This window comes from Flavobacterium niveum, assembly GCF_055231775.1.
In genome coordinates this window covers 346,029-403,699 of sequence record NZ_JBUYSX010000004.1, presented here as the reverse complement: position 1 = coordinate 403,699, position 57,671 = coordinate 346,029, and the positions used below count along the sequence as shown (strand labels likewise).

Sequence of the window (57,671 nt, the reverse complement as noted above, 5' to 3'; positions counted from 1 at the left end):
TCCAGATAGCCGTTGTCCATATTGCAACCCAGGCGGTACTGGAACCTTTCAAAGTACGATGGCCTTACCTTAACAGTAGAATACATAACCCCCGCCCCGAAAAAATCGGAATCTACAAAACGGCCCAGGTTGTCTGCCATATCGGTGGCATTCCAAAACGTGTGCTTGTAATCGGCATTAAAGGTGAAGCTTTTCAGGGTGTATTTAATACCCGCACCGGCTTCCAGCGGCAGCTTAAAGCCCGCTATCTTGGTACTCTCCAGTATCTCTGTGCCCTGTATTTCATTTACCTGTGTCGCTACATTACGGTCTTTAGTCCCTTTAAGGTAGGCGGGCGAGTTTACCACTGCCGCCAGGGTAAGCTTATCATTTACCTTATACTGTGTACCCAGGCCAAAACGGAAACCCGAATAATGGCTTTCAGACGTCACGGCAAGGTAGTCTGTGCCAATGGCTATCTGCTCTGATTCGGTTATTTTACCAAAGTAATAGTTTGTCACCACCCCTAGGTTAAGCTTAGGGGTAATGCGGTAACCGTAATTAAAAGCGGCATTGTTAAGCCCGCCCGAACCGGTAATGTATGATGCATAGCTTTCCTGCGAACCCTCTATGGTTGTGGTAAGCCCCCTGAGGGTATACCCCACGTCTGAATACGGCGAAAGCGACACCCCTATAGCCGACTTAGACGTTACCGCCGTAGAAAAGCTGATGCTGGAAAAACTGGTAGTAACATTTTTACCGGTATCGTCGCTGCTTATGTGCTCTGTCTGGTCGCCTTTTATGCCAATATCAAACAGGAATGAGTTCTTCGGTACCTCGGCAAACGCTGCGGGGTTAAGGTTGTTTATGGCATTTTCTCCCGAAAGGGCCATACCGCTTTTGCCCAGTGCATTTGTAATACCGCTGTTTACCTCGTTAAAACGCCCCACCCCGAATAAGGAATACGGTGAACTCGTTTGGTTATTGGTTTGTGCCACAACCGGCAGGCTTATAGTGAGCAGCAGGCATGCCCATGCTGTTTTATTCGTCATAAATAGTGTAAGTTAATTGCAGGCGTGATTTGTAATTGCTGTTGTTTTCGCCGTTTAGTACCATACGCTCGGTACGTGCATTATACCCTTTCGGGAAAAACACCAGGCCATAATTAATATATTCGCTATACAATAGCGATCGTTTTATAAAAGTAGTTACCGGCGCCACCAGGTATACCTCGTTATTCTCTACATCGGTTTTGTCTATATAGGCCACAGCGGCATTACCGGCATCATCGGTAAGCTGCATTACCAGGTCATTGTTCTGGTCGGCTATGTATACGTATACCGAATCGGGCAGGTAACGCTGCTTATCGTAGTAGGCCCTGTTCAGCTTTATCTTCAGGTTGGCTTTAAAAACCTCACCGTTATCATCGTTTACCGTATAAATATTGCGTAGCGAAGGGAAGGTAACCTTAGTGACAATCCCCGTTCCCGACTGTATGAACGAAAGGTTGTTTGTAGCCGAAGAGGGCAGCTCGTCTTCCTGCCCGCCCAGTGCCGAAAGCAGCGTACCGCCACGGTCGGCCTCTATATGGTTAAAAAATTTTGGCGTAGTGGTGCTGTAGTATACAAAGTCATAATACTCACTTTCATCGTTAGTGGTATCGTCATCAAACGAATAATAGAACCTTAAATAGCATTTGCTCATGTTAAACCCTATAATCGATGCATCCTCGCTATCGCCCGGGGCAATTTTCAACCCCTTAAAATAATCGTTCAGCTCATCGGCATCGTTTATATCGTTGTGCTGTATTTTTTCAAACAGGTTCAGGCCAAAGCTATCATTCAGCCTAACGGTAACTGAGTCTTTACTGATGTAAGGTGTAAAGGTTTTGGTACCCAAAACCTCATCTGATGCTGCTATAGACGAGGTATTGTAAAAACCGTCGTCAGTGCTTTTATACCGCAGTGTTTTGGTAAGCTGGTGTACGTTTATGGTTTTTGTAGCCAGGGTATCGTTATAATAAAAACCATCGTACTGCAGGTTCAGCACTATGCTGTCAAACACCGCATCGCTGTCTACATAATACTGTGCCGGTACAAAATTGGCATATCCGGTAGATTTTACCGTACCGAAGTAAGGGTCGTTATAGCGGCCTACCAGCAGGCGGCTATCGGTACTGCTTCCAATGCTGTCGTAGCGGAAGGTAGACATCTTTACCGAAAAGGTGTCTATCTGTATCACCTTAATATTGCTTTGGGTAAAATCGCCCGAGGTACCCAGGGCATCATAAAGCCCGTCATGAGAGCACGACAAAAACGGCAGCAGACACGCCAGGCCGAAAATAATTAAAAAGCGGGGTATGCTATACATGGTTCATTATTAAGTATTGCCGCCAAATGTAACAGGGCGGCATACCCCGTAAAAAACATATAGATACTCTGCCGTTTTTCAACTACCAATACCCCTATTTTACCTATCGTTTGCCTCCCGGCCTGCTTATCGATTAAAAAGGCTGGTTTGTCTGTTAAAAAAGCCTGTCCATATATTTCATGCTAAGCCGTAGTGCATTAACCTATACGTTTGCCCCCAAACCCTTACAAGCATGTTTAAGTTTTTAGCGGTATTGCTTTGCGTGGCCTGTGTAGCCACCGCCCAGGAAACCGGCAGTACGCTCAGTTATAATTACAGTTCGGTTTACAGTAAAGATGCCACGTCGCTCATACAGCACAATGCCGGATATAAATATGAAAATGGTAACCTTACCCTTACAGCAGGCGTAACAGCCTACGGTATGGACTATGGCAGCAACGAAGATATTAATATCCACAGCGTGCAAAACATTACTGCCATACAGGTAGGCGCAGCATACAGCTACCCGCTTACCGATACATGGAAGGTAACCGGTGAGTTTACACCCCAGCTGGTTTCTAACCTTAAAGATGTAGGCATAAAAGACCTGTACCCCGACTTTTTTGCGGGCTTTACCTATAAACCCGGAAGCGGTAGTGAAAGCACACTTACCTTCGGGGCGGGCTATAAGGGCTATTTTGGCAAATACAGGTTTATGCCGGTAATCAACTATTCGGGCAGGCTGGGTGGCAAAACGTACTTTAACCTGGGTATACCTGCCACATGGGTAGGCTATAAATTTAACGACAGCCACAGCCTGAAGGCCATAGTAGCATCGGGCGGGTTTTACAGCCGCATTACCGGCAGCGATGCCGTTTATATAGAAAACAACACCCGCGCGCAGGCTATAGAAATGATAAATGTAAACGCAGGGCTGGAATACGGCTTTGCCTCGGGCAGGGAATGGACGGCTATAGTACGCGGCGGTTACAGCCTGTACAACAAGCTGTACATACCCTATGCAAACAATGAGCACAACCTCGGCTTTAAGGAAAATGTGTACCTCTCTGCCGGGTTTAAATACAATTTAAAATAATAATAACACTATGAAAAAACTTTTCAGGAAAAGAAACACCTGTATGATACTGGGCCTGGCACTTGCAGGCCTGCTCGCCACGGCCTGCGGCAGTGACGATGATACCACGCTGGGCAACTGGGTAACCGGCACCGTGTTTGACGGCGCACCACGCAGCAGCGCCATAGCATTTACTATAGGTAACTACGGCTATGCCGGTACCGGCTATGATGGCGATGACTACCTTAACGATTTTTGGCGCTATAACATAGACGGCGGCTACTGGGAACAGCTTCAGGATTTCCCGGGCGCGGCACGCAGCTCTGCGGCGGCATTTACCATAGGCACTAACGGCTATGTGGGCACGGGCTATGACGGCATTAACTACCTGAAAGATTTTTACAAATACGATACCGCACTGGGTACGTGGACAACCGCTGCCGAATACCAGGGCACAGCACGCAGGGGCGCTATAGGCTTCAGCAGCAGTACTAACGGTTATTTAGGCACCGGGTATGACACTACCGGAGATAAAAAAGACTTCTTTAAATACGACCCGGTTGCAGACAGCTGGACGGAAATATACGGCTTCGGCGGAAACAAAAGGCACGATGGTTCGTCGTTTACCATAGGCAGCCTTGTATACATGGGCTTTGGATCTGCCAACGATATTAACCAAAAAGATTTCTGGGTATTTGATACCGCCAGCGAAGCCTGGACACGCCTTCGCGACCTGGATTATAAAGACAGCTATTCGCTTACACGTACCAGCGCTACAACATTTGCCATAGGCAATTATGGCTACGTAAGCGGTGGCGACAAGGCATCGGCATGGGAGTATAACCCGCTTACCGACCTATGGGAAGAAAAAACACAGTTTGAAGGTGCATCGCGCCAGGATGCCATAGCCATATACAATGGCGAACGTGCTTTTATAGCACTGGGCAAATACGGTAACAGCTACTATGACGACATGTGGGAATTTAAACCATTCGAAAAGAAGGATGACGACGATTAGGATTTTTAAATTGTATTCTATATGCTTTATTGCCGCAGCGTTTGTATTGCTTAGCTGCGGCCCAGGTGCTGAGCCAAACCTGCAGGGTAGCGTATACCCTGCGGGCAATGGCTTTGGCTATACCATAAAAGCAAACGGAAAACTGCTGATAAAGCAGGGCGTAATACCTGCCGTAAAGGGCAACCACCCTTTTTGCGACAGTACAGATGCGGCCAAAGTATGCGATAAGGTAATGGAAAAAATAAAGCAGCGGAAAGCCCCCTATATAACCCAGGAAGAACTAAAGCAACTTAAGATAAAAACAAAATGCTGAAAAAGGCTTATAACAGCATCCCCGGAAAACTGCGCCTGTATGCCGTACACATACTGCTATGGCTGCTGCTGCTGTTTTTCCCCGTGGCCGATTTTATAAAATGGCACGAAATGCTGCCCGCATCCTTTTTTGTAAAGATGCTGTTTTGCGTTGCTATCTTTTATATTAATTACCTGATACTGGTACCCGAGCTGCTCCTAAAAAAACGCGGGCTGCTGTATGTACTGGCCATGATAGCGATTATAGCATTATTCTCATATATATTTTCTGCTTACGAAGGGCCTGCACCCTACCACCTGAGGGATGCCGTGATGAGGCTGAAGCACGGGCCTGCGCCTAATTTTGGCAACGAGCCTCCCATGAAGCCGCGTTTCCATTTTTTTCCGAACGTGGTAATGTTTACACTGCACATACTTATGAGTGCAGTACTGAAAATATACGAAGAATGGAACGTAAGCTACAAAAAACAGAAGGAAGCCGAAACCGAACAGAAAACGTCGGAACTCAACTTCCTGAAGGCACAGCTGAACCCGCACTTCTTTTTTAATTCGCTGAATACGATTTATTCGCTTTCCATAAAAAAATCGGACAGCACGCCACAGGCCGTACTGAACCTGGCCGACCTGATGCGCTACATGCTCTATGAAACCGATAAGGAAAAGGTGCGCCTTACCGACGAGCTTTCGTATATAGAAAGCTATATAGAGCTGCAAAAGCTGCGCCTTACCCCAAACAATACCGTACACTATGAGGTTAATGGCAACCCGCACGGCATAAGCCTGCCGCCGCTGTTGTTTATCTGCTTTATAGAAAACGCGTTTAAGCACGGGGTAAGCACATCGCACGGATGCGACATCAGTATAAAATTTACCATAACCCACAATGAAATACAAATGCTGGCCGTTAACGACATTAACCGCCAGGCATTTAAAGACGCCACGCCGGGGCTGGGCATAGACAACACCCTGAAGCGTATAAAACTGTATTTCCCTGACAGTTATAAGCTGAACAAATATATTGAAGACAATAAATTTTATGTAGACCTGTCACTGCAAATTTAATGGAGATAAAAACCGTTATTATAGATGACGAACCGCTGGCTATAGAGGTAATACAAAATTACTGCAATACCCTGCCCGAAATAAGCGTGCTTAAAACCTTTACAAGCCCTGTGGAAGCACTGGGCTTTATCCATAAGAATAATGTAGACCTGGTGTTCCTGGACATACAGATGCCGCAGCTTTCGGGGCTGGAATTTATAGACACGCTGGCCTACCGCCCCATGGTTATTTTTACCACGGCCTACCCGCAGTATGCCGTAGACGGTTTTGAGCTGGAAGCAGTAGACTACCTGGTAAAACCCATATCGTACAAGCGGTTCCTTAAGGCATTCAACAAGCTGAATACCGTTAAGGAAGAGCCTGCCGTACCCGTACTTCCCGCAATACCCACCACCACTGCCCTGCCCGCCGCCGAAGACAACTTTGTTTTTGTAAAGGCAGAATATGGCAGCGTAAAGCTGTTCATTTCAGAAATTACCTACATAGAAGGGCTTAAAGATTACCTGAAGATAAACCTCAGTAACGGCAAATACATCCTCACCCTGTCTAACTTTAAGACCCTGCTGGAAAAGCTACCCGAAAAACTGTTTATACGTGTGCACAACTCTTACGCTGTAAACCTTACCTATGTAGATTCGGTGCAGCGAAACAGGATACTGATAAACAACATGCGCATCCCCATAAGCGAGTCGTACAAAAAGCCGTTTTTCGACCGGCTGAAGCTGTAGTTTTACTACTTTTACCGCAAACGCTTTTTTGCCAATGAAAAAACTGTTGACGCTTTTACTGCTGTTGCTTTACGGCACCGTAGCCACTGCCCAGGAAGCCCTGCTGCCTGTGCGTATTATGGCTACGCCTAAGGCCGCACCCGAACGTTTTGTGGGTACTGATGCCTTTGGCTGGCAGTACATAATAGCCGATAACGAGTTCCGTAAGGCGAAAGACGGCCGTGTGCTGAAATACCGTAACGTGGCACTGGGCGACATTACCCGCGCCGACCTGCAAAACCCATTACAAATAGTACTGTTTTACAAAAAGTTCAACACTGTAGTATTACTGGATAACCAGCTGAACGAAACGGTGGTGATCAACTTTAATGAAATCCCTAACCCTGTTATAGCCGAAGCCGTGGGGCTGGCATCGCAAAACCGCCTTTGGGTATATGATGTAAGCACGCAGCAAACCGGCCTTTTCGATTTTAAGAAAAATACCTTCCGTACGCTTACGCCGCCTTTTAACGATGGTGTACTGTGGTACCAAAGTGATTATAACTACTTCTACTGGATAGATAATAAAGCCCAGCTGTTTTCGCTGAACCTTTTTGGCAACGTGCGTCCGTTGGGCAGCGTGCCGCAGTTTGACACCGCGCAGCTGATAGCACCCGACACTTTACTACTGGCTTCTGCCAATGCTTTGATTCAGTACAATGTACAAACGGGCAAGGGTACGCCGGTATCGATAGTTGAAAAAACGTTCGGGGCTTTTTATTTTAAAGACGGAATTTTAAGTATTTTTACCGACAGCGAAATTATACAGTATAAAATAAGTTTACCCAGACAATAGATGCATATAGCTGTAGCGGGCAACATAGGTGCCGGAAAAACAACCCTTACAGGCCTTTTGGCAAAACACTTTAAATGGGAACCCCATTATGAAGATGTAGTAGACAACCCTTATCTTGATGATTTTTACCACCAGATGGAACGCTGGTCGTTTAACCTACAGATTTATTTCCTTAACTCGCGCTTCAGCCAGATACTGCAGTTCCGCGAAAGCGGCAAAAAGATAATACAGGACCGCACCATATACGAGGACTCGCACATTTTTGCCCCTAACCTGCATGCTATGGGGCTTATGAGCAACCGCGACTTTAGCAACTACAAATCGCTTTTCGAACTTATGGAAGGCTTTGTGGGCGCACCAGACCTGCTTATATACCTGCGCAGCAGCATACCTAACCTGGTAAAGCAGATACACAAGCGTGGCCGCGATTATGAAAACTCTATAAGCATAGAATACCTTAGCCGCCTTAATGAGCGTTACGAAGCCTGGATACAGGGCTACGATAAGGGTAAGCTGCTTATTATAGATGTAGACAACATAGATTTTGTAAGCAACCCCGAAGACCTGGGTACTGTAATAAACCGCATTAACGCCGAACTTCACGGATTGTTTTAGGTTTGTTGTTGGTAGTTCCCTTTGGGAACCTATATATAAATATAAAAGCCCCAAATTGGGGCTTTTATATTTATATATAGAACCTTTCTTATTTAAGAAAGGTTAGCTTAAATTCAGCGTTTTTAATCTTTTCAGGTTTTCCCGATTTAAATTGGATATCCTTCAGGCTGTCAAGATTTTTGTCAACCGTTATTTCAGCATTCGCTTTGGCTATATTTGATTTTTCCTTCTGCATAATTTATAGTTGAATCATTTTATTTGTCAAAATCATTGTAACGTACACACCCCCAACCCCTCTCAAGAGGGGAGCAGCTTCACTCAGGCCCTTAAACCATTCTGCTGAAAGATACTCCACACGATAGTCCAAGAATGAAATTCAGATGTGCTTATTCAAACTCCTTAAAAATAATCTTTTTTTGATATGAGTGAAGCTATTCCCCTCTTGAGAGGGGCTAGGGGTATGTCTTTCAAATTATACATTTTTTTATAGATCTAAAATCAAAGTATAACAAAAAAAGCAACGCTATTAGCGTTGCTTTTTACATTAGGGATGAACCTAAATTATTTTATGCTGAAAAGGCCTTCCGGTTTGTTTTCAAGGTTGTTGAAACGCTCGGTGCATTCAGTTATAAGTGCTTCGGCAGCGGCACGGTCGCCCCAGCCACGTACTTCTACTTTTTTGTTTTCAAGGTCTTTGTATACCTGGAAGAAATGCTCTACCTCTTTAGTAAAGTGCTCATTAAGGTCGCTAAGGTCGTTCATTTTGCAAGCAATAGGGTCAGACACCGGCACACAGATGATTTTTTCGTCATCGCCTTTATCGTCAGACATATAGAATACACCTATAGGTTTTACCTCTACCACACAGCCCGGGAAAGAAGGCTCTGTAAACCACACAAGCACATCAAGCGGGTCGCCATCAAGCGCAAGGGTTTCAGGGATAAAGCCATAATCGGCAGGGTACATCATTGAAGAATACAGCATCCTGTCAAAACGGATACGCTTTATATCAAAATCATATTCATATTTGTTCCTGCTACCCCTTGGTATCTCTATAAGTACATCAAATGTTTTTGTTGCTGACATTGTAATTTGTTTTGCGTTACGGCGGCAAAATTACTATAAAAAAAATAGTAACAAACTCTGCACACTAAAAAAATCGCAACAAAACAGCCAAATTTACAATTCGCTAACCTGTATGCAAGGCTTTGGTAAACAGCCAATAAAAAAGCTCCCTTTCGGGAGCCTTCTCATCTTTATAATTCAGTAAATTAATCTTCTGTATAAATTTTGGTACAAAACTCGCCGCAGCCGTTTGCATTACAGTAAAATGCTTTTTTGCCCTGTATCCTTACATACTCCAGGTTGCATCCTGTGGTGCACCCCCTGCAGGTAGTACCGGCCAAAGTACCTTCAAACCCAAGGCCGTCACTGCCTTCAAAGTACAGCCCGCTCTCAGACAGCCTAAGCATTACACCTATACTGGTGCCCGCGTTATCGCTGCCTATAAGTGCATAGGTAAAATCATTGGCATCGCTTGGGTTAAATTTCTTGGTAATAAACACTGTTTGCAGTGTAGTAGCCTGGTTGCTGTTTGCCATCAGCTCTTCAAGGTCAGCCTTAATCTGGCCAGGGTCAACAACAAAGGTTGTAGAGCCGTCTGAATTAATATTAGCCAGCCTGCCGCCCCAAAAGGTTCCGCGTGCTGTAAGGCTTGCGTCATTAGAAGTTGCCGTGGTGTTTGTAGTGTCCTGCACTAATGTTTCGTCTGAACTGCATGAGCCTGCGAGGGCTACAAGCAACACAAGGAATACGGTTGTTAGTAGGTTTTTTTTCATTGCTGTTTTTTTAGTGGATTGCTTCTACGAATATAATACAATAACCTACTGTAACCAGCTAACGAAATGTTAATTATTGTGTTAAGGGAAATCGGGGAAGAAATCGGTCTTTACACAATCATCACAACTACTGCAACTTATACTAAGCTTGCCATTGTTATTTACCGGTTCGGGCTTACATCCTTCTATGCAACCGGCACAAATAACCATGGCAATTTCGGGTTCAAAGTAATAGTGCCCGTGCTTTTCGGTAAGCAATGCGCCCACGGTAGTTTTTCCGTCTTTACAATAGGCCGTAATAATGGTGGTGGTGGCATTGATATTTTTTACGGGTACTTCCTCCACCTCAAAACCTTCTACCTGCGTTCGCGTACTTTTCAGCTGCTTGTTCCACTCTAGCTTTAAAACCGAGTCGTTAAGCACCTTAAAAGCACTACCTTCTTTTATGGCAACCTGCATGGTGGGGTATATGGACTGCTGCTTCTCTTCCTTTTTACAGGAAACAAGGGAAAGTATTGCGACAAGCAAAAGCAGCAACTTTTTCATACGATTGGTTTTATTTGGGATTATTACGAAAATACAACTTTTTGTGAAATAAAAGCACTCTTAGAAATAAAACCCGAACGAACCTTTAATGGCAAATTTATTGGCATCGGGCAGGCTAAGGTAATTACCCCTCCACGCAAAATCTATACGGAACACTTTAAAGATGTTACCTATACCGGCATGGTATTCCCAGTAAATATCTTCAGGTGAGCGGTATATTACATTACTGGCATTAAGCGCCAGGTTTTCGCTGCTTATGTTACCGTACACGCCTTTAATACCCACAATCTCGCGCAGGTTAAGGTCGCGCACGCCCGGTATGCGGCTAAACAGGCGGCCATTAAAATTATGCTCCAGGTGGAGTGACACGTATTCATCGGCTACAAACTCATAGTAGTTAAGCAGGTTATAGGTATTTTCTATACTGAACCAGCTTTGGTTACCCGGTATTACACCCATAAGCCCCAGTGGTACTGCGCCAAATATTTTACCGGTTTCAAAGGTGGTAAACAACCTGCCGAAGCCCCCTACCAATATAGGTTGCCTGTAATAGAACTGCAGTTTTTGGTAACCGAAATCATTATCTGTAGCGCCGTTTATACCCTGGCTGTAGTTAAGGAACAGGCGCGCATAGTTAAAGTCTACATCATTACGCTCCACGCCGTAGCCTATGGTACGGCGGCCGGGGGTGTAGTCTATCATGGCACCGTATTCGTACTGGTCTACATAGCCGTTTGTACCCAATGAATGGTCGTTAGGGTTTATCCAGTAGTCCAGGCTAAAGGCATCCCTGTCGGCACTTTTAAGGGTGCGGTGGTTTACACTGCCGCGCAGTACAAGGTTTTTCCAGGGTTCTATTTCGGCACTGAAGGTTGTAAAATGTACCGATGTAAGCTTGTTGTTACTACCGCTTGAAAACAGTGACGACGAGGCAAAACTGCGCCCCAGCACATCATTTGTAGCGGTAAGGCTTACCCCTATCTGTTCTATATCGCGGCGGGTACCGGCCTGTAGTATGATGCGGTTGCGCTTGTCTACCATCCACTTGCCGCTGATGCCGTATTTAAACTGGCCATCTTTAAAGCCGTAGGCTCCGTAGCCCTCTATACGCCACGGATCGTTTTGCCCGAAATAGGTGCGCCCGCCCGAACGTACGCGCCAGCCTTCTACATCGTTAAACCCGAAAGTGGAGAATATAGGGCCATAGTCAAACTTACCCATTTGGTAGTAGCCGCTGCCCAGTGTGGCCACCAGGTCGTACATGTGTTTAAACTTAGGGATGGTTTTCAGGGTATCCAGCATTTTGTACACGCCCCTCTCATCCTTGTTTAGCGACTCAAAGCGGTTTTCATCCCAAAACGCATCGTCTTTGTTGTGTATGCTTTCGTCGTACTGGTTTACTTCCTTGGTATAGAACTCCGCCGGTTTTTCCTGGTCGAAGACATAGTTACGGAACAGTGTGGTACGCTTGCCATATACCCCTTTAGATTCGTCTTTTTTTCGCAGGGCAAAGTCGCTCATCATGTGGTCGCGCGTAAGCAGGAACACCGAATCGTTAAGCACATCAAACTCCTGCTCTATATAAATATCCTTTACCCAGTTGATGTTGGCACCCTTACTGGCGCTCATGGCTATTTTCTTTATCGCAAAGGTGGTATCGTTTACCCAGAAGTTACCCTTAAAGGTAAGCTCGCCTTTACGGCGTGGGTAAAATACTATGTTGTAGCAGTACTTATTGTCTATAACAGCGGTATCGGCCAGTACGTAGTTGTATACGTTAATACCCGTGCGCGACAGCGGGCTTACAAAGTCTTTATCAAAAAACTTAAGGTAGTTGTTATAGATGTCGTAGTCGGCATACAGGTCTTTAATAAAGGCGGTAATCTGCTGGTTACCGCTAAAACCAGAGTTGCGGTTAGCGCTGGTGATTTCCTTTTTACGGCCCATTTTATTATCGCCGTATACCTTGCCCAGCGCTTCGTTTATAAATATGGGCAGGTAGCTTTTACCGGTAACGTTACTGGTATCTACATGTTCAAAGATAAACTCCATACCCTTAAACACTTTGCTTTTGGTCATGGCGCTGTCTATATTATTCAGGTCAAACTCTACCTTTTCATACTTTTCATATTCGTATTGCTTAAACATGTGCAGGCCGTTTTTGCGGCGGCGTTCCCATATTTTACGCAGTATGTCTATAGCAGGGTTGTTCTTTTTAGATGTTTTACCGGCATAGAGCTTTACCTCCTTCAGCTCGGTGGCTTCAGAAAGCTTAATTTTAAAGTTAAGGCTTACGGGGCTTTCTATTGTTACTTCTTTAGAAGCGAAGCCTACAAACGATACAAGCAGCTGAGTATAGCTATTGGCCGACTCCAGGTAAAACTTACCATTTTCATCGGTAATTACACCTTCGCTGGTACCTTTAAAATAAACATTAACGTATGGCAGTGGCTGATTGGTATTGTCATATACTACTCCCCCTACCTTCGTTTGGGCAGTTGCAACACCTATAAATGCCGCAAAAACCATTAAGGCAAACAGTAATTTTCTTTTCATACAGGGATAAAACAAAAAACCTCATCATTTATTATGATGAGGTTTCAAATATATGGTAATATTTTGAAGATTTTGAAGGGTGGTGTTTGAAATATGGTATTGCAACAAAATCACAATCCCCAATTCCTAAATCACAATTTTTAAATCTTTAAATCTTCAATATTTAAATTACTTGTACATAACTTTCTTAACCGCCTTTATAAGGTCGCCTGCATTAGGTAACCATTCTTTAAGCAGTACCGGAGAGTATGGTGCAGGGGTATCGGCAGTGGTAATACGCTGTATAGGCGCATCAAGGTAATCAAATGCACGCTCCTGAACGATATAGGTAATCTCTGAAGATACAGAGCCAAACGGCCATGCTTCTTCAAGGATAACAAGCCTGTTTGTTTTTTTAACTGAAGCCAGGATTGTTTCATGGTCCATAGGGCGTACCGTACGCAGGTCGATGATTTCTATGCTGATGCCTTCTTTGGCAAGCTCTTCGGCAGCAATATATGCTTCCTTGATGATTTTACCGAAAGACACTACAGTAACATCTGTACCTTCACGCTTAATATCGGCTACACCAAGAGGGATAGTGTATTCTCCTTCAGGCACTTCACCTTTATCGCCGTACATCTGCTCAGACTCCATGAAGATAACCGGGTCGTTATCGCGGATGGCCGACTTAAGAAGGCCTTTTGCGTCGTATACGTTAGACGGTACTACTACCTTAAGGCCCGGGGTGTTAGCATACCAGTTTTCAAAAGCCTGGCTGTGTGTAGCGGCAAGCTGGCCGGCAGAAGCCGTAGGCCCGCGGAACACGATAGGGCAGTTAAACTGGCCTGCGCTCATCTGGCGAATTTTGGCAGCGTTGTTTATAATCTGGTCAATACCTACAAGGGCAAAGTTGAAGGTCATGAATTCTACGATAGGCCTGTTGCCGTTCATGGCGCTGCCTACTGCGATACCTGCAAAACCAAGCTCGGCTATCGGTGTATCTATAACCCTTTTCGGGCCAAACTCGTCAAGCATGCCTTTAGAGGCTTTATAAGCACCGTTATATTCAGCAACTTCTTCACCCATTAGGTAAATGGCTTCGTCGCGGCGCATTTCTTCGCTCATTGCTTCGCAAATCGCCTCCCTGAACTGTATTGTTTTCATGTGAAAATTTTTCGCGTGGTTAAAAATGTGTCGCAAAAATAAAGATTTTAAATTATTTCATACTATTTTTCTATGGCAATATGTGTCAAATATTGTACTTCAATATAATTATCGCCCCTGCCCTGCGTTATCATACCAAACCAGTTATTTAAACAAACCTAAAAACCATGAAAAGACTTTTTGCAGCCGCACTGCTTTTTGCAGCGGCACTCCCTGCGCAATTACGCGCCCAAACCATTACCGCCACCTATACTGGCAGGCACCTTAAAGACAAGGTTAACGTAGTGTTTACCGGCGCCATGGACGAAAAAGACAGTTACAAAGAAAAATCAACCCACCCGCCCACTATTTACAGCTATGTATACTGCAATGGTAAATCGCTCACTATTATGACAGACGACGGCGGTTTCAGCAAATCAAGCGACCCGGCAAAAAACTACACTGTAATATCGCCATCAGAGCTAACCTATTATAAAGACGCTGCAAAAAACCTCATCCGCTCAGAAGATGTTACCCAGGACAAACCGGGAAGCCGCGCAGGCCAGTTTATAAACTACAACTGGAAGATAACCAAAGAGAAAGCCACCATAGCAGGCTACAAATGTTACAAAGCTACAGGCACCTATCAGGACTTTGCCATCACCGCATGGTTTGCCAAAGACATTAAAACCAGCGACGGGCCAAAACAGTTCTCAGGGTTACCGGGGCTGATACTAAAAGTGAGCGTAGAGGATTTTTACGAAATTGAAGCCAGTAATATAAAGGTGTCTGATACTGAAACCGCTATAAACGAACCTGAAGCCAAAGCAAGCATTCAGCCTTTTTAGAATTTTATTAGAAACAAATCACCAAAAGCCCTGTTAAGGGCTTTATTTTTATCAGTATTTTATTTTTAATATAAAATTTTGATTAAAATGATATTTAATATGCATGCATAGTTTTTTATTCAGATATTTTTATTAACTTCGTTCTTAACAAAAAATTTCAAACGTTATAATTCCAATACATAATGAAAATATTAGTTTGCATCAGCCACGTGCCTGATACTACTGCAAAAATCAACTTTACCAATGGCGACAGCGAGTTTGACACCAATGGCGTCCAGTTTGTAATAAACCCTAACGACGAGTTTGGCCTTACCCGCGCTATATGGTTTAAGGAACAGGCCGGGGCCAATGTTACCGTGGTGAACGTAGGCGGCACCGATGCCGAAGCTACCCTGCGCAAGGCACTTGCCATAGGTGCTGACGAAGCCATCCGTGTAAACGCCGCCCCTACCGACGGCTTTTTTGTTGCCAAACAACTTGCCGAAGTGGTAAAGAATGGTGGTTACGATCTGGTTATAGCCGGTAAAGAATCTCTTGATTACAATGGCGGTATGGTACCGGGCATGCTTGCAGGCCTGCTGGGTTACGATTTTGTAAACGGCTGCATCAACCTTGAAGTAAACGGCACTGACGTAAAAGCAGTACGCGAAATAGACGGCGGCAAGGAAACCCTTAGTGCCAAGCTTCCGTTGGTAATTGCAGGGCAAAAAGGCCTTGTGGAAGAAAAAGACCTTAAGATACCTAACATGCGCGGTATTATGGCGGCTCGCACCAAAGCCCTTACCATACTGCAGCCGGTAAGCGCCGACAGCAAAACCAAAGCTGTGAAGTTTGAAAAACCGGCACCTAAATCTGCCGTGAAGCTGATAAGCCCTGACAACCTTGACGAGCTTGTAAACCTGCTGCATACTGAAGCTAAGGTAATTTAATTTTGAGGTTATGTGGTTATAGGGTTATGCGGTTATTCGTAAACCCACGAAACATAACACTCATACCGAATTAACGCATAACCGTATTACCGAATAACCGAATAAACAACAAAGAAAATGTCAATACTTATATATGCCGAATCGGCCGAAGGAAAATTTAAAAAAACTGCGTTTGAGCTTGCTTCTTACGCCAAAAAAATAGCCGGTGAAACCGGTACCACCGTTACTGCCGTTACCATTAATGCCGACGACAGCCAGGCACTTGCCAAATACGGCGTGGACAAGGTGCTTAAGGTAACATCTGACAAACTGAAAGCATTTAACGCAAAAGCATACGCCGATGCCGTGAAGCAGGCTGCTAAAAAGGAGGATGCTAAATTCGTGCTTTTCTCAAGCAATACCGACAGCCTTTACGTTGCCCCGCTTGTAGCCGTAGGCCTTGAGGCCGGTTATGCCAGCAACGTGGTAGCGCTTCCGGTAAGCCTGTCGCCGCTACAGGTTAAGAGGAACGCTTTCTCTAACAAGGCATTCAACATTACTGAAATAAGCACCGATGTAAAAGTTCTGGCTGTAGCCAAAAACTCATTCGGCCTGATAGAATCAGCAGCCTCACTAACGGAAGAAGCTTTTGAACCAACGCTAAACGATGGCGACTTCACCGTTAAAGTAGAGTCTTCTGAAAAAGTAAGCGGCAAGGTTACCATAGCCGATGCCGAGATTGTAGTATCGGGCGGACGCGGCCTTAAAGGCCCTGAAAACTGGGGTATTATAGAAGACCTTGCTTCGGCACTTGGCGCTGCTACTGCCTGCTCTAAGCCGGTAAGTGACCTTGGCTGGAGGCCCCACAGTGAGCACGTGGGCCAAACCGGTAAGCCGGTAGCTGCCAACCTGTACGTAGCCGTAGGTATATCGGGCGCTATACAGCACATTGCAGGCATTAACAGCAGTAAGGTAAAAGTGGTTATAAACAGCGATGCCGACGCTCCTTTCTTTAAGGTGGCAGACTACGGCGTGGTGGGCGATGCCTTTGATATCGTACCAAAGCTGACCGAAAAAATAAAAGCGTTCAAGGCACAAAACTCATAATTTTGTCATAACTTGCCGCCTGAATGGGCTATCGGGTACAGATAGTGATTATCTTTGCCCGATAGCCTGTTTTTTTGTTTTAAAAAACCAAGATGAGCTTAGTAAAACTGACTATTAAGGGCATTTCGTACAGCCAGACCCAGAACGGTGCTTACGCCCTGATATTGAATGAAGTAGATGGTGAACGCAAACTACCTATTGTAATTGGTGCCTTTGAGGCCCAGTCCATTGCTATTGCCCTTGAAAAAGAAATAAAGCCGCCAAGGCCGCTTACGCACGACCTTTTTAAAAACTTCGCCGACCGTTTTGACATTGTGGTAAAACAGGTCATCATCCACAAGCTGGTAGACGGCGTGTTCTTCAGCAGCATCATTTGCGAACGCGATGGCATAGAAGAAATCATTGATGCCCGCACCAGCGATGCCATAGCCCTGGCACTGCGTTTTGCTGCACCTATATTCACCTATAAAAACATACTGGACAAAGCCGGTATTTACCTGAAGATAAACCCGGAACAGGGCGAAGAAAGTCACGACGACGTACTGTCTGAACCGGAAACATTCGGCACCGAAACCTCTGTCCCTACCGAAGGCTTTGCCCAATTCACCGTACAGGAACTATACGAACAACTGGATGGCGCCGTGCAAAACGAAGACTACGAAAAGGCAGCTAAAATCCGTGATGAAATATCGAAGAGGGAATCGTAATTAGTCAATTTGAAAATGTAGCAATGTAACAATTCGCTTCACTCACAATCACTCCTTTCTTCATGTTCGTCATTGCGAACGCAGCGCAGCGGAGTGTGGCAATCTCATAAAGAAATTTTACAACCTACAATAATACACAACAACCTTCGGGTTGTTTTTTTTTACTTTCAAATCAACAGACGCATGCAATGCGTCTCTACGGCGGGAAAATACAACATATCCCGGCCCGGAGTACTGAACGTAATTGTTCAGTAACAACAAACCAAAAACAGCAACTGTAATTCGGCCGATTACTGAACCACAAACAATGAACAACAAACTAAAAAACCTGTAAGTTGTACTGAAGGCATTCGTTCAGTAAAAGATATTCCACAGGCGTGTGGAACGTCCTCAAACCCCGAAAAATTAAACCGCTGAAAATCAAAATTATAACTTTTTAATATTCCACAGATTTTTTGCTTTTTTTGAACAAAAAGTGGAATATTCACCCTTTTTCGGGCACCAAAAAAAAGTATCAACAACCGTTGTGGAAAACACATGGGCACCCACCGGAAACCCTCTTGGTTAATTTCTTATTTTTGTAAAATCGGCTAAATCGAATTACCGTATAACCGCATTAACGAATAACCTACAAATGAAGCAGTACTTAGACCTTGTGAAGCATGTTATGGAGAATGGGAACCAGAAAGGCGACCGTACAGGCACCGGAACCATCAGTGTTTTCGGCTACCAGATGCGTTTTGACCTTAGCGAGGGCTTTCCGCTTGTAACCACTAAAAAGCTGCACCTGAAGTCGATTATATACGAACTGCTTTGGTTCCTTAAAGGCGACACCAACATTAACTACCTCAACGAGAACGGCGTACGCATCTGGGACGAATGGGCTGATGAGGATGGAAACCTTGGTCCGGTGTATGGCGCACAATGGCGCAACTGGGACGGGCAGGACATCGACCAGATTACCGAACTGATAGACACCCTGAAAACCAACCCGAACAGCCGCCGCATGCTGGTTACCGCCTGGAACCCAGGAGTATTGCCGGAAGGCGGTAAATCGTTTGGAGAAAATGTAGCCAATGGTAAAGTGGCGCTGCCGCCCTGCCATGCGTTTTTCCAGTTCTACGTAAGCCCCCCAACCCCCGAAGGGGGAGCAGGAAAGTTGAGCTGCCAACTGTACCAAAGGAGCGCCGATATTTTCCTTGGCGTGCCGTTTAACATTGCTTCGTATGCGCTGCTAACCATGATGATAGCACAGGTTTGCGGCCTTGAGGCGGGTGATTTTGTACACACCTTTGGCGATGCGCACATCTACAACAACCACATAGAACAGCTTGAACTTCAGCTTACACGTGAGCCGCGCCCGCTGCCTAAAATGGTATTGAACCCTGAGGTAAAAAACATCTTCGATTTTACGTTTGACGACTTTACACTTACAGGCTACGACCCGCATCCGCATATAAAAGGCGCTGTAGCTGTGTAATATAATAAACAACTTACCAATCAATTATGAAAAATTTATTTTGCATCCTGCTACTATGCTCAGGACTAAGCCTGTGTGCACAGAATAAAAACAGAAACAAGGATATTAAAGCAGCATTTACTGAATGCAAGGCAGATAGCTTACCTACAAAATGTACTCGGGAAAAAATTAAAGAAGCAATTGATCTTCTATTAACCGATGAAATAACCGAAGATCTCAGAAAGAGAGAAATTCATTATGTATCAGCATCATTTATAATTATAATTGATGAGAATGGAAAAGTTATACCTGAGGAAACAGATGTTTTATGTGAATACGAACCTCTTAAAAACGCAATACAAACCTACCTTGCAAATCTACCGGATTTTACACCAGCAATTACAACCAAAACCGACAAACGAAGTGCTTACTATTATAACGAAACATTTGTATACCATTCAAAACTTGGTAAGTACAAAACAGTAAATAGCACCATTCTAAGCCAGCTTAAAATAAAACCGAAATACCTTGAACCTGATACCTTACCGACATTAAAAGACTGCCCAAAGGAAGAAAATGATTGTATAAAAACTCTTTTACAAGAAAAAATAAAAAAAGTTAAGTTTAGCACATCTGACGGAAGCAAACTTATAGTAAAACTTATATTAAACTTTAGTGTATATGAATCAGGAGAATTTTTACTAACAAAAATAGAAGGAGACAATCACGATTATGACAACAAGATTTGGAAGAAATTGAAAAACCTTCCTGAAGCAACACCTGCAACAGTTAGAGGTATACCTGTATCAACAATGTATACATTGCCCATAACGATCACCATTAATTAATTTTTCCTATCTTTAGTCTAAGATTTAAGAAAATGGAAAACACACCGCACGAATTATACGAATATGCCCGTAAACGCGTAAAACAGAAGAAGCTGGTTTACCTGCACTTTGTACTGTTTTTTGTGGGCAGTATATTCCTGTATATCATTAACCGCTGGCTGGAGGTGTACCCTGAGTACGACTGGTACCTGTGGGGCATTACCGCCTGGGGATTTATATTTATACTGCACTTTATAAAAATATTTGTTACCGAAACGTTTATCAATAAAACCTGGGAACGCGAACAGATAGAAAAGCTGGTAGCCCGCCAGCAGCGCCGTATAGACGAGCTTCAAAAAAAACTGGATAAAGAAAACCCTGCCTCTACCCCACTGTAAATGACCATTACCCTTATAGCCGCAGCTGCCGAAAACAATGCCCTTGGCAAAGACAACCGCATGATTTGGCACCTGCCCGATGATTTTAAACGTTTTAAAAAACTTACCACAGGCCACTGCATCATCATGGGGCGCAAGACCCTGGAAAGCATGAACGGCCCACTGCCAAACCGTACTAATATTGTAATCACGCGCCAAACCGGCTACACTTACGAGGGTTGCGCCATAGTCCACAGCCTGGATGAAGCCCTTGCTGCCTGCCCTCAGGACGACGAGGTTTTTGTAATAGGCGGTGGCGAAATCTACACCCAAAGCATAAGCCGTGCCGATAAGATTGAGCTTACCCGTGTGCATACTGAAATGGAAGCCGATGCCTTTTTCCCGGATATAGACGGGAGTGAATGGGAGCTTACTGAAAGTGTATTCCACGAAAAAGACGAAAAGCACAAGCTGGAGTTTGTGTTTGAAACGTGGGTGAGGAAGTGATATTATTTGTATATTTGGTTATATGAAAACACTGACACTCAACATACCCGACAATCTTGATATAGACAACAATGAGTTTGTTATATCTGCTGCATCAAAAATGTATGAGCAGGGTAAACTTTCATTAGGACAGGCTGCGCAACTTGCAGGGCTTACTAAACGTGCTTTTGCTGAGCTACTCGGAAAATACAATGTTTCTATATTCAATGCCCCAGCAACGGATTTATCAAGTGACATAGCTAATGCTTAAAATCATTCCGAACTAACTGTTTCAATATTCCTATTAAGATATTGAAACAGTTAGTGTTTTTATCAAAAATAAAAATTCTATATCTTTAGTAAAATTCCCTCAGCAATGAAAACGAATGAATCAAAAGAAGAACTGGACCATTTTATAAATGAAGGTGAAGACGACATCAGACATGGTCGTGTTTATAGCCTGAAAGAGGCCCGTGACATAATGGACAAATGGATCAGCTAAATACCCCTATAAACATTTTCAATTAAAAACCCTTTCCCGCTTTAGGCATAATCCCTAAATTGCTTTACAGAAATTTAGCCATACAACATGCCACACTATAAAGCCATATTCCGCATACCCGGCGATAAAGAACTGCAGGCCGATAACGGCTACGTACCCGATGCTTTTTTTGATGCAGCCCAAAAAGCCACCATTAACGATATTGTACTGATGTACGAAGGCGGTTTTGCGCTGACCTCCGAAATGCACGAAAAGCTTAACCATCCGGGCAGGTTTACCAGTTATGCATCGGTAGGTAAAGACACGCCTGAGGGTACGCAGGAGTCCGCCGAATTTAAAGAAAGCCTGCTACAGCTTTTAAAGGAAGCCAACCACGCCCGCCCGCTGGAAACGCATTTCCACTACCAGCTGTTTATTATGGAATATATAGAGCCTTTTATTGATGATGATTAGGAGTTTGAGCGAAACCACGAATTACACAAATTCAAAAGTTGTTCATTATACAATCTTAATAACCCAGATAATGAGACGGAACTTAAATTCGTATAATTCGCGAAATTCGTGGCAAGAAATATCTTCTTTCCGCTGTAAAAAACATTACACCTTATATTACCACCCCGTTAACAAAACTATTTTTATCTTTGCGGCGTAATTTTATCTAATGGCCCAGCAAGTAACCCCCTATAAAGATTCCGGATTAGGAAAAAAAGAGCAGGTAGCACAAATGTTTGATAACATAAGCGGTAATTACGACGGGCTTAACCGTGTAATATCGTTTGGTATAGATATTAAGTGGCGCAAAAAAGTACTGAAACTGGTTTCGGCCAAAAACCCGCAAACCATACTGGACATAGCTACCGGCACGGGCGACCTCGCCATACTGATGGCCGAAACTAAAGCCCCTAAAATTATAGGCGCCGACATAAGCGAAGGCATGATGGAAGTAGGCCGAAAAAAAGTAACCGAAAAAGGCCTGAGCGACCGCATTACGCTACAATACGGCGACAGCGAAAACCTGCCGTTTCCTGATGGTACATTTGATGCCATTACCGTAGCCTTCGGGATACGCAACTTCGAAACACTGGAAAAAGGCCTTGCCGAAATATTGCGTGTTTTAAAGCCGGGCGGTATATTTGTAATACTGGAAACATCGGTACCAACCAAATTTCCGTTTAAACAGGGGTATAAATTCCACACAAAAGTGCTGTTACCCCTTATAGGCCGCCTGTTCAGTAAAGAAGGCAGTGCTTATTCGTATCTGGGCGAATCGGCATCAGTGTTCCCCTTTGGTGAGCAGCTGAACAATATTTTGCGTAAAATTGGGTTTATAGAGGTGAAGCACATGCCGCAAACCATGGGCGTGGCCACTATTTATACGGCTTCAAAACAATAAAATGAAGAAATTTTTAGTATACATACTGCTGTTTGCAGGTTATTTTGCACATGCTCAACTGGGCACGCGCATCTTTGGCAGGGACCCTATCATTAACCTGGAAAACTTTGACAAGGCACGTGTACACTGGGGTTATTACCTGGGCTTTAACAGCTATGACTTTAAATTTGACTACAAAACCCCTCCTCCTGTAGACATTGAGGTAACGGGGACAACAGGCTTTAACGTGGGCCTGATAGGGAACCTGCGCCTTTTTGAACACCTGGACCTGCGTTTTGAACCCGGGCTAGCTTACACACAGCGCAACCTGCGTTTTACCGACTATAGGCTTGTAGAAGACTGGGATAAGCTGCGTGAGGTAAAAAGCACCTACATACATTTTCCGCTGTTATTAAAGTTTTCGGCTACGCGCACAGGCAATATAAAGCCGTACCTTATAGGTGGTTTATCACGCACGCTGAATTTTGATGCCAACGAAAAGGCCAAGGACGACAACCTGACTTCTACTAATTTCAGGATGAAGACCTGGACAAACAACTGGGAAATAGGCGCCGGTATAGATATTTACTTTGAATACTTTAAGTTTTCACCGTCAATTCGCGGGGTATTCAGTTTTGATGACGAGCTGATACGCGATAACGACCCGAACAGTCCGTACACAGGCAATGTGGCCAGCATGAAAACACGTGGCGTGTTTGTAAATTTTGCTTTCCATTAGGGAGCCCCACCCCAACCCTCCCCAACGGGAAGGGAGTAGCTTCACTCAGCCCTTCTAAACTCACTCAGTATAATAGCAGTGGCGGTAGCTACATTAAGGCTTTCGGTTTGCTGTAACTTACCAAAGCGCGGTATGGCTATACGTTGGCCACACAACGCTTCTATATTTGCAGAAATGCCGTTTGCTTCGTTGCCCAGCACTATAACACCTTCATTGGGTAAAGTTTGCGTATAAATGTTTTCACCATCCATAAACGTACCGTAAACAGGCAGCGAGGTTCCGGACAGGTATTGGCCCAAATCAGTATACACCACATTTACACGGGCTATACTGCCCATTGTAGCCTGCACCACCTTAGGGTTATACACATCTACACACTGCTCAGAGCACACCAGCGTTTCTATCCCGAACCAGTCGCACAGGCGGATGATGGTACCCAGGTTGCCTGGGTCGCGCACATCATCCAGCGCCACAATAAGGCCGGCAGCAACAGGAGTGGTTTCTTCAGGCATTTCAAAAAGCGCCAGGCAGTGCTGGGTGGTGGTAAGTGCGCTTATTTTTTTCAGTTCGGCTTCGGTAACTTCTGTATATTTCGATTGTGGAATAGTATTGAAATAACCCGGTTCAGCATACAAATGTTGTAAACGGAAGCCCGATTGCAGCAATTCCTGCACTACCTTTATGCCTTCAGCAAAAAACAATTTATGCTCTTTTCGGTATTTTTTTTGATGTAATCCCGTTATTAACTTTATTTGGCTTTTGCTAAGCATAAAAAATGTATTTTTGATTTTAGTTTCGGCAGTACCGTTTTGAGAAATATAGCGACAAAAATAACACTATTTACATTACTGGCAGCGATTGTTGTTTCGTGCGACCTTACCAAGAGGGTTCCGCAGGGAAAACACCTGCTTGATGAAAACAATGTAACCGTAAACGGCGAGAAGAAAAACGACGAGGAACACTACGCACAACTGTACCAGCAGGAGAACAGTAACATACTGGGCTACCATCTGCGCCTTAACATGTTTAACCTGGCCAAGCCAAACCCCGACTCGTCTTACCACGCATGGCTGCAGCGCAAACCCGGCACCCATAAGTTCCTTACCGGGCTGCTGAGCGAAAAGCAGGTAAACCGCCTGGGCAAGTCGTTTGTAGTTTCGGGAGTGAGCAACTTCCTGAAAAAAACGGGCGAGCCACCGGTACTGGTAGATAAAAACTACATAAAAAAATCAAGAAACAGGCTGTATGCCTACTACTACAAGCAGGGGTATTTCCGCGCCAAGGTTAACTACACTATAGATACGGTTTCTACAGACCGCGCCATAGTAAACTACAATGTAATTACCGGCACGCCCTATATAGTAGATACCATTGCGGCGTATATAGAAACCCCTGCACTGGACACACTTTACCAAAAATCTAAAAACGAAACACTTTTAAAAAAGGGCAAACAGTATAAAGAGACCGACTTTGTTGCCGAGCGCGAACGCATAACCAATTATTACAAAAACCACGGTGCCTGGAAGTTTGAGCAAAACTACATCCGCTATGTGGTAGACACGCTGAATACCGGGCATAAGGCCAATGTAGATGTAATTATAGACAACGAACAGGTACGCCAGGGCGATTCTACCTACACACGCCCTTTTAAAATATACAAAGTAAGCAAGGTAAAAATATACGTAAACAACCCTTACGAACCCGAAGCCGCTATAGACACTACTAACTATAAGGGCTTTACCATATATACAAACGGAAAGCTGCGTTACAGGCCACGCGCCCTTACCGACCCTATTTTCATAACCCCGGGCAATACGTATTCGGCTTTGCACCGCAGCTATACCTCACGCTACCTTAGCAGGCTGGGCATTTTTTCGTTCCCCGGCATAGAATATACAGAAGACCCTGACGATGCAACCGGGCAGTCGCTCATTGCCACCATAAAGCTAAACCCTAAGGACAACTTCCGTTTTAATGTGGCGGCAGATTTTAACCACAGCAACATACAGGATTTTGGCATACAGGGAAGTATGGGGGTTACCATACGGAATATTTTCCGTGGGGCAGAAACGCTTAACATTGGTACGCGGGGCAACATAGGTTCATCCCGAGATATGGCCATAAAAGACCGTGCATTTTTTAACATCCTGGAGTATGGTGCCGATGCCAAACTAACCATACCCCGTGTGTGGTTCCCGGTAAATACCAATAAAATAATTTTAAAGGAAATGATACCCAGCACCCTGCTGAGTGTGGGTGTGGGCAGGCAGAAGAACATAGGGCTCGACAAGGAAAACCTTACCGGTATACTCAGCTATAACTGGACACCAAAGCGCAACCATACCGCCAAGCTGGACCTGCTGAACCTGCAATACGTACGCAATGTAAACGCAGGCAACTACTTTAATGTTTACGAATCTTCTTACGACAGGATTAATGATATAGCCAACTCCTACTCCGGTTTGTCTGACACCTATTTTAACGCAGACCATAACCTTACCATAGGCGAAGGTGGTATTAACCAATTTATAGCCGATGTACAAAGTGGCAGCACCGGTGTAAGCATCAGCCAAAGCGATTTTGATGAAATACGCCGCCTGGAAGAACGCCGCCAGAGGCTTACCGAAAACAACCTGATATGGAGCAGTAACTTCACCTACACAAAAAACACACAGGAAAACCTTACCGATAATAACTTCTTTATTTTCAAGACCAAATTTGAAAGCGCCGGTGGGTTGCTGAGCCTGCTTGGCCCGCTTATGGACGAAAATAAGGACGTAGATGTAGGTTCGCGTACTTTTTTTGATGTGCAATATGCACAATACCTTAAAGGCGAGGTAGATTTTATAAAGCACTGGGACCTGAGCCACAAACGCGTACTGGCTATGCGGGCATTCTTTGGGTTGGCAGTGCCGTATGGCAACTCTAACTCTATACCGTTTACCCGCAGCTACTTTGCCGGAGGCAGTAACGATAACCGCGCATGGCAAAGCTACGGCCTGGGTCCGGGCAGCAGCGGCAGCCGAAACGACTTTAACGAAGCCAACATGAAAATGGCCTTCAGTACAGAGCTGCGTTACAACATCTTCGGGCAGCTGTACGGCGCCGTGTTTGGCGATGTGGGCAACATCTGGAACGTATTTGACGCGGAGACCGACCCGCAATATACCTTTAACGGCATTGATTCACTGCGCGACCTGGCACTGGGTACCGGTACCGGTTTCCGTTACGACTTCAACTTTTTTGTACTGAGGTTCGACCTGGGCTTTAAAACCTACGACCCGGGCAGGGCCGAAGGCAGCCGCTGGTTTAAAGGGTACAATTTCGGCAAGTCGGTTTTAAATGTTGGTATTAATTATCCGTTCTAACCTGAAAAATACTATTTTTGTCAAAGTAAATTTTAAAAACCCAATAACTGATGGCTCACAACATTAAGCCCGGAGTTGCTACCGGAGACCAGGTTCAGGAGATCTTTAAACTGGCCAAAGAAAAAGGCTTTGCCCTACCTGCAGTAAACGTAACAGGTTCTGATACTATAAACGGTGTGCTGGAAACCGCAGCCAAACTAAAGGCCCCTGTAATCATTCAGTTCTCTAACGGCGGTGCCGCATTTAATGCTGGTAAAGGCCTAAGCAATAACGGACAACAAGCTTCAATCCTTGGAGCTATAGCCGGTGCCAAACACGTACATACACTAGCCGAGGCTTACGGTGCTACCGTAATCCTTCATACAGACCACTGCGCCAAAAACCTTTTACCATGGGTAGACGGCCTTCTTGATGCCAGCGAAAAACACTTTGCCGAAACAGGCAAGCCGCTTTTCAGCTCGCACATGCTAGACCTTAGCGAGGAGCCTCTTGAAGAAAACATCGAAATTTCTGCCAAGTACCTTGAAAGGATGGCAAAAATGGGCATGACCCTTGAAATAGAGCTTGGTATTACAGGTGGCGAAGAAGACGGTGTGGACAACAGCCACGTAGATACTTCTAAACTATACACCCAGCCGGAAGAAGTAAGCCACGTATACGAAGAGCTTAGCAAAATATCGCCTAAGTTTACTGTAGCTGCTGCCTTTGGTAACGTACACGGCGTATACAAGCCGGGCAACGTAAAGCTTACCCCTACCATCCTTCGCGATTCTCAGACTTACGTACAGGAGAAATTCGGTACTGAGCCAAACCCGGTAGACTTCGTATTCCACGGTGGTTCGGGTTCATCGCTTGAAGAAATCAGGGAAGCTATTTCTTATGGTGTAATTAAGATGAACATTGATACCGACCTTCAGTTTGCCTTTACAGAAGGTATCCGTGATTATATGGTAGGTAAAATAGACTATCTTAAAACACAGATAGGCAGCCCTGACGGCCCTGAATCGCCAAACAAAAAACACTACGACCCACGTAAGTGGCTTCGTGAAGGTGAAGTTACCTTTAACACAAGGCTGGAGCAGGCTTTTGCCGACCTTAACAACGTAAATACACTTTAGTTACCTGTTGTTGGTTGTTAGTTGTTAGTTATTGGTTTTTGCCAACAACCGACAACCAGCAACCAACAACCATTTTCATTTAATATTAAGACTATGGCTTGGTTTAAAAGAACGGAAAAAGGGATACAAACCCCTACTGAAAACAAAAGGGATGTTCCTAAAGGGCTTTGGTACAAATCGCCCACCGGAAAGATTGTAGATGCCGATGAGCTGGCCAGGAATTTTTATGTTAGCCCCGAAGACGGCTACCATGTAAGGATAGGAAGCAAGGAGTATTTCGAGATACTGTTTGACGACAACGAATTTACAGAGCTGGACAAGGACATTACCAGTAAAGACAGCCTGAAGTTTGTAGATACTAAAAAATACGGCGACAGGCTTAAGGAAGCTATGGATAAAACCAGGCTTAAAGATGCCGTACGTACTGCTGTAGGTAAAAGCAAGGGCAAAGACCTTGTTATAGCCTGTATGGACTTCGCTTTCATAGGCGGCTCTATGGGTGCCGTAGTCGGCGAAAAAATAGCCCGCGGTATAGACTATGCCATTAAGAACAAACTACCTTTCCTGATGATTTCTAAATCGGGTGGTGCGCGTATGATGGAAGCAGCGGCATCGCTGATGCAGCTTGCCAAAACCAGCGCTAAGCTTGCACAGCTTGCCGAAGCAGGCCTGCCGTACATTTCGCTTTGTACCGACCCTACTACAGGTGGTACTACTGCATCGTACGCCATGCTGGGTGACGTAAACATTGCCGAGCCGGGCGCACTGATAGGCTTTGCCGGGCCAAGGGTTGTAAAAGACACTACGGGTAAAGACCTGCCAGAAGGTTTCCAGACTTCGGAATTCCTTTTAGAGCACGGTTTCCTGGATTTCATTACGCCCCGTAAAGAACTGAAAGACAAAGTAAACCTGTACCTGGATTTGATACAAAACCAGCCGATAAGATAACGTTTGTAATACAGCATAAAAAATCCCTGCGCTTTTTATAGTGGCAGGGATTTTTTTATGGTTTTACATCTCCGGCTCCTGCAAGGTTTTTAGAACCTTGTAGGTGTAAATTTATCAGTAATTGTTATGTGAATTATAAAACCTACAAGGTTTTAAAAACCTTGCAGGTTGTGTGACGTGACTGAAAACTGCGACTGAAAACTGAAAAGCTACATTCCCGTGCGTATGGCCTCTACAGGGTCGAGCTTGGCTGCCGAAATAGCCGGGATGATTCCCGACACCAGGCCTATGAATACAGAAAGCCCTGTACCCAGCATGATATTGCCAAAGCTCAGTACAAATTCAAAATCCAGTGTTTTGGTGAGCACGACAGTTATCCCCCATACCATCAGGATACCCACAATACCACCAAGCAATGACAGGATTATGGCTTCAAACAAAAACTGCATCAGGATAAAGCGGCTTTTGGCACCCAGCGATTTTTGTATACCAATGATGCTTGTACGCTCCTTAACCGAAACGAACATAATATTGGCAATACCAAAACCGCCTACCAACAGTGAAAATCCGGCTATAATCCATCCGGCTATATTAAGTATGCTGATGATACCGTCTATCATATCGGTAAATGCAGACATAATATCTATCATAAAATTATCGTCCTGCCCGGCCTTAAGCCCGCGTATGGCACGCATTTTTTGTACTACTTCGGCCTTGCACTCCTCGCCGTCTATACCTTTCTTTGGCTTGATGATAATAATCGGCGTCATAAAATCATTATGGTCGCCATACATATTGCGCAGTGCATTCACCGGGATTATCGCCGCTGTATCATTACTTTCACCCAGGCCGGCTCCCTCCTTTTTCAGCACCCCAATTACGGTAAAGCGCTTACCATACAGCTTCACTTTTTTTTCGATTGGGTCGATATCCCCAAAAAGGGTTTGCGCAGTTTCATAGCCCAGCACCACCACATGAGTCCCCGAGTTGGATTCCGCTTCATTGTAAAAACGCCCGCTGAGCAACTCTAAAGACTGTATGTCTATAAACTCATACGACACCGGCACTATATTTACCCCGGTGGCAGAGTTATCCTCATAACGGATCGTTTCACCGGCAGTAAATATCTGGAAAGCCATGGTCTGCGCCGTGCTTACAGTATTCTTCAGGTACTGGTATTCCTCGTATGAAACATCGGGGAAATAATCCATCTTCCAGCGCGGGATGTTGGTCGGCGCAAAGCTGAACCGTTTCAGGTACATGGTGTTTTTATCTACGCTGCTAAGGCTGTCCTTAATTTTACGGTCGAGTGAATCTACCGCAGCCAGAACCGCAATAATAGAAAAGATACCTATGGTAACCCCAAGCAGCGACAAAAAAGTACGCAGCTTGTTATTAGTGAGCGAATTCATGGCAAACGAAAAGCTTTCCCTGAGTAAACGGAGGTATAGCAGCATGATAATATGGTATTGTTAACTGTAAAATTCAGTATTTTTTCTGAAAGGGCAACAACTGCGGTGGCCACTTATGGAGTATTAGTTGACAAAAACGCTAAAAAGTTACAGTTAAACCCAAACAATCGTACCACCGGAAAATTAGTTATTTATCAGTATTTGCCCGTTAAACGATACCGCAATGTGCACGTGAAAAATAAAAGTAAATATTTATTTAAGATTAACTAAAATAAGTATTGTTGCTTATTGAATGTTACAAGTACAAATACTACCTTTGCGCCGCGATAAACACACAACTAAACACGCGATAAATGAGCACTGTAAAAACCATTTCTTCTGCCCTTATTTCAGTATTTTACAAAGACGGCCTGGAGCCTATTGTAAGGGAACTGCACAAGCAAAACGTAACACTATATTCTACCGGTGGTACCGAAGCTTTTATTAAAGAGCTGGGCATACCTGTAGTAGCTGTAGAGGATGTAACATCGTACCCGTCTATACTTGGCGGACGTGTAAAAACCCTGCACCCTAAAGTGTTTGGCGGCATCCTTAACCGCCAGGACAACGAAAGCGACATGCAGCAGATGCAGGAATTTGACATACCGCAGATAGACCTGGTTATTGTAGACCTTTACCCGTTTGAAAAAACAGTGGCATCAGGTGCAGCAGAGGCTGATATTATTGAGAAGATAGACATCGGTGGTATATCACTTATCCGTGCGGCAGCCAAAAACTTTAAGGACACTGTAATCGTGGCTTCGGTTGACGATTATGCCGATTTCCTTAACGTATACACTACCAACAACGGTGGCACTACACTGGAAGAGCGCAGGAAATTTGCCACTAAGGCATTCCACGTATCAAGCAACTACGATACTGCGATATTCAACTATTTCAACACAGACGAAACCTACTATAAAGCCAGTGTTTCTGGTGGCGAAATACTTCGCTATGGCGAAAACCCGCACCAAAAGGGTTACTTTTTCGGAGGGCTTGACGAAATGTTTACCAAGCTTCACGGCAAGGAACTTTCGTACAACAACCTGCTTGATGTAGACGCAGCGGTAAACCTTATCGGCGAGTTTAAAAACGACAACCCTACGTTTGCCATCCTTAAGCACAATAACGCCTGCGGCCTTGCCACACGCGAAACCGTGAAGGACGCTTACCTTGATGCCCTTGCTGCCGACCCTACTTCGGCGTTTGGCGGGGTGCTAATAAGCAACACGAAAATAGACAAGGCAGCAGCCGAAGAAATAAACAAACTATTCTGCGAAGTGGTTATCGCACCGGCCTATGATGACGATGCAGTAGCGATACTACAAGAAAAAAAGAACAGGATTATCCTTATCCAAAACGACGTTACCCTACCTGAAAAACAGGTTCGTACGTGCCTTAACGGACTTTTAGTACAAGATAAGGACAATGTTACAGACAATAAAGAGCACCTTAAGACCGTTACTGTAACATCACCTACTACGCAGGAAACAGACGACCTGCTGTTTGCTTCAAAAATTTGTAAGCATACAAAATCAAACACTATAGTTTTTGCTAAAAACGGGCAGCTGATAGCCAGCGGCACCGGGCAAACAAGCCGCGTGGATGCACTGAAGCAGGCCGTGGAAAAAGCACATTCGTTTGGCTTCAGCCTTGAAGGCGCCGTTATGGCCAGCGATGCGTTCTTCCCGTTCCCTGACTGTGTGGAACTGGCAAAAAATGCCGGGATTACATCAGTTATACAGCCGGGCGGCTCTATAAAAGACGAACTTAGTATCAACTATTGTAATGAAAACGGCGTAAGCATGGTATTTACAGGCATTCGTCATTTCAAACATTAATTTTACTACTTTTGTAAGCTTAAATAAAACACATATTTCCTAAACCCTGAATAACTGACTGTATGGGATTTTTTGATTTCATGACCGAGGACATTGCGATAGACCTAGGTACCGCAAATACCCTCATCATACATAACGATAAAGTTGTGGTAGACAGCCCTAGTATAGTGGCGCGCGACCGAGTTTCCGGCAAAATTATAGCCGTGGGCAAGGAGGCAAACATGATGCAGGGTAAAACCCATGAAAACATTAAAACCATACGTCCGCTTAAGGATGGGGTTATTGCCGACTTCGACGCTTCTGAGAAGATGATGAGCATGTTCATTAAGAGCATACCTGCACTTAAAAAGAAGCTGTTCACCCCTGCCCTTCGCCTTGTTATCTGTATACCGAGCGGTATTACCGAGGTGGAAATGCGCGCGGTAAAAGAATCGGCAGAGCGTGTAAACGGTAAGGAAGTATACCTTATCCACGAGCCTATGGCAGCAGCCATAGGTATCGGCATCGACATCATGCAGCCTAAGGGTAACATGATTGTGGATATAGGCGGTGGTACTACCGAGATTGCCGTAATAGCCCTTGGTGGTATTGTGTGCGATAAGTCGGTTAAGATTGCGGGCGATGTATTTACCAATGACATTGTGTACTACATGCGTACCCAGCACAACCTTTTTGTGGGCGAAAGTACTGCCGAGAAAATTAAGATTACCATAGGTGCTGCCATAGAAGACCTGGACAGCCCACCTGAGGATATGAGTGTACAGGGACGAGACCTGCTGACGGGCAAGCCGAAACAGGTTGAAGTTTCGTACCGCGAAATAGCAAAGGCGCTGGACAAATCGATACAGCGTATAGAAGACGCGGTTATGGAAACCCTGAGCCAGACACCTCCCGAACTTGCTGCCGATATTTACAACACCGGTATTTACCTTGCAGGTGGCGGTAGTATGCTAAGGGGCCTTGACAAAAGGATTTCGCAAAAGACCGACCTTCCGGTGTACATCGCCGAAGACCCGCTTAGGGCAGTAGTGCGCGGCACAGGAATGGCACTAAAAAATATACCAAAATACAGGAGCATCCTTATAAAATAAGACACTAGCAAATGCAGCAAATAATAAACTTTTTATTAAAAAACAGTATTAACTTACTGTTTTTGCTGCTTTTGGGCATATCGTTAACCTTTACCATACAAAGCCACTCCTACCACCGCAGCCTCTCTGTAACCAGCGCCAATGCGGTAACCGGGTATGTGTATGAAAAGATTAACGAGGTGGAAACCTATTTTGCCCTCAGGAGCGAAAACGATAAGCTTTCGCAGGAAAATGCCAACCTGAAAAGGCTGCTGTTTAATACCCAGGACACGCTGAACAAACCTCCTAAAACATTGCCAGAAAACGTACCGGGCAACTACAAGGTGTATGAGGCCAAGGTTATAAAAAACTCCTACAGCAGCAAAGAAAACTACTACACCATTAATGCCGGCTATGACGATGGCATACGCGAAGACATGGGTGTGGTAAGCAGCCAGGGGGTTATAGGCATCGTAGAAAAAACATCTGCGCACTACTCTACCGTTATCAGCGTTCTGAACCGTGGGTTTAAGCAAAATGCCAAAATAAAGAAGAACGGCCACTTCGGCACCCTTACCTGGAACGGCTTAAACACCGGCTACGCACAGCTGATAGACGTACCACGTATTTCTACCTTTGCCAAAGGCGACACCATAGTAACGGGTAACGAAACCGTGATTTTCCCTGAAAACATACCTATCGGCGTTATAGACAAAGTGTACCGCGACAAAACCACACGAAACTTTACGCTGGATATCAAGCTCTTTAACGACATGACGAGCCTTGGCTACATCTACGTTATAGAGAACAAGCATAAAGAAGAGATACAAAAACTGGAAGAGGAAACCAAGCCAGAACCGCAACACTAATGAGCACTACCGTATTAATAAATATTGCACGCTTTATAGCGCTGCTGGCCTTACAGGTGGTAGTGTGTAACCGGCTGGACCTTTTTGGCTTCCTGAACCCGTTTCCGTACATATTGTTCATCATACTGTTCCCGGTAAACGGCAACAAGGCTGCCCTGTTGCTTTCTGCATTTTTGCTGGGGCTGCTTCAGGACCAGTTTTCAGACGGCGGCGGTGCGCACACCACTGCGTGCGTAATACTCGCCTATATAAGGCCTGCCTTCCTGAGATTCTCTTTCGGGGTTAGTTACGAATACCAGACCATAAAAATAAACGACCGTTTATCGCCAGAGCGTTTTACGTTCGTACTGCTGTCGGTGGTAACCCACCACTTTGTGCTCTTCATGCTGGAGCTGTTCCGTTTCAGCCTGATATTAGATGTGCTTATCCGCACATTATGTACCGGTATATTTACGTTAGTTATTAGTATCATCATCATTTACCTGATTAAGCCGGGCAAACAACAATGAGAAAGATCTTACTGCCTATCCTGGTTATTGTAGCAACCCTCGGTATTATAGCGAGGCTCTTTTACCTGCAGATACTGGACGACTCTTACATTAAAAAGAGCGACAACAACGCCATTAAAATAAAATACGAATACCCTGAGCGCGGTTACATCTACGACCGTAAAGGCAAGCTCATTGTGGCTAACCAGCCTGCTTACGATATTATGGTGACCCCTTCGGAAATGAAGGACATCGACACCCTTGCCCTGTGTGGCCTGCTACAGGTAGACACCATTTACTTTAACGAACGCCTGAAGAAAGCACGGGTATACAGCCCGAGGCTCCCATCGGTGTTCTTGCCTTCGCTTAATAAGAAAGAGTTCGCTGCCTTCCAGGAGAAAATCCGTCGTTTTAAAGGCTTCGACATTGTAAAACGTTCACTACGCGATTACCAGATACATGCAGCTGCTAATATCTTCGGGTACATCGGCCAGGTGAATGACGCCATTATTAAGAAAGACCCGTATTATAAGAGCGGTGACCTTATTGGCAAACAGGGCGTGGAACAGGTATACGAAGAAGCGCTTCGTGGCCAAAAGGGCGTAAAATATGTACAGAAAGACCGTTTTAACCGTGAAATAGGTTCGTTTAAGGAAGGTAAATATGATACCCTTGCACAACCGGGGCACGACATTACCCTTACCATAGATGCCGACCTGCAGGAATATGGCGAAAAGCTGATGTTTGAAAAGCGCGGCGGTATAGTGGCTATCGAACCCAGCACCGGAGAAATCCTTGCGCTGGTTACCGCACCGAGCTACGACCCTGCCCTTTTGGTAGGCCGTGAAAGGTCGAAGAACTACCAGATGCTGGAAAAGGACACGCTGGGTATACCGCTGTTTGACCGCGGCCTGCTGGCAGAATATCCTCCCGGATCTCCGTTCAAAATACTTACCGGGCTTATCGGCCTGCAGGAAGAGGTTATAGATGAAAGCACCACCTTTATGTGCCACCATGGCTTCAGCTATGGGCGCGGCGCATTTATGAAATGCCACGGCTTTGGTCCGCACCAGCTGAACAACGGTATTTACAACTCTTGTAACACCTATTTCGGCAGCACGTACCGCCTTATTATAGACAAATACACCAAACCGCAATATGGTGTAGATGCCTGGGCAAGCCACTTGAGGAGCTTCGGCCTTGGCGGGTTCCTTGGTTATGATTTGCCTCCGGGAAAAAAAGGCCTTGTACCCGATTCTAAGCTATACAAGCACTACTACCCTAACGGTGGTTGGAGGAGTAGTACAATTATTTCGAACTCCATAGGGCAGGGTGAGGTAAAAATGACCCCGATACAGTTGGCTAACATGATGGCTACGGTGGCCAACCAGGGTTACTACTACACCCCTCACGTAATTAAAAAAATACAGGGCGGGGAAATAGACCCTAAATTCCTGAAAAAGCACCAGACTACCATAGACAAGCAATACTTCCCTCCGGTAATACAGGGATTGTTTGACGTGTATAACTTCGGTACGGCAAGCCGCCTTCGTGTAGAGGGTATCGAAATATGTGGCAAAACCGGTACTGCCGAAAACTTCACCAAGATAAACGGCGTACGTACCCAGCTTACGGACCACTCTATATTTGTGGCATTTGCACCGCGTGAAAACCCCAAAATCGCCCTTGCGGTTTTTGTGGAAAACGGCTATTGGGGTGCACGTTGGGCTGGGCCTATTGCCAGCCTTATGATAGAAAAATATCTTAAAGGCGAAGCCACAACCCAAAAAGCCCGCGAAGAGTGGATAATGACAAAAGGCCTTAAAGACGAATACGCCAAAGTAACCAGCGGGCAGCCGTTCCTTATCAACCAGGGACGTTAAGCCTTAAAAGCGCTACATGAAAAATCAAAAGGTAACAAATAGTATCGACTGGATAATGGTTCTCTTATATGCCACACTGGTTATAATGGGGCTTACTACTATTTACTCGGCATCACTGCCTGCCAATGTAACATCCCTGTTTGACATGGGCCAGGTTTACGGCAAGCAGATACTGTTTATCATTACCAGCATACCGCTTATTATTGTTATCCTCACCATAGATGCCAAGATATACGACAAGTATGCCTTTGTGTTCTACGGCTTTGGCCTGTTGTTGCTCATAGGCCTCTTCCCTTTTGGTAAAACCATAAAGGGTCAAACCAACTGGTACCAGTTTGGCGGCTTCAGTATGCAGCCGTCGGAATTTGTGAAGATTGCCACCGCATTGGTACTCTCTAAATACCTGAGCGACGTACAGATAAACCTGAAAAACTTTAACCACCAGCTCATCGCCTTTGGTATACTGTGCCTGCCCGTAGCGTTGATAATGCTGCAACCCGATGCCGGTAGTGCGCTTATCTTCTTTTCGCTTACGCTGGCATTGTACCGCGAAGGCCTGCCGGGTGTATACCTGGCACTGGGCGGTTCGGCTATAGCGTTGTTTATACTGGCGCTATTGGTAAAACCTGTAGCATTGGTTATCTTCAGCCTGATAGTACTGCTGGCGGCCTATTTTATGACACGTCGTGCTATGCGGAACCCTATACTTTATGCCATAATTTTTGTCGGGATAACCGCTTATGTGTTTTCGGTAGATTATGTGTTTGAAAACGTACTGGAACCCCACCAAAAAGACCGTATCAACGTGCTTTTTGGCAAAGATGTAAACATGCAGAAGGAGGGTTATAACCTTAACCAGGCGCAGATAGCCATCGGTTCGGGTGGCTGGGTAGGCAAAGGTTACCTGGAAGGCACGCAAACCAAAGGCGGCTTTGTACCCGAACAGCACACCGACTACATTTTTACTACAGTAGGCGAAGAATGGGGCTTTGCAGGTTCTGTTACCGTGATATTCCTGTTTGTATGCCTGCTGCTGCGCATCATGTATCGCGCCGAACGGCAGAAAAGCAAAATGAGCCGTACCTACGGTTACTGCGTGGCATCGATACTCTTTATGCACTTTTTTGTAAACATTACCATGCTTATAAGGCTGTTCCCCACAGTGGGTGTACCGCTACCGTTCTTCAGTTACGGTGGGTCGAGCTTATGGGCATTTACCCTGCTGCTGTTCATTTTTATTAAAATGGATGCCAACCAAGTGAATGAATGGTAGGTTTTTAGTAGATGCTTAAATCCGTGTATTTGTTTATTTGGAAGTTATCTTTCTAAAGCTATTCCTTATAATACTCAATCTTACGTTCAGCTATAATAGACGGTACTCCCTCATGGGTGCCTTCCAGGAAAAAGCGGCATTTAATCCAGTTACCATAGCTATCGTATTCATAATCGTAATAACGATGTGAAGGGCCTGATGCCGAAATTTTCAGGGCAGGTATGTCAAGAGGCTTTTGCTGTGAGGTACCAAAAAAACAGGAAACAATATCTCCACGCTCATTATAGAAAGACGTTTTTGTTTTCACAGTTTTATAATGCACGTCCAATTTTAATTGAAATACTGCCGAAACGGTATTTGTAGCACTATAGAAATATTGCTCTTTAAAAACAACCTCCTTGCAACTGGTTAAGGCAATTTCTGTTACACGCCCTTTATTATCATACAAATAATCGATATGTGTATCATCACAGTAGGGCGTATCCGCATCAAAAACGTTGAAAAGACCATTTTCGCCTGCTTGCCCACTTACGATATCCTGACGTATTACTTTACCGGACTTATCATAAACATACGTGATTTCATTTTCAATATTCTCAGGCTTACGGATTTGCAATGAATCTTCAAAAGCGTTATACTTCACCGCCTTAACCACTCTGTCACGGTCAAAATGATAATCATAAACATTATAGTACACCTCTTTAACCCCACTCCTGAAAAACACCGAAAACTCATTCGTTTTAAAAAAAAGGCATTCGTCATTAAGAGGGTAAACATGTTTAATTAACGGCTTAAATTGCATTTTTTTAGCAATATCATCCTTATCATAAGACGTTGAATCAAAAACAGGTATTAAAAACATTAAGTCTTTATGGTAACTTAAAACGAAACTTTTCCGTTTTAAAACCATCCCTTCTTTACTAAACCGGATTGAATCAAGGCTACCGATGTTATCAGCATTAGTTAATCCCCTCGAAGGGTCTTCTTTAAAGCGGCCATTAAAAACAATTGAACTGCAAAAAGCAAGCTTTACAGGGCCGTTAAACCGAAGGTCTGAGCATTTGGAATTCCTATCCTGAACAAGCCCGTTACCCTGCCCCAAAGCAGCACCTGAGAGCAACGCAAAAAACAAAACCTGTAGTAAAATTCTGTTCATCGTATCGGTTGGTTTGGTTTAAAATTACTCTGCCTTTACATCCAGTGCATCCCTTAGGGCATTACCTGCCATCATAAATGAAAGCACCAGTAAAAGCATGGCAATACCCGGCGCCATAGCCAGCCAGGGTTTACCCAATATTATATAATTGTAATGGTCTTTTATCATACCGCCCCAGCTGGGTACAGGAGGCTGTGCGCCAAGCCCAAGGAAGCTCAGGCCGCTTTCTACCAATATGGCCGAGGCGAAGTTGGCCGCCGAAATAACGATAACCGGTGCCATACTGTTGGGTAATATATGGTGGAAAATAATGCGTGCATTGCTATATCCTAAGGCACGTGCCGCGGTAACATACTGCATTTGTTTAATGCTCATTACCTGTCCGCGTACCACACGGGCCACCTCTACCCACATGGTAAGGCCTACCGCCACAAACACCTGCCAAAAGCCTTTGCCTAACGCCAACGTTATGGCAATAACCAGCAACAACGTAGGGATGCTCCAGATGATGTTTACCAGCCACATTACAAAGGCATCGACCTTGCCACCGTAAAAGCCGGCTATAGCCCCGAAAAATACCCCAACAACGAGCGATATAAATACCGCCACAAAACCAATGGCTATAGACACGCGGCTGCCTATGATAAGGCGGCTCAGCAGATCGCGCCCCTGGCTGTCGGTACCCAGCACGAATTTTTGCTTTGAAATGTATTGTTTTTCGAATGAAGCTTTGGTGATGCCCTTCCCGAAATCAGAAAGCGGTACGGACTTATACAATGCCAGCGATGCATCGTTGTTATACTCGGCATAACTAAGGCTGTCGCCTTTAATTTTATAATCCAGGATTGGGACTTTAGGTTGTGGTTCTTTTTCCCCGAAAAAGAATTCAGAGAACCCACCCTGCGTACTTTCCGCCGCAGGGAAATGCAGCATGGTTACCTCAAAGCCGGGCGGCTTACTGTGTATGGCCAGGTCGCCCCAGTTAGCATTTTCAGATTGTTCGGGAGCCAGCGGGTATGCAAATACCGCAACAAGCACCAGCAGCGCTATAAATACAAAACTTAAAACGCCCCAAAGGTTTTTACTGAACCTTTGGAGCGCCAAGCCCGTAAGCGATTTACCGGTTTTATCCATGTACGCTTATCGTGTTTTTATCTTACCTTCACTTTTGTTTACGGCAGTAGTACTCTTAGCCGTTTTACCCTGCATATCGTCAAGCACATTAATGGCTTCGTTTATGTAGGCATCTTTACTAAGGCTTTTGTACCAGTCTTTTTTCTTCTCGGCAAGGGCAGGGTCTTTCTTAAACTGCTCTTTCTCTGCCGGAAGCGCGTCGAATACCAGCTTGTTATCATAGCTGCTCAGCGCCTTGAATTTTTTGGCAGCAGCCTCTATACGGTCGGCATCAGCTTTAAACTTATCAATGTTCAGGCTGTACTCGTTATCGTCTTTACGCTCGCCAAGGTATTTGGCATTTTCGTCCATAAGCTTAAACTCAGGGCTTTCTGCCACACGCTTTCTGCTTGCAGCTACAACTTTGCTGAAGTCGTTCTTAAACGGCTTATAGTCTGATGGCGCTATTTTATCCCAAGGAAGTGCGGTTTCGCTGTCGCGCTCACCTATCTCTATGTAGCTGTATTTATCCGGCATTACAATATCGCTCTTCACACCTTCGCGTTGTGTACTGCCACCGTTTATACGGTAAAACTTCTGCGTAGTAGTTTTCAGCGCACCAAGGTCGCCAAAGCTGCTGCCGCGTACAAAACGGTTCAGGTCAATGATGTTCTGCACGGTACCTTTACCGTAGCTTTGCTTGCTACCCATAATAATACCACGCTTATAATCTTGTATTGCTGCTGCAAATATCTCTGAAGCCGAAGCCGAGAAGTTGTTTATAAGCACCACAAGCGGGCCGTCATAATGTACTTTAGGGTCGCTGTCGCTAAGGGTTTCGGTATTGCCGTTACTGCCGCTTTCGGCACGGCTGCGTACCTGTACCACAGGGCCTTTTTCTATGAACAGACCTGCAATGTCTACAACAGTTTTAAGCGAACCACCACCGTTATCGCGGAGGTCCATAATAATACCATCTACACCCTGCGCTTTAAGCCTGTCTACCTCAATAGCCACGTCTTTAGCCGCATCGCGGTTGTCTTTGTTTTCAAAGTCGATATAGAATTTCGGAAGGTAAATAACCCCGTAGGTTTTACCGTTCTTGTTTACAATGCTCGATTTTGCGTAAGTTTCCTCAATTTCCACAACCTCACGCACAATAGGGATTACCCTCATAGAGCCGTCTACCTTTTTCACGGTAAGGCGTACTTCGGTACCTTTCGGCCCTTTTATTTTTTTCACCACATCATCCAGCCTCATACCGCCGATTTCTACCGGCTCGTCTTTGCCCTGTGCTACTTTTACAATAAGGTCGCCTTGTTCCAAATCTTTACCCCTCCAGGCAGGTCCGCCCGGTATAAGCTCAGAAATTTCCACATAGTCACCTTTCTTTTGCAGCCTTGCACCGATGCCCTCAAGCGAACCGCGCATGCTGGTATCAAACTTCTCCTTGTCATCAGGCGCGAAGTAGAATGTATGCGGGTCGAAACGCTCGGCTATGGCATTAAGGTATACACTGAACCATTCATCTCGCTTCAGGTCGCCCACAAAGTCAAAGTAATCATCAAGTGACTTAAGGGTGCTTTCGCGGGCTTCTTTTTCAAGCTCAGCAAATGATTTTTTAGTACCGTCAGCTTTGGTTTTATCCACATCAGGTGTAAAGGCTTCCCCTGTTGCAGGCTTGTCCTTACCTTTGTCTTTCACCTTATCTTCAACCGGGGCGTTTTGTATTTTCTCCTTATCGGTTACTGTAGAAAGCACCGAAAGTTTCAGCTGTTTCCTCCAGCGCTCACGCAGGTCGGCATCGTCTTTCGGGTACGGCATTTTTTCGTAATCGGTATTAAATGCTTCTTCCGATTTGAAGTCAAACGGCTTAGCCAAAATGTCTTTATAGAAACCTTCAGCTTCTTTCACGCGTTTCTGGAAACGGTCGTACGTAAGCACAAAAAAGCTGATATCGCGGTTTTTAATCTGGTCATCAAGCTGGGTTTCGTATTTGGCAAACTCGTTAATATCGGCTTGCGTAAAGAACCTTTTAGACGGATCCAGGTTTTCAAGGTAGTCCTTGTATACGCCTTTGCTAAAATTGTCGTCTATAGCTACAGGGCTGTAGTGTCCTTTCTCAATAACGTACGTAAGCAGCTCTATAAGCAGCTTGTCTTTCTCCGGATCATTTTCATTTTTTGCGGGCAACATAGTAAACCCGAACAGCGCGCCGGCCAACAGCACAACAATCGCTATGATCTTATAATTTCTTTTCATAAACTTTAAAAAGGCGTTCATTTTAAATCTCTCTTCGTAATTGTTAACACACTAAAAACTGTGCCAAAATCCGTAAACCGTCTTGCATTACCGGCCTGCGGTAAAAAATATGTATTTTAGCAAAACGTAAAAGTACAATTCTTATTTTTCATTTGCACTATGACCCGTAAAAAACCTTTGATACTTGTAACCAATGACGACGGCGTTACAGCACCCGGAATCCGCGCCCTGATAAGCGTAATGAAAGAGCTGGGCGACGTAGTGGTTGTAGCCCCGGACAGCCCGCAAAGCGCCACCGGGCACGCCATAACCATAAACAACACCCTGCACATAAACAAAATAGACATAGACCCCGATATTGAGCAGGAATACAGCTGTAGCGGCACGCCGGTAGACTGTGTAAAATTTGCCGTAAACGAAATACTGCACCGCAAGCCCGACCTGTGCGTGAGTGGGGTAAACCACGGCAGCAACTCGTCCATTAACGTGATATACAGCGGTACCCTGAGTGCAGCGGTAGAGGCCGGCATAGAGGGAATACCCGCTATAGGTTTTTCACTTTTGGATTATAACTGGAATGCCGATTTTGAACCTGCCAAGCCTTTCATTAAAAAAATAGCGCAACAAGTGTTAGAAAAAGGCCTGCCCGAAGGTGTGATACTGAATGTGAATTTCCCCAAACTACCCGAAAAAGATATTAAGGGCATGAAGATATGCCGCCAGGCAAAAGCCATGTGGACTGAGAAATTTGACAAGCGCACCAACCCTATGGGTAAGGACTATTACTGGCTGAGCGGCAAGTTTGTAAACCTGGACAACGGCGAAGATACTGACGAATGGGCATTGGCAAACGGGTATATTTCGGTAGTACCGGTACAGTTTGACCTTACAGCCTACCATGCCATGCAGACACTGAACAGCTGGGGACTGGCCTCCCCCCAACCCTAACAAACATAAATTTAAACCACTTGATAATCCTTCTTTTTGACCTCACCCCCGACCCCTCTCCAAGGGAGAGGGGAGCGAAGAACGTATAAATAGCAACATTTTAGGCTTGAGTGAAGCTACTCCCTCTCCCTTGGAGAGGGCTGGGGTGAGGTTGATATTACTACCTTTTAGTAACAGATTAAACAAAGAAACACCATCACTCTAAATCTTGGAAAATTAGCATATTAAAAAATATGCATGCATAAAAAAAGGTTAACAACGCAACCTATACGGTTTTACAGCATCAATAGAGTGAATAATTAAAAAACCATTTTTGCTATGAAAAAAATCCTTTTAACAGCCCTTGCGGCTTTCGCTATTGTATCGTGCAGTGATGATGATAACAGCAACACCAGCCTTACCGGCACCTGGAAACTGAAGTCTATTATTGTACCTACCCCGGTAGACCTTGACGGCGATGGCCAGGCCAGCAACGACCTTGTTAAAGAAGCAGACTGCCTGGACGATACTTATATTGCGTTCCCTGATGATGTTGCACAAGCCACAGTAAGCATACAGGACCTTGAAATAGGTGAAGATACAGAAGGTAACAGTACCGTAGCCTGCACTGAGCCGGTAGTAACTGACAGCGAGTACACCGTTACCGACAATACCGTAACACTTACTTACGACGGTGAAGAGGTAACATTTACCAAAACAGGAAAGCAGCTTACCGTTACACAGGAAGGCACTACCATTACCTTTAGAAAGATATAATTAACATATCTCAGGACTATAGCCCCGCACCAAAAAGTGCGGGGCTTTTTGCATCGTCAAACTACAGAAACCTCAGGCAACCTAAAAAATATTACCTTTGCCATAAAGCTGTCATTGCAATGAAATACTACATAATAGCCGGTGAAGCCAGTGGCGACCTGCACGCATCTAACCTGATGAAGGAACTGTACAAGGCCGACCCAGCCGCCGATATACGCTTTTGGGGCGGCGACCTTATGCAGGCTGTGGGCGGTACGCTTGTAAAACACTACCGCGACCTGGCGTTTATGGGTTTTGCTGAAGTGGTAGCCAACCTGAAAACCATACTGGGCAACATAAAATTCTGCAAGGCAGACATACAGGCTTTTCAGCCCGATGTTATCATTTTTATAGACTACCCGGGGTTTAATATGCGTATTGCACAGTGGGCAAAGCAACAGGGTATCCCCACACATTACTACATTTCGCCACAAATATGGGCATGGAAAGAAAACCGCATTAAGGCCATAAAACGCGATGTGGATGAGATGTACATCATCCTCCCGTTTGAAAAGGATTTTTACGAAAAGAAGCACAATTTTAAAGTCAACTTTGTGGGCCACCCGCTTATTGACGCCATACATAGCCGCAAGACTGTAGACGAAACCGCATTCCGAAAGGAGTTTAACCTTGACGATAAGCCCGTAATAGCCTTGCTGCCGGGCAGCCGCAAGCAGGAAATTTCTAAAATGCTGGGCGGCATGCTTTCTATTGTAGATGATTTCCCGGGTTACCAGTTTGTAATAGCAGGCGCCCCCGCACAGGAATATAGTTTTTACCAGCAGTTCCTTACTAACAGCAATGTGCATTTTATAAGCAACCGCACCTACGACCTGCTGAGCATAGCCCATGCGGCGTTGGTAACATCGGGTACGGCTACGCTGGAAACCGCATTATTTAAGGTGCCCGAGGTAGTATGCTACAAAGGCGGATGGATAAGTTACCAGATAGCAAAACGCATCATTACGCTGAAATATATTTCGCTGGTAAACCTGATTATGGACCGGGAAGTTGTTAAAGAATTAATCCAAAATGATTTTAACACTGCCAATCTTAAAGCAGAATTGACGAAGTTATTAACCCCTGAATACAGGCAAAAACTCCTGAAACAGTACGATATACTGGAGGAAAAACTGGGTGGCGAAGGTGCCAGCGCAAACACCGCAAAGCTTATTGTTAAAAACTTTAACACTGATTATTAATTAATTATTAAACTCAATCCGTTATATTTGCAAAAACACGGTTTGAATTTGATAAAATAAAAAAGTAAAAGTTTTGAAGTATATCCAGTCACTGTCACTCACCTTACTACTATTATTGTTAACTGTAAGCGCAGCAGCACAAGGCGGCACCTCGGTACCGGCAAGGAACCTGCAGGGTATGCACCTGGACCATTCAGAGCCCACTACTGTAGCCGCTTCTAACAAAGCCGTTTTCCTTGATGGCGATGTTGTAGCGTACAATGACAAACCTGCTCCTGCCGTTAAGGAAAAAGCAAAACCTGCTGCTACCGCAAAAACGGATGTCCCTAAAAAGAAAAAGAAGAAAGCAGTAACTGTAGTAGAGGAAGCAGCCGACGATTTCAGCGCTGTACCTTACGAAAATTACTTTGCCCGCCAAATAGTAAACAACGCCCTTCTTTTTGAAGGTGTGCCTTACAGGGGCGGCGGTACTACCACTGCCGGTATGGACTGCTCGGGTATGGTATTTACTACCTTCAAAATGTTTGACTGGACACTGCCACGCAGTTCGGCTTCTATGGCTGCCGATGCAGGCCGCAAAGTAGACCTGAAGGAAGTACGCATAGGCGACCTGCTTTTCTTTGACAACAGCCCTTACAAAAACAGCATCAACCACGTGGGCCTTGTAACCGAAGTTACCGCAGAAGGCGAAGTGAAGTTTATACATGCCACCCTGAGCCATGGTGTAGCCATATCGTCTATGAACGACAACTACTACATCCGTACGTTTGTACAGGCTAACAGGGTAATTGAAGATTAATACACCAAAAACCATATACTAACCAACCCCGCTCAATATCTTATGAAGGTATTGAAGTACCCCGTTATTATAATCACACTAAGCATAGCAGCCGGTATTTTTACCGGTTTTGCCTGTTTATGGCCGTTGCATATTGTTGTCAGCATTTTTGCTTTTGCATTGGTAGCCACTACAGCAGCTTACTTTTACGCAAGGAAACAGCTCATCCCCAAACCGTATTTTGAAGCAAGCAGCCTGTTGCTGGCATTCAGCATAGGGTTGCTGGCGCAATGGCTGAGCTATGCACCAAACAATCCGAACCATTACAGCCATTTCCTCACAGATGAAACTCCTACCATACGCGGCGTAATAACCGAACGGCTAAAACCCAACGACTACAACGAAAAGTACCTGCTTTCAGTTGCTGCAATAGATAAACAACCGGCAAGCGGCATCCTGCTTATTTCGTTACCGAAAGACAGCCTGAATACCCGCCTGCATACCGGAGATGTGCTTTTCATTAGCAGTGAACTGAATCCCATACTCCCCGCTATGAACCCGTACCAGTTTGATTACGCAAAGTACATGGCAAAGCAGAATGTTTTCCATCAGGTAAAGCTGAAGGACAACTACATTGTTGCCGGAACGGAAACAGGCTTTAATTACAGCATACAGCAACTACGCGACAGGCTCACAGGAAGCTTCAGCATACACCACTACCCTGCCCCGGTACAAAACCTCATAAATGCATTACTCTTCGGGCAGCGGCAGGATATGGACAAAGAAACCAACAACAACTATATCAATGCCGGGGTGATACACATCCTTGCCATATCGGGGTTGCATTTCACATTACTGTTCGCCATGCTGAACTGGCTCCTGGCTCCCATGAAACGCATCCCAAAATTGGGCTACACAGGCCACTTCATTACTATACTCAGCCTCATGTGGCTGTTCGCTTTTATAACAGGATTGTCGGCTTCAGTGGTACGTTCGGTGGTAATGTTCAGTTTCCTTATGGCGGGACAGGCTATGGCACGCAGGGTAAGCATTTACAATTCGCTTGCGGTATCGGCACTGGTACTGCTCATTGCCAAACCCGGCTTTTTGTTTGACGCCGGTTTCCAGCTGAGTTACCTTGCGGTATTGGGCATTGTGTGGTTCCAACCATTGTACAAAGGCAAACTAAAGAGCAAATACCGCATACTAAACATGGCGAGCGACCTGGTTATGGTATCGCTCACCGCGCAGATCGCCGTATTGCCTATTAGCCTGTATTATTTCGGACAACTGCCGTTGTTGTTTTTATTGGCCAATATAGTAGTAATACCACTCAGCAATGTGGTACTTATCCTTGGACTGGTGACGCTTGCGCTGAATTTCATTTTTCCCGCACTCGCACTATGGGTTGGCAAGCTGCTGGAATGGGCCATTTACATCATGAACTACTTTACCGCATGGGTAGCTTCGCTGGATGTTTTTGTGATAAAGAACATACCGTTTACCCTAACGCTATGCATCTGCCTGTATGGTGTGATTATTACCACAGCGCTAAGCCTGCAACAAAAAAGCTACCCAAGGGTAATCGCTTCACTGATAAATGTTTTGGTATTGCAATTGGCCTACATGGGTACCGTGTACAACATCCAAAACACAAATGAACTGGTAGTCTTACACAACTACAACCACAGTATTATTGCCCATAAAAATGGCAACCACCTCAGCATATCCAGTACCGACAGCACAGCATTACAAAACCGCAATGTTTTGGCATACGCCAAAGGCAATTTCAATCCGGAAACATCGCTGCAACCGATTGGCAATTATTCTTATTTTAATGGGAAGAAGATTTTCGTGATGGACAGCACCGGCGTGTACGACAGCCTGTTGAAACCCGATGCGCTTATCATTACACAATCGCCCCGCGTAAATTTAGACCGCGTGCTAAGCGAAATGCAACCAAAGGCCGTAATAGCCGATGCCACCAACTATAAAACCTACGTAAGCCGTTGGGCTATCACCTGCCGTAAAAGAAAAATCCCTTTTCATGCCACAGCAGAAAAGGGATCGTATATTCTTAAATAAGGTTATTCGGTTATTTGGCGATGCGGTTATGCGGAAAACATTATAACAGCGTAAAACGAATGACCGAATAACCACATAACCGAATAACCCCAAATTAACTCTTCCTGATAATCTTATTAGCGCCATCAAGCCAGGTGGCAGGGCCTCCGGCTACATAACCGGTACTGCCCAGTGCACTGAAGCTAATTTTACCCTCTGCGGTCTTGGTGCCCGTAGCAAACCACACTGTAGGATACCCCCTTACCTGGAAGAACTGCTGCAATTGTGCGTTCTGGGTTTTAAGGGCATCGCTTTGCGGCGTGCGGCGCGGAAAATCAAGTTCCACAAGGATTACATTATCTTTTGCCCATTTGGCAAATTCAGGCGTTTTAAGCACTTCTTTTTGCAGTTTCATGCACCACCCGCACCAGTCGCTCCCCGTAAAGAACAACAGCATGGGCTTTTTGGTTTTTTCAGACAGCGCGGTAGCCTTAGCCACATCGGTATGCCACTCCAGTTCCTGTGCCTGCATGCTTAGCGAAGCCAGGGCTATAAAAAGGATAAATACTACTTTCTTCATATATTTTATATTTAATGGGATAAAACCAAAAATAGTGCCGAAATTTTAGTGTACACCGTGCATCAGTCTTTTCAGCAGTGGTGTAAGCGCCATAATTATAAGCCCTAAAGCTACCGGAATTATTGTAAATATAAGGAAGAAAGTTGTCATTGAATATTCTGCTGTAATTTCATCAATCATTCCTCCCATTTTACCTGCTATTTTATTTCCTATAGCTATAGCAAGATACCATATACCAAACATAATGGCAATCATCCTGCCAGGAACTAATTTACTAACGTAAGAAAGTCCCACCGGAGAAATGCAAAGCTCTCCCATAGTGTGGAAGAAATATGCCAGCACAAGCCACACCATGCTTACCGCAGCTGTTTTTGCGCCTGGCTCTATATCGCTGGAACCGTAAGCAAGTACCGCAAAACCGATACCAAGCAAAATCATACCAAAGCCATTTTTAAAAGTAGCAAAAGGATTGTACTTACTTTCCCATACTTTTGAAACCAATGGTGCAAACGTGATTATAAACAGTGAGTTTAATACGCCGAACCATGTAGCCGGAACTTCAGATTTTTCCTGGTAGTACTGCTCTTTTAGCATGTAAATAACAATACCCCATATAATCACGAAGCTCAGTGATAATATAATATTACCTAATGCAAACCTTTTAAACGTTTGCAAGAACAGCTTAGCAAGCACGTAAGTGATAAGGCCAAGCGGTATAATTGTTATAAGCGTATTAACAATATTAAATATCAATTTAGAATTTCCTTCGAGTACACGGGCAGTATAGTCACTTGCAAAAATGGTCATAGACCCACCTGCCTGTTCAAATGAAGCCCAGAAGAACATTGTTATAACAGCCAATATGATAATAGCAATCATCCTGTCCCTTAAAACCGGGGTATATTGTGCTATCCTTTTAATCAGGACAAACAAGAAAAGGCTAAGCGCTACGATGATAATGAAATTAGAACCGCTTAATTTACCCACAGTAAAAGGGAAAGCATCAAACTTTCCTGCGGATATTACCGAGAGGGGATCATTAATAATCCAGGTAAGCCCAAGCACTGATGTAATACCAATTAGCACAAGGTCTAACTTAGAGAATGGGTTTTGCTTCGCCACAGCAGGGTCTTCATCTATATCTACTTTATCAACAACCGGCTTAAGGCCAATCTCACCAAAAATATTTTGTGTAAAATAAAACTGAAGCATACCGAAGAACATAAAAATACCGGCAAGGCCAAAGCCATAGCTCCAGCCCCATTCAGGGCTTTCACCTATGTAACCGCACAGTAGCATCCCCAGGAAAGCACCGGCATTTACACCCATGTAAAATATGGTATAGGCACCATCTTTTTTCTCAGGGTGATTTTTATACATATGTGCTACTATCGATGTCATGTTTGGCTTAAAGAAACCATTACCTATAACAAGGAGTACAAGACCCAGGTACATAAAAAAGTGGTCTACCTCTATAGCCATACTAAGGTGTCCTAAAGTCATAAGTACTGCACCTACAACTACAGCCCAGCGGTATCCTATAATCCTGTCTGCTATATAACCGCCTAAAATTGGGGTAAGGTATGCAAGGGCAGTATACGAACCGTAAATAGCCATAGCGTGTTCCCTTGGCCATCCCCATCCTGGATTATCTCCGAAGATAGAAGCTGTAAGGAAAAGTACTAACAAGGCACGCATACCGTAATATGAGAAACGCTCCCACATTTCGGTAAAAAACAGCACAAAAAGACCGGCCGGGTGCCCCAGCACGTTTGATTTAAAAAAGTCGTTTGTTGTCGTTGTTGATGACATATATAGTTATTAGTTGTTTTTACAAAATTATTTCACTTCCTGCATCAGCTTGCGTACCAGTGGCGATATCACTATAAGCACCACACCGGCAATCACGGCATATATGGCAAGCTGGTAGTAACCGTCGGTATACGTAATGAGCTTTTGCTCCAGCGAATCATTTTCACCACCTTCAGACAGGCCAGCCCCAAGGATACCCGCTGCATACTGACCGTAAGCACTTGCCAGGAACCACATGCCCATCATTACACCCTGAAGCTTTTGCGGCGACAGTTTGGTCATGATAGAAAGCCCGATAGGCGACAGGCAAAGTTCGCCAAATGTAATTATAAAATAGGCAACCACAAAAACATCAAGGCTGGCTACACCCGGAAGCGCCTGGAAAAAACGTGTAGTATAGAAAGTGTAGAATCCCCCTGCAAGGAACAGGAAGCCCAAGCCAAACTTGATTACAGTATTCGGCTCAAGCTTTTTAAGCGCCATCCATATAAGACCTACAATAGGCGCAAAGATGATAACAAATACAGAGTTGGCGGCATTGTTAACGCCGTTAGGGTCGAGTGTAAGTACGTCAGCTACCTTATTGGTAAGGTTCTTAGCCGCAAAAATACTCAGTGAGCCACCGCTTTGTTCAAAGAATGCCCAAAATATAATAGAGAAGATAATGAAAACCAAAGCGGCAATCAGCTTCTTACTTTCTTCCCAGGTATGGCGGGTCATTTCATAAACTAAATATAGCAAGGTAAGCGGACCTATGGTATACATGAAATAATCGGTATACTCGGTTTTGGCCACCATAACCATGATTACAGGTATCAGTGCCAGTGTAAGGAGGTATACTCCATACTCACGCCACTTTTTACCTGAGGCGGTTTCTACGGTTACCTTAGCCGGTTCAGGTGTTACGGTACCTACAGCATCGGCCGTGGTTACGGTATTTTTCTGCCCGATTGGAGGTAAACCAATCGGCCCTAAACTCTTCTGGGTAAAGATAAACGTAACAAGGCTTATGGTCATTACAATACCGGCAAGGCCAAAGGCTACATTCCATGTTTTATCGGCAGGGATAAAACTTGTAAATAATTGTCCTTTACCTATGGCAATACAAGCATATCCACCTAAAAGTGCACCTATGTTGATTCCTGAATAAAAAAGAGAGAAACCGGCATCGCGCCTGTTGTCCCCATTTTTGTACAGCGAGCCTACCATTGTGGAGATATTCGGTTTAAAGAAACCGGTACCTATAACCGTGAAGCTTATACCCAGGAAGAAGTTACTTTCAGGAAATGGGTTAAACGCCAGTATGGCACTGCCCACAATCATAAGCAAACCACCCCAAAACAGCGACTTACGGAATCCTAATATTTTATCGGCAAACAAACCACCTATAAATGTAAAGGCATACACAAAAGCCTGTGTAGCCCCATATTGCAGGTTGGCTTGTGTTTCGCTCATGTGGCCTCCGTTTTCCAGGATAAGGTGGGTAATCATGAAATAGGTGAGTACACCCCTCATGCCGTAGAAGCAAAAACGCTCCCACATTTCTGAGAAGAAAAGCCCCCACAACTGCTTCGGGTACTTGCCTTTAAAATCCTGAATTTGTGCTAAGGTTAATTGTTCGCTCATTATAGGTTCTCTTTAATGAAATTGGTCATTTTTGTGTAAAGCTGCAGCCTTGTTTTACCACCATAAATACCGTGGTTTTTGTCAGGGTAAATGGCCCAGTCAAACTGCTTGTTTGCCTGCACCAGTGCCTCTATCATCTGCATGCTGTTTTGCACGTGTACGTTGTCGTCGGCTGTACCGTGTACCAAAAGGAACTTGCCCTTAAGGTTTTTTACAAAGTTTATAGGCGAGTTCAGGTCGTAGCCGCCTGCATTTTCCTGAGGGGTTTGCATATAGCGCTCCGTGTAAATGCTGTCGTAAAAACGCCAGTTGGTTACCGGGGCTACGGCAATAGCCATTTTAAACACATCGGCACCTTTAAGGATACAGTTACTGCTCATAAAACCACCGTAGCTCCAGCCCCATATACCTATACGGGCAGGATCTACATAAGCATATTTGCCAATCACTTTAGCAGCATCTATCTGGTCTTCTACTTCATATTTACCAAGTTCTTTGTAGGTCACTTTTTTAAAATCGGCACCTTTAAAACCGGTACCGCGACCGTCTACACAGGCTACGATATAGCCCTGCTGCGCCAGCATATAATACCAGTAATCGTTAGTAGTATTCCACTGGTTAGCCACCTGCTGGCTGCCGGGGCCACTGTATTGGTACATCAGCACCGGGTATTTTTTATTTGGGTCGAAATCAGATGGCTTTATAAACCATGCGTTCAGCACATGGCCTTTCTCTGTAGTAATGGTTGTGAATTCTTTTGCCGGAAGGCCGTATTTGGCAAGTTTGTCTTTAAGGGCATTGTTGTTTACAATTTCCTTAACCCGTTTGCCGTCTTTACTGCTGTTTAGCGTGTAGGTAGTAGGTTGGGCTGAGTTTGAATATGTATTGATGAAATACGTATAATCAGGGCTAAAAGTAGCATCGTTAGTACCGGTTTGGGCAGTAAGCTTTACTTTGCTTTTACCATCAATACCTATACGGTATACATCGCGGTTAATGCTGCCGTTTTCTGTAGACTGGAAGAAAACAGCTTTGGTTTTCTTGTCGTAACCGTAATATGCGGTTACTTCCCATTTGCCTTTGGTCACCTGGTTTACCAGCTTACCGGCTTTGCTATAGTGGTAAATGTGGTTATAACCGTCTTTTTCGCTGGTCCAGATAAAGCTGTTATCACCCAGGAAGGTCAGGTTATCAGTAACATCCACATACGCCTTATCGGTTTCATTCAGTACCACTTTAGCACTACCGCTGTTAGCATCCACAAAAATAAGGTCAAGGTTGTTCTGGTGGCGATTGATTACCTGTACGCTCAGTGTTTGGGCATCATTGGTCCATTTTATACGTGGGATATAGAAATCTGAATAGTTACCCAGCTTTATCTCTTTATCGGTATTGGTCTTTACATCATAAATGTGCAGTGACACCAAGCTGTTCTTTTCGCCCGCCTTAGGGTATTTAAATACCTGCTGCGTAGGGTACAGGCTCTTGCCGTATACGTCCATGCTGAATTCAGGCACTTCGGTTTCATCAAAACGGATGTAGGCTATTTTGTCGCCTGTGGCACTCCATTCGTAGGCTTTCACAAAAGAAAATTCCTCTTCATATACCCAGTCGCAGATACCATTTATTATTGCATTCTTTTTGCCGTCTTTGGTTACCGGCCTTACTATGCCTTCGGCAGTATCGCTAATGTAAATGTTGTTATCGAAGACATAAGCCACTTTTTTTCCGTCAGGCGAAAAAGATGGCTCCTGCACCTTGTTATCGGTAAGCGGGGTAAGTTTTTTGGTAGCCGTATCGTATATGAAGAAATCAGCCGTAAACGAGTGCCTGTAAATGGGGTCGCTGTTGGTAGCTATCAGTATTTTTTTCTCGTCTTTACTAAAGGTGTAGCTGTCTATGCCTTGTTTTAGCTCACTGAAGTTTTTAGACTCAATCAGCGTACCCACCTTGTTCAGCGTGGCAAAGTCGTACAGGTCTACGGTAGCAGTGCCTGCATTCCAGTCGGCATTCAGCACAGTGTACTGGTTGGTATTTTTCATGGCACTCAGTTCGTCCATGCCCTGGGTGCGGAAAGCCCCGCTCCATATTTCTTCAAGGGTGATTTTTTGCTGTGCCAAAGCGGGCATTGCAGCAAGTAAAAAGAATAAAATTGACTTTTTGGCGTATTTCATTTCGCGTATGATAAAAAACTTCCAATTTTAGTAAAATTTTATGACTTAAAGGCTCTTTTTTTTGTTAAATGAAATTACGGTTATCGTAACGTTGGTTTTTTGTTTCAATACGTTGCCCAATACCCTATCTTTGTGCCGCAATGTAACATAAGTAACCAAGAATGAGCAAGGCGATTAGCGGTTTTAGCAAACTGGGGAAAGAACAAAAAACAGAATGGCTGGCACACACCTACTTCCAGAATCCGGAGGAGGCCATAGCCCTTTTAAAACAATACCAAAACGAAGATGAAACCCTGCAAAAACTGCACGACGAGTTCATAGAAAATACGGTTACCAACTTTTACCTGCCGCTGGGCATAGCGCCAAACTTCACCATAAATGGTAAGGACTACACCATACCCATGGCTATTGAGGAAAGCTCGGTAGTGGCGGCGGCCAGCAAGGCAGCGAAATTCTGGGCAAAACGCGGCGGTTTTAAAGCGACTATACTCAATACTGAAAAGATTGGCCAGGTGCACTTTAAATACGAAGGCGATACCCAAAAGCTTGTTGCTTTCTTTGAAAGTATAAAGCCTAAGTTTTTTACCGATACCGAAGACCTAACCAAAAACATGCAGAAACGCGGCGGCGGTATCCTTGATATTGAGCTGCGTGATAAAACGGCCCTGATTGAGGGCTATTACCAGCTGCATGCTACCTTTGAAACGGTAGACAGCATGGGTGCCAACTTCATCAACTCTTGCCTGGAGCAGTTCAGCAAAACGCTAAGGCAGGAAGCGCTTACGTATGATGCCTTCAACGAAGCCGAAAAGCATATACAGGTTGTTATGAGCATACTGAGCAACTATGTACCAAATTGCGTAGTGCGTGCCGAAGTGAGCTGCCCTATTGAAGACCTTAACGAAGATAAGAATATAAAGCCGGAAGAATTTGCACAAAAATTCGTAACGGCAATAAACATAGCCGAAGTGGAGCCGTTCCGTGCGGTAACCCATAATAAAGGCATTATGAACGGTATTGATGCTGTGGTGGTTGCCACAGGTAACGACTTCCGTGCCGTGGAAGCGGGGGTACACGCCTATGCTGCCAAAGACGGACAATACACCAGCCTGAGCCATGCCAAAGTAGAAAACGGTATTTTCACCTTCTGGCTTGATGTGCCACTGGCGCTGGGTACCGTGGGCGGACTTACCACGCTGCACCCGTTGGTGAAATTCTGCCTGCAAATGCTGGGCAACCCATCGGCACAGGAGCTGATGCAGATTGTAGCTGTGGCCGGGCTTGCGCAAAACTTTGGTGCAGTGCGTTCACTTACCACAACCGGAATCCAGCAGGGACACATGAAAATGCACCTGATGAACATACTGAACCAGCTGGGCGCTAACGACAACGAGAAGAAAGCTACGGTAAAGCATTTCGAGAAGAATACGGTGTCTCATTCGGCTGTGGCAGAATACCTGGAAGAATTACGTAAAACCGACCCAAGTAAAATTGAAGAAGACTTTATACGCTAACGGAAAGCTGTTTATAATGGGTGAATATACCGTGCTGGATGGCTCGGATGCATTTGCCCTGCCTACACGCTTCGGGCAGTCGCTTGAGCTTGAAAGCAACAGTACAAACAGCATCAACTGGAAAAGCTACGATGCCGACGGTTCGCTGTGGCTGGAGGTTGCTGTTCCCCTTGATGATGTCCGGAGTCGCCGGGAATCGAACCCGGATCCTGGCATGGACATGCTTATAAAAGTACTGCATGCAGCCCACACGGCAAACCCGGAAATACTGGTTTCAGGATTTGATGTAGTTACCAAACTGACGTTCCCGCGCAACTGGGGGTTGGGCACTTCTTCTACATTAATAAGCCTTGTAGCCGACTGGTTTGATATTGACCCGTATACGCTTTTGGCACAAACCTTTGGTGGCAGCGGCTATGATATTGCCTGCGCACAACAGCAGGAGCCGCTTATCTTTAACATGAATGGCGGCAATCCTACAGTACGTACTGTAAGTTTTAATCCTGATTTTGCAGATAAGCTGTACTTTGTCTACCTGAACCAAAAGCAAAACAGCCGTGAAGCCATTGCCGCCTACCGCGAAAAGCAGTTTGATAAACCTGCTCTGGTTGCCCAAATAAACAAACTGATTGAAGAAGTAAGTACCGCTGCTGATTTGAGTTCGTTTTCGTCGGCACTAGAAAAGCAGGAAGCACTTCTGGGCGGTGTATTGGGCGTAGCCCCGGTACAGGAACGCCTGTTCCCGGATTTTAAAGGGGTGGTAAAGAGCCTCGGTGCCTGGGGTGGTGATTTTGTTTTGGCCACATCCGAAGAAGACCCTACGGAATATTTTACTGCAAAAGGATATACTACCATAGTGCCTTATAAAGAAATGATATACTAAAAACAAAAGCTCCTTTTCAGGAGCTTTTGTTATATTACATAGTTTCTATTTCGTAATATTCTATCAGTGCCAAAGCCCTGTCCCGTACAAACGAAACACGGTTGTTACCGTTTATAACCGGCCACATGGTACCGTCCTTACTGTTATACAGCGTATTAGAAAAGTTAATCTCGGCATCCCGGAATTGTAGCCACTTTCGCTGGGCTTCCTTAAGCTTTTCTTTTGCTTCAGGAGCTAAAATCCCCATCAGTAATTTATAGTACTTATTCATTTCCTTGTCCCAGGCTTCATACTTTTTGCGGTTGCATTCCAGCATTTCGTATGTATTGCCTGCTTCGCAACTTTCAAATTCAGTATCAATTTTGTGCTTCCCGTTATCCTCGCGCTGTGCAAAAACAGGCAGGCTTAACAAAAACAGTACTACCAGTGACAGCTTCATGCTATTCTGTCTTTTTAGGAGCATCGGTTTGTGGCACAGCCGGCAGCGTATTTTCCTTTTTCAGGGGTACACCTGCCTGTACCGGTTTTTTGCGTTCCGGTTTTTTAGGAGCCTCTTCTACTTCTCCTTCTTTCTTAATCCTGTAAAAACCACCCACCGGGTGCTTACCCGTACAGGTACAGTTACCAAAAACATCACTCTTCTCGAATATCAGGTTGTCTTTATGGTCGTTGTACCATTTGGTAAGTGCTTCTTTCAGTGCCTTGCGCTTTTTACTATCCTTAAGGCCTTTGGTATAAAACTTCCAGCTATCTGAATAATCAGACACTTTTTTGCCTGCCAACTCATCTACCGGCATATCGTGGATTATTTCCCTAAGCGCCATAAGGGCTACATCGCCCATAACGTAGTGGCCTTTACCGTCGGGCAGTTTTGCCTGTGTCGCCTCAGTATTGTCTATAGCAGCCAGCAGGTACGGCACAGCTTTTAGGCGGTGGTCGTTTATTACCTTCCAGAACAGGTGGTCGCCACAACCTGAGTTGTATTTAAACTTTGCCTTTTCATCGGCCACAATTGCAGTATCAGATTTGCACACCGGTACATCCAGCACGTACAGCAGGTTATTTACCGCCGCAGCCGCTTTATC

55 protein-coding genes (2 of these 55 cut by a window edge) are annotated in these 57,671 nt (G+C 44.8%); 36 read left to right on the top strand and 19 right to left on the bottom strand.

Annotated features, from left to right (window positions below; translation table 11 throughout):
• Positions 1–1,031, bottom strand: partial view of a hypothetical protein gene (locus ACZIX4_RS12560; protein ID WP_463335986.1) — the 5' portion only. 205 nt of this gene lie to the left of the window's left edge; the window shows 1,031 of its 1,236 coding nt (coding positions 1–1,031); its start codon is at positions 1,029–1,031; its stop codon lies beyond the left edge, outside the window.
• Complete coding sequence (locus ACZIX4_RS12555; RefSeq protein ID WP_463335985.1) at positions 1,021–2,349, bottom strand: DUF4270 family protein; 1,329 nt, start codon at positions 2,347–2,349, stop codon at positions 1,021–1,023. The genes ACZIX4_RS12560 and ACZIX4_RS12555 overlap by 11 nt, the downstream gene beginning before the upstream one ends.
• Before the next feature lie 232 nt (positions 2,350–2,581).
• Between ACZIX4_RS12555 and ACZIX4_RS12550 the strand changes: the two genes are divergently transcribed.
• The 7 genes from ACZIX4_RS12550 to ACZIX4_RS12520 are packed head-to-tail and all read left to right on the top strand — an operon-like array spanning position 2,582 to position 7,973.
• Complete coding sequence (locus ACZIX4_RS12550; protein ID WP_463335984.1) at positions 2,582–3,424, top strand: DUF6268 family outer membrane beta-barrel protein; 843 nt, start codon at positions 2,582–2,584, stop codon at positions 3,422–3,424.
• Positions 3,425–3,434: 10 nt separating this feature from the next.
• The gene (locus ACZIX4_RS12545) at positions 3,435–4,421 is read left to right on the top strand and encodes a Kelch repeat-containing protein (protein ID WP_463335983.1); all 987 of its coding nucleotides are present in this window, start codon (positions 3,435–3,437) and stop codon (positions 4,419–4,421) included.
• The gene (locus ACZIX4_RS12540; RefSeq protein ID WP_463335982.1) at positions 4,408–4,734 is read left to right on the top strand and encodes a DUF4907 domain-containing protein; all 327 of its coding nucleotides are present in this window, start codon (positions 4,408–4,410) and stop codon (positions 4,732–4,734) included. The genes ACZIX4_RS12545 and ACZIX4_RS12540 overlap by 14 nt, the downstream gene beginning before the upstream one ends.
• Entirely contained in the window at positions 4,728–5,795 is a 1,068-nt protein-coding gene (locus tag ACZIX4_RS12535) for a sensor histidine kinase (RefSeq protein ID WP_463335981.1), read from the top strand. The genes ACZIX4_RS12540 and ACZIX4_RS12535 overlap by 7 nt, the downstream gene beginning before the upstream one ends.
• Positions 5,795–6,523: a LytR/AlgR family response regulator transcription factor gene (locus tag ACZIX4_RS12530; protein ID WP_463335980.1), complete on the top strand. Its 729-nt coding sequence runs from the start codon at positions 5,795–5,797 to the stop codon at positions 6,521–6,523. The genes ACZIX4_RS12535 and ACZIX4_RS12530 overlap by 1 nt, the downstream gene beginning before the upstream one ends.
• A gap of 34 nt (positions 6,524–6,557) precedes the next feature.
• Positions 6,558–7,358, top strand: coding sequence for a hypothetical protein (locus tag ACZIX4_RS12525; RefSeq protein ID WP_463335979.1), 801 nt, complete (start codon positions 6,558–6,560; stop codon positions 7,356–7,358).
• Positions 7,359–7,973: a deoxynucleoside kinase gene (locus ACZIX4_RS12520; RefSeq protein WP_463335978.1), complete on the top strand. Its 615-nt coding sequence runs from the start codon at positions 7,359–7,361 to the stop codon at positions 7,971–7,973.
• A gap of 88 nt (positions 7,974–8,061) precedes the next feature.
• On the opposite strand, the gene ACZIX4_RS12515 is transcribed toward ACZIX4_RS12520, so the two are convergent.
• The 6 genes from ACZIX4_RS12515 to ACZIX4_RS12490 form a co-directional block, all read right to left on the bottom strand.
• Entirely contained in the window at positions 8,062–8,208 is a 147-nt protein-coding gene (locus ACZIX4_RS12515; protein ID WP_463335977.1) for a hypothetical protein, read from the bottom strand.
• A gap of 326 nt (positions 8,209–8,534) precedes the next feature.
• Positions 8,535–9,059, bottom strand: coding sequence for an inorganic diphosphatase (locus ACZIX4_RS12510; protein ID WP_463335976.1), 525 nt, complete (start codon positions 9,057–9,059; stop codon positions 8,535–8,537).
• Between the two features lie 185 nt (positions 9,060–9,244).
• Positions 9,245–9,811: a hypothetical protein gene (locus tag ACZIX4_RS12505; RefSeq protein ID WP_463335975.1), complete on the bottom strand. Its 567-nt coding sequence runs from the start codon at positions 9,809–9,811 to the stop codon at positions 9,245–9,247.
• An 81-nt stretch (positions 9,812–9,892) separates the two neighbouring features.
• A complete protein-coding gene (locus ACZIX4_RS12500; protein ID WP_463335974.1) occupies positions 9,893–10,357 on the bottom strand; it encodes a hypothetical protein in 465 nt (154 codons plus the stop codon).
• 60 nt (positions 10,358–10,417) lie between these two features.
• Complete coding sequence (locus tag ACZIX4_RS12495) at positions 10,418–12,913, bottom strand: DUF5686 and carboxypeptidase-like regulatory domain-containing protein (protein ID WP_463335973.1); 2,496 nt, start codon at positions 12,911–12,913, stop codon at positions 10,418–10,420.
• A gap of 168 nt (positions 12,914–13,081) precedes the next feature.
• On the bottom strand, positions 13,082–14,059 hold the full coding sequence (locus ACZIX4_RS12490) for a pyruvate dehydrogenase complex E1 component subunit beta (protein ID WP_463335972.1): 978 nt from the start codon (positions 14,057–14,059) through the stop codon (positions 13,082–13,084).
• Positions 14,060–14,226: 167 nt separating this feature from the next.
• Between ACZIX4_RS12490 and ACZIX4_RS12485 the strand changes: the two genes are divergently transcribed.
• The 13 genes from ACZIX4_RS12485 (at position 14,227) to porT (ending at position 23,370) form a co-directional block, all read left to right on the top strand.
• A complete protein-coding gene (locus ACZIX4_RS12485) occupies positions 14,227–14,886 on the top strand; it encodes a GLPGLI family protein (RefSeq protein ID WP_463335971.1) in 660 nt (219 codons plus the stop codon).
• Positions 14,887–15,068: 182 nt separating this feature from the next.
• Complete coding sequence (locus ACZIX4_RS12480) at positions 15,069–15,815, top strand: electron transfer flavoprotein subunit beta/FixA family protein (protein WP_463335970.1); 747 nt, start codon at positions 15,069–15,071, stop codon at positions 15,813–15,815.
• A gap of 117 nt (positions 15,816–15,932) precedes the next feature.
• Positions 15,933–16,901: an electron transfer flavoprotein subunit alpha/FixB family protein gene (locus ACZIX4_RS12475; RefSeq protein WP_463335969.1), complete on the top strand. Its 969-nt coding sequence runs from the start codon at positions 15,933–15,935 to the stop codon at positions 16,899–16,901.
• 92 nt (positions 16,902–16,993) lie between these two features.
• Positions 16,994–17,608, top strand: a complete 615-nt coding sequence (locus tag ACZIX4_RS12470; RefSeq protein ID WP_463335968.1) for a bifunctional nuclease family protein — start codon at positions 16,994–16,996, stop codon at positions 17,606–17,608.
• Positions 17,609–18,242: 634 nt separating this feature from the next.
• Complete coding sequence (locus ACZIX4_RS12465; RefSeq protein WP_463335967.1) at positions 18,243–19,088, top strand: thymidylate synthase; 846 nt, start codon at positions 18,243–18,245, stop codon at positions 19,086–19,088.
• Positions 19,089–19,114: 26 nt separating this feature from the next.
• Entirely contained in the window at positions 19,115–19,915 is an 801-nt protein-coding gene (locus ACZIX4_RS12460; protein ID WP_463335966.1) for a hypothetical protein, read from the top strand.
• 32 nt (positions 19,916–19,947) lie between these two features.
• Positions 19,948–20,292 carry a 2TM domain-containing protein gene (locus ACZIX4_RS12455; protein ID WP_463335965.1) on the top strand — a complete coding sequence of 115 codons (345 nt, stop codon included), beginning with the start codon at positions 19,948–19,950 and terminating at the stop codon, positions 20,290–20,292.
• Positions 20,293–20,778 carry a dihydrofolate reductase gene (locus ACZIX4_RS12450; RefSeq protein WP_463335964.1) on the top strand — a complete coding sequence of 162 codons (486 nt, stop codon included), beginning with the start codon at positions 20,293–20,295 and terminating at the stop codon, positions 20,776–20,778.
• 22 nt (positions 20,779–20,800) lie between these two features.
• Positions 20,801–21,028 carry a UPF0175 family protein gene (locus ACZIX4_RS12445; RefSeq protein ID WP_463335963.1) on the top strand — a complete coding sequence of 76 codons (228 nt, stop codon included), beginning with the start codon at positions 20,801–20,803 and terminating at the stop codon, positions 21,026–21,028.
• Between the two features lie 105 nt (positions 21,029–21,133).
• Complete coding sequence (locus ACZIX4_RS12440; protein ID WP_463335962.1) at positions 21,134–21,259, top strand: hypothetical protein; 126 nt, start codon at positions 21,134–21,136, stop codon at positions 21,257–21,259.
• A gap of 87 nt (positions 21,260–21,346) precedes the next feature.
• Complete coding sequence (locus ACZIX4_RS12435) at positions 21,347–21,712, top strand: hypothetical protein (protein WP_463335961.1); 366 nt, start codon at positions 21,347–21,349, stop codon at positions 21,710–21,712.
• Between the two features lie 208 nt (positions 21,713–21,920).
• Positions 21,921–22,652 (top strand): bifunctional demethylmenaquinone methyltransferase/2-methoxy-6-polyprenyl-1,4-benzoquinol methylase UbiE, encoded by a 732-nt coding sequence (gene ubiE / locus ACZIX4_RS12430; protein ID WP_463335960.1) that lies wholly within the window; start codon positions 21,921–21,923, stop codon positions 22,650–22,652.
• Between the two features lies 1 nt (position 22,653).
• On the top strand, positions 22,654–23,370 hold the full coding sequence (porT, locus tag ACZIX4_RS12425; RefSeq protein ID WP_463335959.1) for a type IX secretion/gliding motility protein PorT/SprT: 717 nt from the start codon (positions 22,654–22,656) through the stop codon (positions 23,368–23,370).
• A 41-nt stretch (positions 23,371–23,411) separates the two neighbouring features.
• Here the strand turns inward: porT and ACZIX4_RS12420 are convergent, their stop codons facing one another.
• Positions 23,412–24,140 (bottom strand): TrmH family RNA methyltransferase, encoded by a 729-nt coding sequence (locus ACZIX4_RS12420; RefSeq protein ID WP_463335958.1) that lies wholly within the window; start codon positions 24,138–24,140, stop codon positions 23,412–23,414.
• 39 nt (positions 24,141–24,179) lie between these two features.
• Between ACZIX4_RS12420 and tamL the strand changes: the two genes are divergently transcribed.
• From tamL to accD, 3 genes are all read left to right on the top strand, one after another.
• Positions 24,180–26,738, top strand: a complete 2,559-nt coding sequence (gene tamL / locus ACZIX4_RS12415; RefSeq protein ID WP_463335957.1) for a translocation and assembly module lipoprotein TamL — start codon at positions 24,180–24,182, stop codon at positions 26,736–26,738.
• A 50-nt stretch (positions 26,739–26,788) separates the two neighbouring features.
• Complete coding sequence (gene fbaA, locus ACZIX4_RS12410) at positions 26,789–27,856, top strand: class II fructose-bisphosphate aldolase (protein ID WP_463335956.1); 1,068 nt, start codon at positions 26,789–26,791, stop codon at positions 27,854–27,856.
• Between the two features lie 93 nt (positions 27,857–27,949).
• Positions 27,950–28,804 carry an acetyl-CoA carboxylase, carboxyltransferase subunit beta gene (gene accD / locus ACZIX4_RS12405; RefSeq protein WP_463335955.1) on the top strand — a complete coding sequence of 285 codons (855 nt, stop codon included), beginning with the start codon at positions 27,950–27,952 and terminating at the stop codon, positions 28,802–28,804.
• 209 nt (positions 28,805–29,013) lie between these two features.
• Here the strand turns inward: accD and ACZIX4_RS12400 are convergent, their stop codons facing one another.
• Positions 29,014–30,261, bottom strand: a complete 1,248-nt coding sequence (locus ACZIX4_RS12400) for an ABC transporter permease (RefSeq protein ID WP_463335954.1) — start codon at positions 30,259–30,261, stop codon at positions 29,014–29,016.
• Positions 30,262–30,569: 308 nt separating this feature from the next.
• On the opposite strand from ACZIX4_RS12400, the gene purH reads away from it, so the two are divergent.
• From purH to rodA, 6 genes are all read left to right on the top strand, one after another.
• The gene (gene purH, locus ACZIX4_RS12395) at positions 30,570–32,096 is read left to right on the top strand and encodes a bifunctional phosphoribosylaminoimidazolecarboxamide formyltransferase/IMP cyclohydrolase (protein ID WP_463335953.1); all 1,527 of its coding nucleotides are present in this window, start codon (positions 30,570–30,572) and stop codon (positions 32,094–32,096) included.
• A 62-nt stretch (positions 32,097–32,158) separates the two neighbouring features.
• Positions 32,159–33,187: a rod shape-determining protein gene (locus ACZIX4_RS12390; protein ID WP_411405378.1), complete on the top strand. Its 1,029-nt coding sequence runs from the start codon at positions 32,159–32,161 to the stop codon at positions 33,185–33,187.
• A gap of 11 nt (positions 33,188–33,198) precedes the next feature.
• The gene (mreC, locus tag ACZIX4_RS12385) at positions 33,199–34,035 is read left to right on the top strand and encodes a rod shape-determining protein MreC (protein WP_463335952.1); all 837 of its coding nucleotides are present in this window, start codon (positions 33,199–33,201) and stop codon (positions 34,033–34,035) included.
• The gene (gene mreD / locus ACZIX4_RS12380; protein WP_463335951.1) at positions 34,035–34,544 is read left to right on the top strand and encodes a rod shape-determining protein MreD; all 510 of its coding nucleotides are present in this window, start codon (positions 34,035–34,037) and stop codon (positions 34,542–34,544) included. The genes mreC and mreD overlap by 1 nt, the downstream gene beginning before the upstream one ends.
• Positions 34,541–36,406 (top strand): penicillin-binding protein 2, encoded by a 1,866-nt coding sequence (gene mrdA, locus ACZIX4_RS12375; RefSeq protein ID WP_463335950.1) that lies wholly within the window; start codon positions 34,541–34,543, stop codon positions 36,404–36,406. Before mreD ends, mrdA begins: the two co-directional genes overlap by 4 nt.
• A 16-nt stretch (positions 36,407–36,422) precedes the next feature.
• The gene (rodA, locus tag ACZIX4_RS12370) at positions 36,423–37,679 is read left to right on the top strand and encodes a rod shape-determining protein RodA (RefSeq protein ID WP_463335949.1); all 1,257 of its coding nucleotides are present in this window, start codon (positions 36,423–36,425) and stop codon (positions 37,677–37,679) included.
• A gap of 58 nt (positions 37,680–37,737) precedes the next feature.
• Here the strand turns inward: rodA and ACZIX4_RS12365 are convergent, their stop codons facing one another.
• From ACZIX4_RS12365 to ACZIX4_RS12355, 3 genes are read right to left on the bottom strand one after another with little or no spacing between them, the layout of a single operon-like run.
• Entirely contained in the window at positions 37,738–38,835 is a 1,098-nt protein-coding gene (locus tag ACZIX4_RS12365) for a hypothetical protein (protein WP_463335948.1), read from the bottom strand.
• A 24-nt stretch (positions 38,836–38,859) separates the two neighbouring features.
• Positions 38,860–39,969, bottom strand: a complete 1,110-nt coding sequence (locus ACZIX4_RS12360; RefSeq protein WP_463335947.1) for an ABC transporter permease — start codon at positions 39,967–39,969, stop codon at positions 38,860–38,862.
• A 6-nt stretch (positions 39,970–39,975) separates the two neighbouring features.
• Positions 39,976–42,231, bottom strand: a complete 2,256-nt coding sequence (locus ACZIX4_RS12355) for a carboxy terminal-processing peptidase (RefSeq protein ID WP_463335946.1) — start codon at positions 42,229–42,231, stop codon at positions 39,976–39,978.
• A 138-nt stretch (positions 42,232–42,369) separates the two neighbouring features.
• Between ACZIX4_RS12355 and surE the strand changes: the two genes are divergently transcribed.
• The 5 genes from surE to ACZIX4_RS12330 all read left to right on the top strand — a co-directional run bounded on the left by surE (position 42,370) and on the right by ACZIX4_RS12330 (position 48,018).
• Positions 42,370–43,158, top strand: a complete 789-nt coding sequence (gene surE, locus ACZIX4_RS12350) for a 5'/3'-nucleotidase SurE (protein WP_463335945.1) — start codon at positions 42,370–42,372, stop codon at positions 43,156–43,158.
• Between the two features lie 318 nt (positions 43,159–43,476).
• Positions 43,477–43,914: a lipocalin family protein gene (locus tag ACZIX4_RS12345; protein WP_463335944.1), complete on the top strand. Its 438-nt coding sequence runs from the start codon at positions 43,477–43,479 to the stop codon at positions 43,912–43,914.
• Between the two features lie 119 nt (positions 43,915–44,033).
• Positions 44,034–45,155, top strand: a complete 1,122-nt coding sequence (lpxB, locus tag ACZIX4_RS12340) for a lipid-A-disaccharide synthase (RefSeq protein ID WP_463335943.1) — start codon at positions 44,034–44,036, stop codon at positions 45,153–45,155.
• Positions 45,156–45,228: 73 nt separating this feature from the next.
• Positions 45,229–45,954: a C40 family peptidase gene (locus tag ACZIX4_RS12335; protein WP_463335942.1), complete on the top strand. Its 726-nt coding sequence runs from the start codon at positions 45,229–45,231 to the stop codon at positions 45,952–45,954.
• 42 nt (positions 45,955–45,996) lie between these two features.
• On the top strand, positions 45,997–48,018 hold the full coding sequence (locus ACZIX4_RS12330) for a ComEC/Rec2 family competence protein (protein ID WP_463335941.1): 2,022 nt from the start codon (positions 45,997–45,999) through the stop codon (positions 48,016–48,018).
• 94 nt (positions 48,019–48,112) lie between these two features.
• Here the strand turns inward: ACZIX4_RS12330 and ACZIX4_RS12325 are convergent, their stop codons facing one another.
• From ACZIX4_RS12325 to ACZIX4_RS12310, 4 genes are read right to left on the bottom strand one after another with little or no spacing between them, the layout of a single operon-like run.
• Positions 48,113–48,577, bottom strand: coding sequence for a thioredoxin family protein (locus ACZIX4_RS12325; protein ID WP_463335940.1), 465 nt, complete (start codon positions 48,575–48,577; stop codon positions 48,113–48,115).
• A 45-nt stretch (positions 48,578–48,622) separates the two neighbouring features.
• On the bottom strand, positions 48,623–50,389 hold the full coding sequence (locus ACZIX4_RS12320) for a peptide MFS transporter (protein ID WP_463335939.1): 1,767 nt from the start codon (positions 50,387–50,389) through the stop codon (positions 48,623–48,625).
• Between the two features lie 27 nt (positions 50,390–50,416).
• Entirely contained in the window at positions 50,417–52,015 is a 1,599-nt protein-coding gene (locus ACZIX4_RS12315) for a peptide MFS transporter (protein ID WP_463335938.1), read from the bottom strand.
• Positions 52,015–54,189 (bottom strand): S9 family peptidase, encoded by a 2,175-nt coding sequence (locus tag ACZIX4_RS12310; RefSeq protein ID WP_463335937.1) that lies wholly within the window; start codon positions 54,187–54,189, stop codon positions 52,015–52,017. The genes ACZIX4_RS12315 and ACZIX4_RS12310 overlap by 1 nt, the downstream gene beginning before the upstream one ends.
• Positions 54,190–54,350: 161 nt before the next feature.
• Here ACZIX4_RS12310 and ACZIX4_RS12305 point away from each other — a divergent pair, with 161 nt between their 5' ends.
• A complete protein-coding gene (locus tag ACZIX4_RS12305) occupies positions 54,351–55,703 on the top strand; it encodes a hydroxymethylglutaryl-CoA reductase, degradative (RefSeq protein ID WP_463335936.1) in 1,353 nt (450 codons plus the stop codon).
• Complete coding sequence (locus tag ACZIX4_RS12300) at positions 55,681–56,586, top strand: GYDIA family GHMP kinase (protein ID WP_463335935.1); 906 nt, start codon at positions 55,681–55,683, stop codon at positions 56,584–56,586. Before ACZIX4_RS12305 ends, ACZIX4_RS12300 begins: the two co-directional genes overlap by 23 nt.
• Positions 56,587–56,620: 34 nt before the next feature.
• Here the strand turns inward: ACZIX4_RS12300 and ACZIX4_RS12295 are convergent, their stop codons facing one another.
• Both ACZIX4_RS12295 and ACZIX4_RS12290 read right to left on the bottom strand, forming a co-directional pair.
• A complete protein-coding gene (locus tag ACZIX4_RS12295) occupies positions 56,621–57,025 on the bottom strand; it encodes a lysozyme inhibitor LprI family protein (RefSeq protein WP_463335934.1) in 405 nt (134 codons plus the stop codon).
• 1 nt (position 57,026) lies between these two features.
• Positions 57,027–57,671, bottom strand: the 3' portion of a protein-coding gene (locus ACZIX4_RS12290; RefSeq protein ID WP_463335933.1) for a hypothetical protein. It continues 69 nt past the right edge of the window; only the last 645 of its 714 coding nucleotides appear in the window; its start codon lies beyond the right edge, outside the window; it ends in the stop codon at positions 57,027–57,029.

What these genes read in the sequence shown, in the direction of transcription:
- ACZIX4_RS12555 (WP_463335985.1), bottom strand. Translation starts at nt 2,349, where the DNA reads ATGTATAGCATACCCCGCTTTTTAATTATTTTCGGCCTGGCGTGTCTG.
- ACZIX4_RS12550 (WP_463335984.1), top strand. Translation starts at nt 2,582, where the DNA reads ATGTTTAAGTTTTTAGCGGTATTGCTTTGCGTGGCCTGTGTAGCCACC.
- ACZIX4_RS12545 (WP_463335983.1), top strand. Translation starts at nt 3,435, where the DNA reads ATGAAAAAACTTTTCAGGAAAAGAAACACCTGTATGATACTGGGCCTG.
- ACZIX4_RS12540 (WP_463335982.1), top strand. Translation starts at nt 4,408, where the DNA reads ATGACGACGATTAGGATTTTTAAATTGTATTCTATATGCTTTATTGCC.
- ACZIX4_RS12535 (WP_463335981.1), top strand. Translation starts at nt 4,728, where the DNA reads ATGCTGAAAAAGGCTTATAACAGCATCCCCGGAAAACTGCGCCTGTAT.
- ACZIX4_RS12530 (WP_463335980.1), top strand. Translation starts at nt 5,795, where the DNA reads ATGGAGATAAAAACCGTTATTATAGATGACGAACCGCTGGCTATAGAG.
- ACZIX4_RS12525 (WP_463335979.1), top strand. Translation starts at nt 6,558, where the DNA reads ATGAAAAAACTGTTGACGCTTTTACTGCTGTTGCTTTACGGCACCGTA.
- ACZIX4_RS12520 (WP_463335978.1), top strand. Translation starts at nt 7,359, where the DNA reads ATGCATATAGCTGTAGCGGGCAACATAGGTGCCGGAAAAACAACCCTT.
- ACZIX4_RS12515 (WP_463335977.1), bottom strand. Translation starts at nt 8,208, where the DNA reads ATGCAGAAGGAAAAATCAAATATAGCCAAAGCGAATGCTGAAATAACG.
- ACZIX4_RS12510 (WP_463335976.1), bottom strand. Translation starts at nt 9,059, where the DNA reads ATGTCAGCAACAAAAACATTTGATGTACTTATAGAGATACCAAGGGGT.
- ACZIX4_RS12505 (WP_463335975.1), bottom strand. Translation starts at nt 9,811, where the DNA reads ATGAAAAAAAACCTACTAACAACCGTATTCCTTGTGTTGCTTGTAGCC.
- ACZIX4_RS12500 (WP_463335974.1), bottom strand. Translation starts at nt 10,357, where the DNA reads ATGAAAAAGTTGCTGCTTTTGCTTGTCGCAATACTTTCCCTTGTTTCC.
- ACZIX4_RS12495 (WP_463335973.1), bottom strand. Translation starts at nt 12,913, where the DNA reads ATGAAAAGAAAATTACTGTTTGCCTTAATGGTTTTTGCGGCATTTATA.
- ACZIX4_RS12490 (WP_463335972.1), bottom strand. Translation starts at nt 14,059, where the DNA reads ATGAAAACAATACAGTTCAGGGAGGCGATTTGCGAAGCAATGAGCGAA.
- ACZIX4_RS12485 (WP_463335971.1), top strand. Translation starts at nt 14,227, where the DNA reads ATGAAAAGACTTTTTGCAGCCGCACTGCTTTTTGCAGCGGCACTCCCT.
- ACZIX4_RS12480 (WP_463335970.1), top strand. Translation starts at nt 15,069, where the DNA reads ATGAAAATATTAGTTTGCATCAGCCACGTGCCTGATACTACTGCAAAA.
- ACZIX4_RS12475 (WP_463335969.1), top strand. Translation starts at nt 15,933, where the DNA reads ATGTCAATACTTATATATGCCGAATCGGCCGAAGGAAAATTTAAAAAA.
- ACZIX4_RS12470 (WP_463335968.1), top strand. Translation starts at nt 16,994, where the DNA reads ATGAGCTTAGTAAAACTGACTATTAAGGGCATTTCGTACAGCCAGACC.
- ACZIX4_RS12465 (WP_463335967.1), top strand. Translation starts at nt 18,243, where the DNA reads ATGAAGCAGTACTTAGACCTTGTGAAGCATGTTATGGAGAATGGGAAC.
- ACZIX4_RS12460 (WP_463335966.1), top strand. Translation starts at nt 19,115, where the DNA reads ATGAAAAATTTATTTTGCATCCTGCTACTATGCTCAGGACTAAGCCTG.
- ACZIX4_RS12455 (WP_463335965.1), top strand. Translation starts at nt 19,948, where the DNA reads ATGGAAAACACACCGCACGAATTATACGAATATGCCCGTAAACGCGTA.
- ACZIX4_RS12450 (WP_463335964.1), top strand. Translation starts at nt 20,293, where the DNA reads ATGACCATTACCCTTATAGCCGCAGCTGCCGAAAACAATGCCCTTGGC.
- ACZIX4_RS12445 (WP_463335963.1), top strand. Translation starts at nt 20,801, where the DNA reads ATGAAAACACTGACACTCAACATACCCGACAATCTTGATATAGACAAC.
- ACZIX4_RS12440 (WP_463335962.1), top strand. Translation starts at nt 21,134, where the DNA reads ATGAAAACGAATGAATCAAAAGAAGAACTGGACCATTTTATAAATGAA.
- ACZIX4_RS12435 (WP_463335961.1), top strand. Translation starts at nt 21,347, where the DNA reads ATGCCACACTATAAAGCCATATTCCGCATACCCGGCGATAAAGAACTG.
- ubiE (WP_463335960.1), top strand. Translation starts at nt 21,921, where the DNA reads ATGGCCCAGCAAGTAACCCCCTATAAAGATTCCGGATTAGGAAAAAAA.
- porT (WP_463335959.1), top strand. Translation starts at nt 22,654, where the DNA reads ATGAAGAAATTTTTAGTATACATACTGCTGTTTGCAGGTTATTTTGCA.
- ACZIX4_RS12420 (WP_463335958.1), bottom strand. Translation starts at nt 24,140, where the DNA reads ATGCTTAGCAAAAGCCAAATAAAGTTAATAACGGGATTACATCAAAAA.
- fbaA (WP_463335956.1), top strand. Translation starts at nt 26,789, where the DNA reads ATGGCTCACAACATTAAGCCCGGAGTTGCTACCGGAGACCAGGTTCAG.
- accD (WP_463335955.1), top strand. Translation starts at nt 27,950, where the DNA reads ATGGCTTGGTTTAAAAGAACGGAAAAAGGGATACAAACCCCTACTGAA.
- ACZIX4_RS12400 (WP_463335954.1), bottom strand. Translation starts at nt 30,261, where the DNA reads ATGCTGCTATACCTCCGTTTACTCAGGGAAAGCTTTTCGTTTGCCATG.
- purH (WP_463335953.1), top strand. Translation starts at nt 30,570, where the DNA reads ATGAGCACTGTAAAAACCATTTCTTCTGCCCTTATTTCAGTATTTTAC.
- ACZIX4_RS12390 (WP_411405378.1), top strand. Translation starts at nt 32,159, where the DNA reads ATGGGATTTTTTGATTTCATGACCGAGGACATTGCGATAGACCTAGGT.
- mreC (WP_463335952.1), top strand. Translation starts at nt 33,199, where the DNA reads ATGCAGCAAATAATAAACTTTTTATTAAAAAACAGTATTAACTTACTG.
- mreD (WP_463335951.1), top strand. Translation starts at nt 34,035, where the DNA reads ATGAGCACTACCGTATTAATAAATATTGCACGCTTTATAGCGCTGCTG.
- mrdA (WP_463335950.1), top strand. Translation starts at nt 34,541, where the DNA reads ATGAGAAAGATCTTACTGCCTATCCTGGTTATTGTAGCAACCCTCGGT.
- rodA (WP_463335949.1), top strand. Translation starts at nt 36,423, where the DNA reads ATGAAAAATCAAAAGGTAACAAATAGTATCGACTGGATAATGGTTCTC.
- ACZIX4_RS12365 (WP_463335948.1), bottom strand. Translation starts at nt 38,835, where the DNA reads ATGAACAGAATTTTACTACAGGTTTTGTTTTTTGCGTTGCTCTCAGGT.
- ACZIX4_RS12360 (WP_463335947.1), bottom strand. Translation starts at nt 39,969, where the DNA reads ATGGATAAAACCGGTAAATCGCTTACGGGCTTGGCGCTCCAAAGGTTC.
- ACZIX4_RS12355 (WP_463335946.1), bottom strand. Translation starts at nt 42,231, where the DNA reads ATGAACGCCTTTTTAAAGTTTATGAAAAGAAATTATAAGATCATAGCG.
- surE (WP_463335945.1), top strand. Translation starts at nt 42,370, where the DNA reads ATGACCCGTAAAAAACCTTTGATACTTGTAACCAATGACGACGGCGTT.
- ACZIX4_RS12345 (WP_463335944.1), top strand. Translation starts at nt 43,477, where the DNA reads ATGAAAAAAATCCTTTTAACAGCCCTTGCGGCTTTCGCTATTGTATCG.
- lpxB (WP_463335943.1), top strand. Translation starts at nt 44,034, where the DNA reads ATGAAATACTACATAATAGCCGGTGAAGCCAGTGGCGACCTGCACGCA.
- ACZIX4_RS12330 (WP_463335941.1), top strand. Translation starts at nt 45,997, where the DNA reads ATGAAGGTATTGAAGTACCCCGTTATTATAATCACACTAAGCATAGCA.
- ACZIX4_RS12325 (WP_463335940.1), bottom strand. Translation starts at nt 48,577, where the DNA reads ATGAAGAAAGTAGTATTTATCCTTTTTATAGCCCTGGCTTCGCTAAGC.
- ACZIX4_RS12320 (WP_463335939.1), bottom strand. Translation starts at nt 50,389, where the DNA reads ATGTCATCAACAACGACAACAAACGACTTTTTTAAATCAAACGTGCTG.
- ACZIX4_RS12315 (WP_463335938.1), bottom strand. Translation starts at nt 52,015, where the DNA reads ATGAGCGAACAATTAACCTTAGCACAAATTCAGGATTTTAAAGGCAAG.
- ACZIX4_RS12310 (WP_463335937.1), bottom strand. Translation starts at nt 54,189, where the DNA reads ATGAAATACGCCAAAAAGTCAATTTTATTCTTTTTACTTGCTGCAATG.
- ACZIX4_RS12305 (WP_463335936.1), top strand. Translation starts at nt 54,351, where the DNA reads ATGAGCAAGGCGATTAGCGGTTTTAGCAAACTGGGGAAAGAACAAAAA.
- ACZIX4_RS12295 (WP_463335934.1), bottom strand. Translation starts at nt 57,025, where the DNA reads ATGAAGCTGTCACTGGTAGTACTGTTTTTGTTAAGCCTGCCTGTTTTT.